This window comes from Paenibacillus pseudetheri, from assembly GCF_924513355.1.
In the GTDB taxonomy this organism is placed as follows: domain Bacteria; phylum Bacillota; class Bacilli; order Paenibacillales; family Paenibacillaceae; genus Paenibacillus_AQ; species Paenibacillus_AQ pseudetheri.
Window position 1 is genome coordinate 1 of record NZ_CAKMAB010000004.1, and the last position, 57671, is coordinate 57671.

Consider the following 57671-nt stretch of genomic DNA (forward strand, 5'->3'; position numbering starts at 1 on the left):
CTGAAAAGTCTGCTTTCACGTTATCTGGAACTTTGTTAACCTTTTGGAACCGCCGTATGCGGACCCGCATGTACGGTGGTGTGAGAGGACGGAGGCTTACCGCCTCCTCCTACTCGATTGAGTATAAGAAAAAATAAGTTTTACACCATACTTGATTTAATAAGGAATCCGGCTTATTCGTTTACGTCTCGATTTACGCTGCTCTGGCATCCAGAAGAATATCAAATACATGAGGAGAAACACAATGAAGGCAAACAACTCTTCAACAAGCAGGTAATAAGGATAAGGCCCGAAATAATCCAATACAGAATAAGTACTGGGCTTATGAGATAGGAACATGTAGTTAGATCCCAGGATGTAATTAGCGACCCACACACAAGCGGCCACAATATTTAGTCCAAGCATGGTGAACAGGAGAGATTTCCAAGTGGGCCTATAGCCCTCAATCCAGGTCATATAAAGAGAAGCGAGCACAATACCACCATGTGCTATAAAGAACAGTAGAAATCGGAAATGAGGGAACGGATAGACCAGATTCGGTGTGATTAAAGCAATGAATGCTCCACCAATCCCAGCAAAATAAAGAAAGGAGTAAAGTGTTCGGCTGCGAGTTATCAGCATGATAACGGATAGCAGTAAAGTAATTCCGCATAGTTCGAGCGGAAGTGAGCTGCTGGATTGCCATACGCTTTGAGAGAAGTACCATATTTGAAGTCCTGTTTCTGAGAACATAAGAATAATAATCAGCAGCAAGCGCACACTTTGCCGAAGTTTCACATCAGTCCGAATTTCGAATCTTAGACTGTAAAACAGTATACAAACCAATGTAATAATAGACAGAGCAATCCAATGTGAAGGGGAAAACATAATGAAATCCTCCGTACGCTGCCGATCAAGGTAAGATGAAAAATGCATGAACCAACCTCCTTCGTACATGAAAAGTACTTCAAAAAATAACTTTGTGAATTTTTGAGATTTTCTGTTTCTAAACATCCATAAAATGGTTATATATGTATGCATTCTGTCAACTAACCCACAAAAGGATGGCTTTTCATTATTTTAACATAAGATAGGGCGATGGGCGCGGAATTACATAAGAAGCATTCGAGCATGAGGAATGGCAGAGATTACGCTTCAAGAGGGGATACAAACACAGAAAAATCAAATTGGAAAAGGAATTGGAGGCTTTAGGATGATGTTAAAGAAAAGAATAAGTGTGATGATCGTTATTCTGATGCTTGTAGCGCAATATGCCTATGGCATCGGGTTCATACCACAAGTAAAAGCAGCAGCAATCGATCAGGAGCGGAATATCATCACCAGTGTCTCAATGGCTGTATATGGTGCAGACGGGCAAACGGTCACGGATAGCGTCTATGAGCAAGAAGCTAATGTAACATTAGATTATACGTGGTCTCTTCCTAAAGCTCATCCGTACAAGCAAGGTGACACCTTTACCTTTCAGCTTCCAGAGCAGTTTCAGCTTTTTAATGATATTAACGGCTTGTTGGTCTCAGAGGATGGAGATGTAGGAACTTTTACAGTTGAGCAGTTATCACACCAAGTAACAATGACCTTTAACGACTACATAGAAACGCATGATGACGTGCAAGGAACGCTTCGGATCAATACTAAGTTTGATAAACAAAAAATCTCAGGAAGTACTGTTCAGCAAATTTTATTTCCGGTGAGCGGTGGTGTTCAGACGGTTACTGTGAATTTTAAACCGAGTGTAGGATCGACCATTGAGAAGAGGGGGATTCCTCAGGGTTTTAATGCAGACCATATTTTATGGTCTGTTGATGTAAATAAATTATTAAAAACTGTTGGAAATGCAGCCGTAACGGACCCTATACCAACAGGTTTGTCACTAAGCACTCCGGTCACTGTGAGTGTGTATCAACTGAGTATCCAGTTGGACGGTTCGGTAACACAAGGTGCATTACTCGATGCCAGTAAATATACTACAGAGTTCACTGGAGGATCGTTAAATGTTCGTTTCACTGATCCTGCGATTTCGAGTGCTTACCGTATTGAATACTCCACAGCTATTACTGACGAGCATCAGCTAAGCTTCACGAATACAGCGACTTTTACAGGAGATGGGCAAGTTCCTGCAAGTTCCTCTGCTACTGTTCAAGTAGAACGAGGAGGAAGTTTGAATAAGTACTCTAGCGGATATGACTGGAACAATCAAATCATTTCTTGGGCAATCGAATATAACTATAATAAAAAAACGATTCCGCAAGGAAATGCTGTACTAAAGGATTTGTTTAATGATTCTCAAGCGTTAGTAGCCAATTCGATAAAAGTATACACGGTGCAACTGGATTCAGCGGGTACAGCAACGTTGGGTAATCTTTTGACCAAGGATATTGATTACACTGTAGTTGCGGCGTCAGACGTGAATAAGTCAGGGTTCACCTTGCAATTTAAACAAGATGTAACATCCCCTTATCGAATCGAATATAAGACCAAAGCTGTAAAGCGTGTGTTTGAAGATGCCAGCATCACGAATACAGTAACGGACAGTACGTACACTGAACAGGCCATGCGCTTAATACGATCAGCCATTTTGTATAAGAACTTAACAGACGTAGATTATCAGAATAAAACGGTTGGGTGGAAAGTCACATTGAACAGTGATAACTATCCAATGGGCCAGGTTAAAGTTACCGAGTCATTCCCGTTTGGAGGACTGAAGTTTATTCCGGAATCACTCGTAATTAGAAATTCGAAGGGAAGTATATTAAAGCCTGCCGATTATGGTTTAGTATACAATACCCCTGTTCAGTCTAATAAAGGGTTCAAGATAGTCTTTAAATCGCAGATTTCTGAAACTTATACAATCAGCTATTCCACAGAGTTTAATAAAGATTGGATTTGGTCTAATACTGAAAATTTCAATAACAAGGTTAGGATGGACTGGATAGACACGTCCGAAATTCCCCGCACCACAGAAGCAGAAGGGCTATTTATCCCAAGAGATGAAGTGAAAAGTAATGGCTTGAAATTTGGTTCCTATAATGCTTCGACTAAAGAAATAGCTTGGACATTAGGGATCAACTATAATAACAAAACGGTTGCAGAGCCAGAGGTCGTGGATATTTTGAAATCGGGTCAAACCCTGGTTCCTGGATCGCTGAAAGTGTACACCATGAATGTTGCTAAGAATGGAGACCCAACGAAAGGTGTCGAGGTAAACAGTAGCAAATACACTTACAGTGTTAATGGTAAAAATGAGCTGAAGCTCTCTTTTACAGATGCTATTAAGTCCGCTTATTATATAGAATTTCATATCAGTCTTGAAGGCAAAGTTATCGGCACTGCTATTGATAATAAAGCCAATCTCTATGATGGGACCAAAAAGGTATCCAAGGATTTGAACGCTACCGTAAAGATTCCATATGGAGACGAATATCTCTTGAAAAATGGTGTTCAGAATGGCGAAAAAATTGATTGGAGCATTCAAATTAATCGTAGTCAGTCTACTGTGAAGAATGCGTTAATCAAAGATATTCCTAGTGCTAATCAGATTCTGCTGCAGGATTCATTCCATCTGTATCCTACAAACGTAGCTGAAAACGGGGATGTAACAAAAAGCGGACCTGAATTGATTCAGGGTATCGATTACAGCGTAGAAATAAAAACGGATGTAGACGGCAAGCAGTCGTTTGATTTAAGCTTCGCCAAGGAGATTAGTAAACCTTATATTCTCGACTATCAATCCCTGATTATGGCGAATACAGGAGACAAAGTTATTAATACTGTTCGTTTCAGTGGTTTTAATGTTATCGAAATAAGCAAAGAATCTTCTAAAGAAATTATCGTCGGTGTGTCGAGTGGATCAGGATCAGGCAGCGGGGTTAGAGGCTCCTTGATGATCAAGAAGCTGGATGCAGAGGACAACTTAAAGACGCTGGGAGATGCGACTTTTGCACTCTATCGTCTAAACGGCTCAGACCGGGTATTTATTAATAGCTTAACCACAGATTCCGCAGGTACAGCAACATTCAATAAATTATGGTTGGGTAACTACGTATTGATTGAGACGACAGCTCCTAGTGGCTATGTACTTGATTCTACAGAGCATCCAGTGTCCATTCATTCTTCATCAACGAATCAACTCGTAATTACGAATCAAAAAGCAGTTGACTCTACGCCTACTGCAACGCCAGAACCAACTATAGTGCCAACCGCAACACCATCAGCTTCAACGGAACCAACGGCTACTCCGTCAACAGCACCGACAGCAGCACCTACGTCAACACCAACCTCAGGAACCCCAGGAGGTCCGTTGATACCTACACCTGCGAGTTCACTGGTGCCAGGAGTAATCATTAATGATCCGGCAGTACCTGCTGGCCCTGGGAATACGACTGGTCTGGAATCCGCGACATCAGAAGTGGTAGAAATTCCGGATTTAGTTATTACAGATGAAAATGTTCCATTGGGTGACGTCGACATTGTTGATGAGGAAGTACCGAAAGGTACAGTGAACAACGGCACTTCAATTGCCCCTCAGCTTCCAAAGACGGGAGAAAGTAGCCCTGCACCGCTCTATATGACAGGTATCGGATTAATAGCCATTGGCTTTATTCTAAACCGTAAGTTCAAACGGAGGGGAAACAGGTAGTTAGTAAATCGAGATAGAAATAAAAAAAAGCATCCGGCAAAAAATGTCGGGTGCTTTATTATGGTTGTTAAAAACTCGAAAAATCTCCACAAACATCAATCACTCGCTCCAGCGGACTAAAGGACTTAGTAACATAATCATCCACACCTACACTGAGTCCAGTGATTTTATCTAGTCCCTGCCCCTTAGCAGATAACATAATAATCGGAAATTCAGTCAACAGGCGGTATCTCTCGTTCTCCAGATGGATCTGCATGAGTTTAATAATCTCGGCTTCGTCGCCAACCAAGAGCGGTGTTGCGTTGTGCATGATTCAGCGTCCTTTCTTGCTTGTAAAGTAATCATACTACAACAAAAATAACATAAAGCTATCATATAGTTGCCCAGATACCAGAGATTAATTGTTGGAGAAAGTTGTCTGTATAGCATACGACGTAATCTTTATTTAACAGGAGAATTCTTAACAAGCCTTAAGATTTGGGAAGCGGCTATGCTATAATAATTTCAAATTCAATAGGTTGGAGGAGAATTGGAAGATGTGGAAAGAGTTTAAAGCTTTTGCCCTGAAGGGGAATGTACTAGATTTAGCCATTGCTGTCGTTATTGGAGCAGCTTTTGGTAAGATTGTGACTTCATTAGTATCTGACATCATTATGCCAATTGTTGGCTTGATAACAGGTGGTATAGATCTGAAGGATCGGGCTCTAAGTGTCATGGTTATGCATAATGAACTAATTATCCCTTATGGGCAATTTTTGCAGGCGGTAGTTGATTTCTTTATTATTTCCTTCTCAATCTTTATGGTAATTAAACTGGCTAATAAATTCCAGCGCAAAGAAGCCGTTAAAGTTGAAGTGGTGGAGACGCCGGCACCCGCAGAAGATATCGTATTGCTAACGGAAATTCGTGATTTGTTGAAACAACAAGAACGCGGATTGTAATTGGAAAAAGAAAACCAAAAAGCGCTTAGAGATACAGTGCAGGCGCTTTTTGGTTTTCTTCTTTTTACGTAATTTTATGGAATGGGCTTAGCCCAACGAAAGGGATGGATGTATAAGATAGAGCCGAATCCTCGTGAGAATTTGTTAATATAAAACCATGTCATTTCTTCTTGTAATCACCATACCTCTTAGAATTAAGTTACAAATTTTAAGTAAATATATAAAACGCACTTGCATTTCGAAGGTGTAAGTGATAATTTTGTTAGTAAGGAAAACTTGAACCTCAATTAAATAAAGGATCAATCCTTCAGGGCAGGGTGTAATTCCCTACCGGCGGTGATGTTGTTGTAGAGTGCTTATTTATTAAGTGTATCTACCACACTTAGTCCGCTACCCGGCTCGCGTTGTTGACGCGAACGGTGGACCCGGTGAAATTCCGGGACCGACAGTATAGTCTGGATGGAAGAAGGAGAGGTTAACCGCTTGTCTGTAATAGACAGGTGGACTGCAGTGTTTTCATTTATTATGTGCGATATTTCACAATTGCCGTCGGTTTTGACGGTTATTTACGCACACTTTATTTGGACTGCCGATAAACTCTCGCATAACCCATCTTTACTCCTCCTGGAGAATGAGATGGGTTTTTCTGTTTTTACGCATTAGATAGACAGTAAGTGGATAGGGGGAACGAGATGGATAATATGAATGACGAGTTTTATATGTCGTTAGCGCTGGATATGGCAGAACGGGCCCAAGGACAGACGGGAATTAACCCTGTTGTTGGCTGTGTTGTTGTAAAGAATGGAGCGATGATTGGACTTGGAACTCATTTGCAGCGCGGAACTGGTCATGCTGAGGTTCATGCCTTGAATATGGCGGCCGGTCAAGCACAGGGCAGCACTGCCTACGTAACACTGGAACCGTGCAGTCACTATGGCAAGACTCCGCCCTGTAGCCAAAGGCTGATCGACGAGGGAGTAGCCAGAGTGGTTGTCGCTTGTGAAGACCCTAACCCTCAGGTTGCGGGTCGCGGCGTTCAAATGCTGCGTGAGCATGGCATTGAAGTAGAAGTAGGGTTGCTGCGTGAACGTGCGCTGCGGTTGAATGAGCGTTTTATCAAGTATATTTTGACAAAACAGCCTTTTGTCACGCTCAAAAGTGCCAGCACGCTGGATGGTAACCTAGCTACCAAATCTGGTGACAGTAAATGGATTTCAAATGGAGAAGCGCGGGAGATCGTACATACACTGCGGCATCGGCATCAGGGAATTATGGTCGGTGTGAACACAGTTATTGCAGATAATCCTTCACTGACGACAAGAACGGAAGTGCCGGGTATTAACCCGATACGGATTGTGATTGATTCTGGACTACGTATTCCTTTGGATTCAGCAGTTGTAAGTGACGGTCTAGCGCCTACGATCATCGTGACAACTGAAGCCGCAGATGCTGAAAAGAAAGCAGCACTTCTTCAAGCAGGTGTGCAAATCATTGTTAGCGGAGCAGGACCACGGGTAGATTTGAAGGCTGCTATGGTCACGCTTGGTGAAATGGAAATTGGATCGATTTTACTTGAAGGCGGAGGCACGCTAAATGGTGCGATGCTGGAGAGTGGGCTAGTTGATCGAGTGATTCTCTTTTTCGCTCCAAAGATTGTTGGCGGTGGTGCTGAAGCGAAAGGGACGTTCGTATTTCCTGGTGTAGAGCTGATGAAGGATGCGATTTCTCTGGAGGGATTGGAAGTAAAAGTGCTCGGAGATAATGTATGTATCAGCGGTACTCCGGTACGCTAAAGTGAATGGTTTCAAAACTTAATCGTATGCTTCCGAAGCGAGTTTTGCACGGAGTATTTCCTTTGAAGTTAAGCTCACAAAACTTTAAGGAGGGAAAGCATGTTCACTGGATTAGTCGAAGAAGTTGGCACTCTGAGAAGTGTCTCCACCGGTGGAGAAATGATGGTGCTAAACATTGCCGCTTCCGTCATCATGGATGATTTGAAGATTGGTGATAGCGTATCGGTTAATGGCGTCTGTCTTACAGCGACTATTTTAGGCGAGAACTATTTTACAGTGGATGTCATGCCTCAGACCTATCGAAACAGTAACCTGAAGGAGTTGCGTCCTGGCAGTCGGATGAATCTAGAGCGAGCAATGGCAGCCGGTGGTCGATTTGGAGGTCATATTGTTCAGGGGCATGTAGATGGCACTGCTGTCATCAAAAGCGTAAAACGTGATCAGAATGCAGTAGTCTATGAGATTGCGCCGGATCGCAAATCGCTTTTTAAATATATTATCCCTAAAGGGTCGATCACGATTGATGGCATTAGCTTAACAGTAGTAAAGACGACGGCTTCATCGCTTACTGTATCCATTATTCCGCATACGCTAGGGGAAACTGTGCTAACTTATAAGCGGGCAGGAGATAGTGTAAATATTGAGTGTGATGTCCTGGGCAAATATGTAGATCATCTTCTTCATTATGGCTCAGCTGCACCGGATGAAGAAAGTGATAGCAGCTCCGGGATTAGTCGTGATTTCTTGGCGGCAAACGGATTTGTTTAAATAATGAGTACGCATACGAAGAAGGAAATAATCCTTCGTAAAGCTATTAGGAGGTTAGGATCATGAGCGAGCAATCGACGAAGGATAGTGTCTTAGATCCGATTGAAGAAGCGATATATGATTTAATGCGCGGCAAAGTCATCATCGTGGTGGATGATGAAGATCGTGAGAATGAAGGGGATTTTATAGCTCTTGCTGAACGGGCGACACCAGAAGTCATCAATTTTATGATCACTGAGGGACGTGGTTTGGTCTGCATGCCAATTACCGCAGAGCGTGCGGAAGAGCTTGAACTGCAGGCTATGGTCAGCCACAATACAGATAATCACGGCACAGCCTTTACTGTATCTGTTGACCATATAGATACAACTACTGGTATATCAGCGGGGGAAAGATCCTTGACTGTAAAGGCCATGATTGACCCTAAAGCGAAGCCATCTGATTTCCGTAGACCTGGCCATATGTTCCCGCTGATTGCGAAGAAAGGTGGCGTACTGCGCCGTTCCGGACATACAGAGGCTGCTGTTGATTTAGCCCGTATGTGTGGCGCATATCCAGCCAGTGTGATTTGTGAAATCATCAAAGAAGATGGCTCAATGGCCCGGTTGCCTGATCTGGTAGAGATTGCTAAGAAGCATGATCTTAAGCTGATCAGCATCAAAGATCTTATTCACTATCGGAACGAGAAGGAACAGCTCGTCAATCGCGAGGTGTCTGTACGTCTGCCTACTGATTTCGGTGAGTTTCAGACCATTGCCTATACAAATGAAGTGGATGATAAAGAACATGTAGCATTAGTGAAGGGCGATATTTCCGGTGATGAGCCAGTGTTAGTACGTGTACATTCCGAATGCTTGACGGGTGACGTATTCCACTCCCATCGCTGCGATTGTGGTCCCCAGTTTGAAGCAGCACTTCGGCAGATCGAAGCTGCTGGTAGAGGCGTGTTGCTCTATATGCGTCAAGAAGGCAGAGGCATTGGTCTTATTAATAAGCTTAAAGCCTACAAGCTTCAAGAAGAAGGACTCGATACTGTAGATGCCAATCTAAAGCTTGGTTTTCCAGCAGATTTGCGTGATTACGGGATTGGAGCACAAATTCTGAAGGATTTAGGTATCAGTCAAATTCGTCTCTTAACGAACAATCCTCGAAAGATCAAAGGGTTGGAAGGTTATGGGTTGGAAGTTGTTGAGCGAGTGCCAATTCAAATGCCAGAGAATAAGGATAATACTAATTATCTCCATACGAAGCAGGCGAAACTTGGTCATTTGCTGTCTTTTGACGACATTGAACAAAATGAGGATTCGAAAGTATAATCACACACCATAAAAAACGAAGGGTAGATGAATGATATGCCGAAATATTTAGAAGGACATTTAGTTTCCGAGGGGTTAAAATACGGAGTTGTTGTAGGACGTTTTAATGAATTTATTACTAGCAAGCTTTTGTCAGGTGCACTTGATGCATTTAAACGTCATGGTGCTAACGATGATGAGGTAGATGTTGCTTGGGTTCCAGGCGTGTTTGAAATTCCGTTGATCGCTCAAAAAATGGCGGAAAGCGGTAAATACGATGCTGTAATCACTTTAGGAACCGTTATCCGTGGCTCTACAACGCACTATGATTATGTATGTAATGAAGTTGCTAAAGGGGTAGCTGCGATCAATCTTAAAACCGGCGTGCCGACGATTTTTGGCGTAGTAACTACTGAGAATATTGAACAGGCCATTGAGCGTTCAGGAACAAAAGCAGGGAATAAAGGCTGGGATGCTGCGACTGCTGCGATTGAAATGGCGAATCTTAACAAACTGTTTAAGTAAGACAGCTATTGACGAATCAGTCGAATTCGTGCTTATTTATAGTATAAGAAGAAAGCATGGATTATAGAGCCCTTTCTACTTGTGTAGCGTCCTTTTGGGCGCTGCACTTTACTTTTTTGGCGGGAGGATGCTTCGTGACTGTATTGTACAAGCTGGAAACGTTTGAAGGTCCGCTGGATCTGCTTTTGCATTTAATTGATAAGGCGGAAATCGACATCCAGGACATTCCGGTCGCCGAGATCACCGAACAGTATATGGAATACCTGCGAAGTATGCAGGAGCTTGAACTGGATATTACGAGTGAATTTCTCGTGATGGCCGCAACCCTATTATCTATAAAGAGCAAGCTATTGCTGCCCAAACCACCGGTCATTGAGATCGATGATTTTGAATATTACGAAGAAGATGAATTTGATCCACGAGCTGAACTCGTTCAGCGACTGATTGAGTATCGTAAATTCAAGAGTATTGCTGTTCATTTAATGGATATGGAGAGCGAGCGGAGCTTGATTTTTACGAAGGAGCCGGAGGATCTGGGCCCATATGTGCCTGAAGAGATTGACCATACGCTAAAAGGACTACATACTTCCGACCTTATAGCTGCTTTCCGTAAAGCACTAAGTAAGGCGGCAAGAAGGTCTTCTTACCAACGGATCACCCGGGACGAAATATCAGTTAAAGATCGTATACGTGATGTCTCGGATGCGCTTCAGCGCAGAGGGAAGGGCGGAAGGCTCCATTTCTCAGCATTGCTTCACGATGAAATGGCGCGGCACGAAATCGTAGTAACTTTTCTTGCGATTCTGGAACTAATGAAAATGAAGGCGATTTTTTGCTATCAGGAGAAATTGTTTGAGGACATCGTAATGGAGTGGAGAGGAGGAGAACACTTCAATGGATTACAAAACGCTGAAATCGATTATTGAGGGCCTGTTGTTTCTATCAGGTGATGAAGGGATCTCCGTACGGCAAGTCGCCGAAATTACAGAGCAGCGGCCAGAGCTTGCAGCTGGTGCATTAGAAGAACTGAAAGAGGATTATGTAACACAGGAACGGGGGTTACAAGTAGTCCAAATCGCCGGGAATTATCGGCTGGCTACCTTGCCTGAGCATGCCCATTATTTTGAGCGATTAGCTTATTCCCCTTCAAGATCAACCTTGTCTCAAGCCGCATTAGAGACATTGGCGATCGTGGCCTATCGTCAGCCCATTACACGGGTGGAGATCGAAGAAATTCGTGGCGTGAAATCCGAACGTGCAATTCATACGCTGAATAACAAGGATTTGATCCATGAGGTTGGCCGTGCTGAGGCTGTAGGACGCCCAATCTTGTATGGGACTACAAAATCATTCTTGGAGAGCTTTGGCCTCGCAAGTCTGAATGAGCTGCCTGAACCATCAAACTTCGAATCCACTGATAATTTGGAAGAGGAGACGCAGCTACTGTTCAATAAGCTGGATACTCAAATGACGTTCGAGGATATTGAGCAACCATAGTTTTTTGTTATTTCGCAATAATTTGTATTGCTGGGACTGCCCATAAACCATTCATATGGTTTATGGGCAGTCCCTATTTTTTTGTAGAGCCACATTTTTTAACCAAAACCCGAATTTTTTCCACCTTATATTGCCATACTAAACCAAAGGTTCCCATAATTAAGGTTTCTTGGAGGTAAATACGTGACGTTATGGCTTGGAATTCCCCTCGGACTGCTGGTACTGGCAATGATCCTGGTTCTGTCTTCATCTATCGATTTCCGCATTCGGTGCTATAAACATGACAAAAATGACCTGCTCGAGTTAGATGTTAAGACTCTTTTTGGTCTGATCAAACTCCACTATGAGCTGCCCCGATTGGTCTTTAAGGGATTGGAGCAAGGCGTGATCGGGAAGTTTAAAGAGACGGGTACCGCGACTACAGGTGTTGATACTGTAAAGGAAGAGCAATTCGATAAAGAAAGAATTGAGCACTGGCGGGACAACGTAAAATTAGCAGCGAAATCCACACGTGGATTGAAGAAATGGTTTAAGCAAACCTTATCTCATGTCAAAATATCTAAGCTCGATTGGTCCACGGATTTCTCACTAGGTGATGCAGCGGACACTGCCATAGCATCAGGAGCCGTGTGGGGACTCAAATGGAGCATCGTTGGATTTATTTCGCAGTGGGTCAAATTGAAACACAATCCACGAGTGTTTGTGAAGCCTGTTTTTCAAGATGGGCATTCTTTTTCAATGGAGTTCGTATGTGAGGGTAAATTGTCTGTTTCCTACGCGGTATACGCATTGTTGCAGCTTTTTCTACGTGTCTTGAGAGAGACCGGGGGAATCAGTAATTGGAGAAAATTGCTAAAACGGATACGCAGGGAGGCCCGCGGGCAAAGTTTAGATTGAAAGTTACATACAAATGAGTAGAAGTGGGGATGATAAGCGCTGTAGAAGCAAGAGAAATCGTTCTCAATTAAAGGAGGAAACAATATGAGCGACCATCCTATTCAAGGTCTAATGCAAACAGCGATGGAAAATATCAAGGGTATGGTAGATGTTAATACGATTGTTGGAGATCCAGTTCAGACACCTGACGGTAGTATTATTCTGCCGATTAGTAAAGTGGCATTTGGGTTTGCAGCAGGGGGTAGTGATTATCGAGTAGAGGATTCTATAAGTGGATCAAACTCCCAAGGCGGTGTAAAAATGCTACCTTTTGGTGGTGGTAGCGGTGGCGGTGTCTCCATCAGACCGATCGCTTTTCTAGTGGTTCGCAAGGATGGAGTAAACATTGTGCCACTCGACAATCAAACGCATTTGTTCGAGAAAATCATCGATGCCACACCAGGGCTCATCGACAAAATTCAAACCATGTTCCAAAGCAGTAGTTCCTCAAGTCAAGCTGGGGCAACACCTACTGCTCAAGCCACACCTACTGCTCAAGCCACACCTACTGCTCAAGCCACACAAACACCTCCTAAACCTGATCCAAGTACATCACAAGCTTCAACACATTAGTACACATAATTCTTTAAATAGCCTCTGGGATATCGCCTTACATCAGGCGATGTCCCTTTTTTACGTATCAGAAAGTAAATTTGGGGCCCCAACAAATTATGCATCGAAGCAAAGCCTCACTTTGTGGGGATATTTTGTGTGGAACATCGTGAAGGAGAGGACATACCCTAAGGCTGGTCCGCATACACTTGTACAACATAAGCATGAAATGAATGACTTTACTTAAGAACCGATAAGAATCCGGAGGATAAATATGAAGACAATAACCCGTAAATTTCCAATCGCCTTATTACTGAGCATTTTGCTGCTGTTTCTGACACCGCTAACTTTGATTCATGCGGAGAACAGCTCCATATCTACGCATGCACGGGCAGCGGCGCTGATTGATGTGGAATCCGGGCGTATTTTGTATAGCAGTCGAGGAGATGAGCCTATGCTTATTGCCAGTCTGACTAAAATAATGACCGCCCTTGTCGCCATAGAGAACGGTGATTTAGCATCCAAGGTTAAAGTCGGAAAAAATGCCTTCGCCAAAGAAGGCTCCTCTATTTATTTACAGCAGGGTGAAGAGATGACGCTGGAAAATATGCTGTATGGCCTAATGCTGCGTTCAGGGAATGATGCGGCAACAGCGATCGCTGAGCATATCGGCGGTTCTGAAGAAGGGTTTGTATACCTGATGAACAATAAGGCTGAAGAGCTCGGATTAAAAAATACTCATTTTGCTAATCCGCATGGTCTAGATGCTGAAGGCCATTATTCGAGTGCTAACGACTTAGCTGTACTGACGGCTTATGCCCTTCATAATCCTGTATTTAAGGAGATTGTGAAGACGCAGGAGAAAACTGCGGACAATCCAAATGAGAAATGGGACTACAAGTGGAGAAACAAGAATAAAATGCTGTACTTATATGAGGGTGCAGACGGTGTGAAGACAGGGTATACCAAAAAAGCGCTACGCTGCCTTGTCAGCTCAGCGACCAGAAATGGCCAGCAGCTTGTCGCAGTAACCATAAATGATGGTGATGACTGGAATGATCATGCCTCACTGCTAAACTTTGGGTTTAATCACTATCCGCTAAAGACATTAATCGAACGTGGGGACCCCGTAAGCGGTTATAACTTCGTGACAGCCAATAAATTTGCCTATCCGCTCGGACAAGGCGAGCAGGATAGAGTGACCACCAAACTTCTCTTAAATCAGATCCCTGCGGCTTCAGCCAAAACTGCAAGATCAAACTTTGGATTGCAAGGGGTTCTCGTTCTAGATCTAGGTGGCAAAGAGATAGGCCGGGTTCCAGTGTATACACGAGAGTCCTTACCTCCTGAGGAATCCGCTTATATTAAAAAATATAGCACAACCCAAGCACACGCTTATCCTGCTGATAATTGGTTTCAGGCTATAGGGAGTGCACTGAAGGCGTTATTTAAATTGGGCGAAAGCGCCAAGTAAACAGATAGGCTGAATAATGAAGAGGGAGGCGTATCCATGATTAACGGGATCTGGCTAGGAATGATCATCATCGGTTTTCTGTTCGCCGCCGTTAACGGCAGAATGGATGAATTTACTGCCGCCGTATTCGACGGAGCCAAGAGTGGGGTTACAGTAAGCTTCGGCCTAATAAGTGTGCTTGTATTCTGGCTTGGAATCATGCGTATCGCAGAGGATGCTGGTTTGCTTAAAAAAATAGCCAAGATACTTGGCCCAATCGTATCCTTCCTCTTTCCAGATGTGCCGAAGGGCCATCCTGCAATCGGATATATTCTCTCCAACATGAGCGCTAATTTGCTGGGACTCGGCAATGCGGCTACACCTATGGGCATCAAAGCGATGCAGGAGCTGCAAAAGCTCAACCCGGATAAAGAAACGGCCACGCCAGCTATGTGTACCTTGCTAGCGCTTAACACAGCGAGCATTACGCTGATTCCTGCGACACTAATTGCCATCCGTTTGAATTACAATTCTGCAGATCCTGCGGGAATAGTAGGCACAACACTCGCCGCAACGGCTGTGGCGACACTTGCGGCAATTGCAGCTGACCGATTTTTCCGAAGGATGACAATGCTGCGTAAACCTCCAAAGCCGCCGTCAGCAAAGTCCGGTTCTGCTCCATTGGCCAAGACGTCGATGCCTAATTCTTCATTGAAAGGGTGAGCATGACTTGTACCAATTAATCAGTCTCCTATCGGCATGGGCGATTCCGGTCATGATTACATTCATCCCGCTCTATGCTTTTACGCGTAAAGTCCCGGTGTATGAGTCATTTGTTGAAGGGGCAAAGGATGGATTTGGAACGGCAATCGCGATTATTCCTCATCTTGTGGGGATGCTTGTAGCGATCAGCGTCTTCCGCGCATCGGGCGCACTCGACTTCCTAATGGGATTCATATCCCCTGCCTTGCGGGGACTTGGCGTACCACCAGAAGTACTGCCGCTCGGTCTTTTGCGGCCCCTCACAGGGACAGGCTCGCTTGCTTATACTACCGATTTGATTCGCGTTCATGGTCCAGATTCTCTAATCGGCATGATTGCCTCTACCATACAAGGCAGCACGGACACAACGCTCTATGTATTAACGGTTTATTTTGGAGCCGTAGGTGTACGTAACGGACGTTATGCACTTAAGGTAGGTCTCTTCTCTGATGTCGTTGGCTTCGTCGCCGCGATCGCGGTTTGCCTCCTGCTTTTTGGGTAGGTGGCGTCACCCCCTTTCCTTTCTCAACATATGCTATTGCAGCAATGTGGAGGGAGGCAATCCGCCATGAACTACAAAGGTTTTATTCTGCATCAATCTCGCTGTACTTCCATTAATGGCAAAGGCTTTGATTTCTGGGTTGGTGTGGACGGAGCCATTTATGCAGCGCCGCTGCTGACCGATCCGGAGTATATTCATATTTGCTTGGAAGGTGATTTCAGCTGGGAAGATGGCATTCCTCCATTATCTGGAAGGAGGGAACAGCTATTTGCCACGGGTAAACTCATTTTAGAACTGGTAGAGCGCTACCAAATTTACCCTTTAATCATCGAACCCCACAATAATTACTGCCCAGGAGCATTTTTTCCATGGAATGAACTTGTGATTTATCCCTCTGATGGTTATCATTAATCTGAGGTGACTAGTCGAAAATGGAAAGATTACAGAAAATTTTGGCGCAGGCCGGTGTGGCGTCCAGACGTAAATGTGAAGAAATGATTTTGGCCGGTAAAGTGGAAGTCAACGGGGAACTCGTAACTACGCTTGGCACGAAGGTAGACCCCGCAACAGATATTATTAAAGTCTCCGGTAGACTGATCCGGGGCGAAAACAAAATCTATATTATGTTTAACAAGCCTAAAGGAGTTATTACAAGTGCTTCCGATCCAAAGGGTCGCAAGGTTGTAACAGACTACCTTAAAGGAATTACAGAACGGGTTTACCCTGTAGGCCGTCTGGACTACGATACGGAAGGACTGCTGCTGTTAACGAATGATGGAGATTTCGCTAACTTACTTACCCATCCTAAGCATCATGTACCTAAGACGTATCACGCTACGGTCAAGGGTATTCCGCACGGTACCGCACTGGACAAGCTAAAGGCTGGGATCAAGCTGGAAGATGGTATGACAGCGCCTGCCGAAGTAGAGTACAAAGATATTGATGAAGTGAATAAAGAAGCAGTAATCAGCATTACGATTCACGAGGGACGTAACCGTCAGGTACGACGCATGTTTGATGCGATTTCACACCCCGTTCTCCGTCTGAAGCGGATTTCATTCGGGGATATTATGCTGCAAAATCTTAAACGTGGATCCTACCGTCATTTGACCAAAGATGAAATTAACCATCTGCAGCAAATTGCCAAAGCAGGATTGCTAAAAGAAAGAACTCCACGTAAAGAGTCATAAAGACACACAATATTCACAATTAAACCCCCTAATGCTGTGACGAAATTCGCTATAATGTTCATAGGATGTTCACACCTTACAACATAAGTATGAGTTGCGTCACAGAAGGGGGCTTTACATGTGGGTAAAGCGAGAAAACCAATTCAAATCGTAATTCTGTTTCTAATCGTTCTAGTGGGTGGTTATGCCATTGGTTCCTCTGTATTTGGTGGAAGCGGAAAACCAGAGGAAGGTAGTAAAGCACCTGCCATTGATTTGCTGGGTCTTGACGGACGTGGGCATACGTTAGAAGAGTATAAGGGTAAGGCTATTGTTCTGAATTTCTGGGGCTCATGGTGCACGCCTTGTGTAAAAGAAATGCCGGCTCTTCAAGCACAATGGGAAAAATGGAAGGACAAAGATGTAGTCGTTATTGGAATCAACGTTGGTGAAGATCAGATGACTGTCGAGAATTTTGTGAAGCAAGTCGACATTGATTTTCCGATTTTGATGGACACGGGACGAGACGCTGTGCGAAGTTATGGTATTTCTCCACTCCCCACTACTTTTTTTATTAATGCAAAGGGTAAAATTGACAGCATTCATATTGGCCAGCTTGATTTAGATTCACTAGATGATCAAATTGGGAAGCTGGTGGATTGATGAGTGAACGCGAGGCTTTTATAACCAATACCAAATGTGAATGTGGCCACCAGAACCCTGTAGGCACTGTTCTATGTGAAGCATGCGGAAAGCCGCTTGGCAAAGAATCGGACTGGGGCGAGAATCTGGAAATGCGTTATGATGGTGTAGCCCGTCGTTCGCAGCGTGTTAATCCAAGCATTATTGATCGGGTTTGGAACTTTTTTTCATCTGTCAAAATAGCGATTTATCTAATCGTATTGACACTGCTAGGCTCTATGCTGGGAACCATTTTCCCTCAGGAGAGTACTTTCCTTAATATTGATGCATCAAGTTATTATAAGCAGGAGTACGGAACAGCTGGGGACATCTACTATAAGCTTGGACTTTCACATACATACGAATCCTGGTGGTTTGTGACTCTACTCGTAATGATTGGCGCTTCATTAGTCATTTGTAGTTTGGACAGAGTACTTCCGCTATATAAGGCATTAACTAGGCAAAAAATTCGGAAACATCGTCAGTTCTTAACTCGGCAAAAGGCTGTGCTAGTTACTGAAGTGCAAGAAGAACCGGAAGATTGGGTTGCTCGGGTGGTTCAGCCTATGCGTAAAAAGGGCTACCGAGTCAAGACGGATGGAGGAGCTCTGTTAGCAGAGAAACACCGCTTCAGCCGCTGGGGACCTTACGTAATACATATTGGTTTGATTATTTTTTTACTTGCTGTACTGGCAAGAGGATTGCCGGGTCTCAACATGGATCAGCATCTTGCTTTCCCGCAAGGGGAGATTACACAGATTCCGGATACTACCTACTATTTAAAAAACGAGAAATTCACCGTAGAGTTCTATACGGATGAAGAGATGCCTGAGGAGTTTCGAGGCAAAAAGATCCTTCCAAAATTATTCCAAACTAAAGCAGTGTTATATAAATGTACCGCGGATTGTGCAGATCCTACTAAGGAACCACAGCTAACCGAGGTGACAACGCATAATATCCAAGTAAACTCACCTTTGGATTATAAAGGATTGAAAGCGTATCAGTTTGATTATGATCTAACACCTGTGCTGCGTTCTGTACAGCCTGTGCTTAAGAATTCCACCACTGGGGAGTCGTACGGGAAATTCAAACTGGATATGAAGAATCCGCAGCGTACGATTACAGCGGGACCCTATACGATGACTTTAAAAGAGAAGTATATGGATTTTGGACTAAATGAGGATGGTCAGCCGATATCTAAGTCGCCTTATCCGAATGCACCTGCATTCTTATTCTTGATTCAAGGACCGAATCTGCCAGCGGAAGGGCAGCAGTACTTCTATTTTCCTAAGCAGGTAGATAAGTCTCAGTTTCAGCAGGGGGCTATTAACGATAAGCTTGGTGGCAGCAATAGATTTCTTGAGCTTGAAGTGGACAACATGAGCGATGTTGATTTTTCGGAATCGACTACATACTTGAATATACGTATTGATCGTGCCATGCCTTTTGTATGGTTAGGTGCAGCAATCGTGATGCTGGGTTTAATCCTTGGATTTTACTGGCAGCATAGACGCATCTGGCTTACCGTTGTAAACGGAGAGCTAATACTTGGAGGACATACGAATAAGAATTGGTTCGGTTTCCGTCGTGAGATCGTTTCTATTTTAGAAAAAGTAGATATGGTAGTCGATGAAAAATCAATAGATAATGGAGGAGGCCTCACATGAGCTTGCTCGATATCAGCAGTGCCGTCTTTATTGCCGCATTCTTATTATACAGCGGGTCGTTTATGTTATTCACTATCGCTATCATGGGTCGCAAGTGGTCGGGCCGCAAGCCAGAGGAACATACTGCTCGATGGGGTAAAATAGCTTTTATTGTTTCTTCTATAGGGCTTATCTTTCATCTTATTTATTTCTTTACACGTTGGTTTGGTGCAGGACATATTCCAGTCAGCAATATGTATGAGTTCATGACTTTCTTATCCATGATGGTTATGGTAGCCTTTACAGTGATGTACGCGATCTATCGCAAAGTTATTCTCGGTCTGTTTGCAGTTCCAATTAGCATTATTGTGATGGCATACGCAGCTGTATTTCCACAGGAGGTTCAGCCATTAATTCCATCTCTGCAATCAAACTATCTCAAGATTCACGTAACACTGGCAGCACTAGGTGAATCCTTTTTTGCAGTAGGATTTGCGGCAGGGCTGATGTATCTGCTGCGGACTGTTAATTTTGCCAGTAAAGAAAAGGCGGACCGTAAGCAACAGAGACTGATTGAATTTACTCTCTTTTCAATCATTGTTATAATTGGGTTTCTGGGTTCAGTTTTTGCTTTCCGCGGAGCAGGTTATGAGACTGTTTTTGTCCGTCCCAACGTTACGATTGACAGCACAGGCCAGGAAAATAGTACAATAGAGAAAGTGAGTTATCGAATGCCGCCGATTGTGGCTCCTCACAATAGCGAAATTGAAAGCTTCCAGTCGTTTCTTGGCATGAAAGAACCTCTCTTTGAAGCTCCTTCATGGATGAATGGTGTGAATGCTGGTCGGAAGTTTAATACTGTAATCTGGTCGATTCTTTCCGGATTATTCCTTTACGGAATCCTTCGCTTGATCGTACGCAAGCCACTAGGCGCAGCGATTCACCCGGTTATGGACGGGATTGATGAAGGCGATCTAGATGAGATAACGTATAGGGCGATAGCCATTGGCTTTCCTATTTTCACATTAGGCGCTTTGATTTTTGCAATGATATGGGCGCAAATAGCCTGGGGAAGATTCTGGGGATGGGACCCCAAAGAAGTCTGGGCACTCGTTACTTGGCTCTTCTATAGTGCTTATCTTCATTTACGATTGGCCCGTGGATGGCAAGGGCGAAAATCTGCCTGGCTTGCCGTTCTAGGCTTTTTGGTCGTAATGTTTACCTTAGTTGGCGTTAATCTAGTCATCGCCGGACTTCATTCTTATGCGGGGACGGACTGAGCATGGTTTACCTGCTAACACAGCACAATGGATTTAAGGTTACGTTCTACTGTATTTGATGAAGGGGTTGTTGTGAAATGGCAGATCATTTAAACAGAATTCTGGTAGTGGATGATGAGGAACGCATTCGCCGCCTGCTAAAGATGTATCTTGAAAAAGAAGGTTATGAAATCGACGAAGCTGAAGATGGCGAAATCGCTCTTCGTAAAGCAACAGCAAATGACTACGGTCTAATTTTGCTGGATGTTATGCTGCCTGGTATTGATGGAATGGAAGTGCTGACCCGACTCAGAGGGGTTAAGTCAACACCAGTCTTAATGCTTACAGCTAAAGGCGAAGAGATTAATCGTGTACAGGGCTTTGAAATGGGCGCAGATGATTATGTCGTAAAGCCATTTAGCCCTCGCGAAGTAATTTATCGCGTGAAGGCCATTATGCGCCGTTCTTCGGCAACAGCATTTTTGTCCAAAGAGAGCAACTCCAGTAATAACATTGTATTTACTCATCTTATTATTGAGCATGACGCGCACCGGGTAACTGCTGGCGGTGAAGAAGTGAGTCTGACACCGAAAGAATACGAACTGCTTCATTATTTGGCGATTTCACCGGATAAAGTGTTCTCTCGTGAAGAACTGCTTAAAGATGTTTGGAATTATGAGTTTTTCGGAGATTTGCGTACAGTCGATACCCATGTTAAGCGTCTTCGTGAAAAACTGAATAAGGTATCACCGGAATCTGCGGCGATGATTACAACTGTATGGGGTGTAGGCTACAAACTTGAGGTACCTAAATAAGTGAACTTCTGGAGAAGTCTTGTCGGCAAGCTGTGGGTCACGATCATCTGCCTGGTCGCTGTCGTGCTTATTACACTCGGGTTGTTTCTACTTCCCTATATCGACAGCAACTTTGCTAATTCCGGCGATATCAAACGTTTATTTATGTATACGTGTATGATCGGATTTTCTTTGACGACATTCTTCGCTTTGTTCTTGTTTACCAAGATCACTCAACCGATGCAACGTGTCATCGAGGCTGCAAACAACATTCGTCGTGGTGAATACGGGACAAGGCTGACGCTGGTCACAAGCGACGAAATCGGTCAATTGGCAACTTCCTTCAACCATATGGCTGAGGAGTTGGAAGAGAATATCCGCAGTCTGCACCATGAGAAGGGGCATCTATCCAGTGTATTACGCAGCATGAGTGATGCTGTAATCACCTTTGACACCCTGGGCCAGATTATTCTGACCAATCCACATGGCCAATCGCTACTTGAGAGCTGGAGCGATTTAGAGTGGGAACAAGAGAGTGATATTGAGCCTCATCCGGAAACGGCTGATCGTAATGTTCCGCCTCCCCTGCGGCCTTTATTTTTGAGCACGTTGAAACAAGGCGGCGATGAGCGTTCTAATGTACATGTCCGGCAGGGCGTGTGGTCCGTCCATATGGCACCTTTATATTCAGAGGGCAGCATTCGCGGAGTGGTTGCTGTTCTGCGTGATGTGACTGAAGAAGTACGACTCGAAAAAATGCGCCGTGACTTCGTGGCAAACGTCTCTCATGAGATTCGGACGCCATTATCGATGATGCAAGGGTATAGTGAGGCTTTACTTGACGGCATGGCTTCTTCACCAGAGGAAAGCAGTGAACTGATTCAGGTCATTCATGATGAATCACTCCGTATGGGACGTCTTGTAAAGGATTTGCTCGACCTTGCTCGAATGGAAGCTGGACATACGGATATGTTGAAGGCAGAAGTAGATATGAATGAACTGCTGGAACGAGTGTATCGCAAATTTTCCGTACGTGCTAAAGAGCGTGATATTCATCTGAAGCTAACTAAAGAGAGCGATGTCCTTGTTCTTAAGGCGGCGGATGAAGATAAGCTAGAGCAAGTCTTAACCAATTTGCTCGATAATGCTTTTCGTCATACGCAGGGTGGCAAGAAGATCACAGTTCATACAGGAACTTGTGTCTTAGAAAGTCGTCGCTATTTTGAAATTAAAATTCAGGATGAAGGCGTCGGCATTCCGCAGGAAGATCTGCCGTATATATTTGATCGTTTCTACAAAGCCGATAAGGCACGTGTACGGGGAGAATCAGGTGGAACGGGACTCGGGCTTGCCATTGTTAAAAATATTGTTGAGTCGCATCACGGAACCATTTCAGCTTCCAGTAAATTGGGTGAAAGTACAACCTTTACCCTACGACTTCCTGTCGAAAAACAGTAATTCCAAACACAATGTGTGATAGCGCCTCTGACAGCAGAGGTGCTTTTTGTTGAAACAAACACATTAATCTTGTTCATCGTGGAACATATCTCATTGTTTATGCTTGGGAGGCCATCAAATGATTTTATCTTTAGACCAAGGGACTACGAGTTCACGAGCCATAGTGTTCGATAAGGACGCTAGAATCGTCTCACAAGGGCAATATGAGGTACAGCAATCTTTCCCCCACCCTGGCTGGGTGGAGCATGACCCAGAGCAAATCTGGGCGTCACAACTTGCAGCTGCAAGAGATGCGATTACTCATGGCAGGATAGTGTCTCAGGAATTATCTTCCATCGGAATTACAAATCAGAGGGAAACGGCCCTAATCTGGGTTAGAGCAACAGGCAAGCCGATTTATCCTGCGATTGTGTGGCAGGACAGACGTACTGCAGAGTTGTGTGAAGAGATCAAGAGTAAGGGGCTAGAGGGACTCATTGCTAGCAAGACGGGACTCGTTGTGGATGCTTATTTTTCTGCAACAAAATTCTCCTGGATTCTTGATCATGTGGACGGCGCACGTGAGCGGGCGGATAATGGGGAGCTATTAGCTGGGACGGTAGACAGCTGGCTAATCTGGAGGCTTACTAGCGGGGCTGTACATGCCACTGATGTAACCAATGCATCACGTACGATGCTATATAATCTACATAAGCGCTGCTGGGACGAAGAGCTGATGGAAGAGCTTCGTGTACCACGTTCCATCCTGCCAGAAGTGAGGATGTCCGGTAGTGAATTTGGAACAGCAGACGCTCAGTGGTTCGGGACAGAAATACCTATTCACTCTGTATTGGGAGATCAACAAGCTGCTTTGTTTGGACATACTTGTCTTGAACCCGGCAGTGCCAAAAACACATATGGAACTGGATGCTTTATTCTAATGAATACAGGTACAGAAGCTGTAGTCTCCAGTCATGGGTTGTTGACCACTGTAGCTTGGGGAATGGGGGATGAACTCTATTATGCACTCGAGGGCAGTGTGTTTGTAGCCGGAGCGGCTGTACAATGGCTTCAGGAGGGGTTAGGCCTCATAACGGAGCCAGCAGGCTCGGAGGACAAAGCGCGGGAAGTTGAGGACAGTGAAGGGGTTGTCGTCGTACCAGCTTTTACTGGACTAGGTGCACCTTATTGGGATATGTACGCACGTGGAGCAGTTTTCGGTCTAACTAGAGGAACGACCTCGGGGCATTTGGTAAGAGCAACGTTAGAGTCACTAGCATTTCAGTCTAGAGATGTAATTGGGGCGATGGAAAAAGACGCAGGCATGCCTTTGACCGGCCTTCGGGTAGATGGTGGTGCTGTTCGTAATGATTTGCTGATGCAGTTCCAGTCTGATATCCTCGGTAGTGAAGTTACTCGAACTACACATGCGGAGACGACTGCGCTAGGAGCAGCACTTCTGGCTGGCTTAACCTCAGGGGTCTGGACAAGAGAACAGCTAGAAAGCTTTAACAAGGCTGAGAGGGTCTTTTCACCTGTAATGGGTATAGATGAGCGTGAACGACGTTACAACGCCTGGAAAGACGCTGTAGCGCGTACCATGGGCTGGGAAAAACATGAAAGTTATCAGTAATCAGGGAGATGCATATGTCTATGGTTAACGAAACAGAATCTGATCTACCGAGTGGACTATCTAAGCCTTCACTTCGAGCACTCCATGGTGCTGGGTATACACAGCTTCACCAAATCAGTAAGCTCACTGAGTCAGAACTTCTGCAGCTCCATGGGATGGGACCAAAAGGAATTGATGAAATACGGCGTGCGCTCATTGAAAAGGGGTTATCCTTTACCGGCGAGTCCTAAAGACCAGATCAACATAAAAAGCGGCAGGCCAAGGATTATCCTTAGCTTGCCGCTCTTTATGTTGTAATGCTTAATATTCAATAACAAATGCTACGTTTTGCCATCCAGCGCCCACTGTCCAGAACAGAACTTTATCTCCACGTTCGATCTTTCCTGTAGTAATAGCTTTGTGTAGAGCGAGAAACGGGCTACTGGTTGAGGTGTATCCGAATTCATCACCTATGTAAACCGCTACATCACTATCAATACCCACTTTTTCACAGACACCAACGATATTAGGCAGTGAAAGCTGTGAGAAACAGGCTGCTTTAATAGATTCAGGCGCTATGTTGTTATCAGATAGAAGCGTGCGAATCGATTCAGAAGCAGCATCTACGCAAATGGAATCATCAAATGGAATGAACTTCACATTGAATTCTCCAGCCGCGACGCCTTTTCTACCCAGATTAGCCAAGCCTTCAGCCGGGAACATGGAGTTGCCGTAAACGCATGTGTCTGTTTGATAGATAGAATCAATGAAGCCTACCGCATTATCATCGCGCACAAGAAGGACTGCCGCAGCTGCATCACCGAAGTTAGCATAATAGACAGGATCATTCTTATCTGCATGAGGTGCTACATAATCGGACCCGATGACCAAAGCACGTTTAATTCTAGGATTGGCTTGCATTTGCCGGCTCACCTGTTCAACGGAAGCAGTCATACCCGCACAGTTAGCGTTGCTGTCAATACAAATTGTATGGGATGCGCCGTTAATTAAACGGTGAATCATTAAAGAGTTAGTAGGAAAGATATATTCAGGAGTTTGACTTGCATAGGCAATAAGATCGATATCTGCGCCAATGAGATCATTGTTATCCAACACATTACTGGCAGCCTCGAAAGCCATCGTCAGGGAGTTTTCTTCCTCATTCTTAATGCTATAGCGCGTATCACGACCTAAAGTGGTCAGTAGACCTCGGATATCAATACCCTTTTCGTCAAAATGCTTAATAAAAAAGTCGTTACCAACTTTATTACTAGGATGATAGATATCAATGTCTTGAATACGAATTCCGGTCATATGAATGAATCCTCCTGAAAGACTCTATAGTATTTTTTAAGTCATATGAAGAATTAAGCAGTAACCGTGGAAATGATCTCGATGTTATCTAGTCCTGCTTTACGACCCAGGCGAGCAAGCTGCATTTTAAGAATTGGGTTATTCTCAAGAGTTAGATTTACTTTTACAAATCCATCATTCTTAAACATTACGAAGCAACCTTCCAAAAGAGGTACAACATCAGGTGCAGTTACATTTAGCTTTCTGCAATCGATTTGTAATTCATAGTCTGCTGGAGTGATAGGATTAATAGTTTGTTGATAAGCTTGGATTGATTTCAAACCATCTTCTTCAGAAAATGTTCCTTCCAGCTCAATATTGATCACTTTTTTAGTAGTGTCTGTCTTTAAAATAAACTGTCCCACGTTAACATCTCTCCCAATACTTTAATTTTACTGAAAATAATTACTGTATTTCTTCAATCGTTTCGAGAAGAATATTAAAAGCGGTGATGATTCTAGGTGCCCCTATAGCGGGTACTAAGTGTAATAGAATACCTTTGAGTTGTTCTACAGTAACTCCCACACGAAGAGCCATCACATAATGAACACCCAATTGATCAAACTGACCCATCGCAATCAGAGCAGAGATAACTGCAATTTCCTTCCAGTCAGCTTCGATTGTGTTGCGTTGAAAAATATCGCCGTAGGCATTCCCCATAATAAATTCAGCCAAATCGGGGAAATGTTCTTTAATCGGAGCCAGTGCTTTAGCTCCGTAGTCTCCTGAGAGGTTCGTGAAGTGGTTAAGACCACTGTTTACATTGTCTTTCATAAGTGACCTCCTAGTTTAGGTTCAAAGTACGGTGAGCTGTCGGAGGGACCTCATCACGGTCTGTTAACAGTTCAATGACGGCAACACGGTTAATTGCAACAGCGTCCTTGATGGCTGTTTCGAATTCCTCCGCTGTCTCACATTTATAACCCGTAGCGCCTAGTGATTCTGCGAATTTTACAGCGTCCATAGGGACTTCGTAGATAGTTCCGTCAATACGTCCTGTAGTCTTTTCCATACCTTTTAGAGCCATATCTAGCTGTTTATTATTTACAACAATGAATATGACAGGAATATCCTTGCAGACAGCAGCGTTGATCTCTGCTCCTAGCATCATAAAGCATCCATCTCCTGTAATGCAGAAGATCGTTTCTTCTGGAGCAGCAACCTTTGCACCAATCGCCATCCCGATGGAATTACCCATACAAGCAAAGTAAGCATCGAAAACAAAACTGCCCGGTTTCTTAACCTTGTACCATTTCGCAGCATGGAAACCGTGACTTCCATCATCAACAAAGACTGTGCTGTTATAAGGAATCAAATCACTCATCGTACTCAAGACCGATGCAAGTGAAAGGCTTGGTAAAATCGGAGGCTCTTCGGTATAATCGGAATTTGTCGGTGCTTCGCGTTTTGTGATGTTGTTCGTGTCAATATTATTGAGATAACAAACTAGATTGTCGCGTAGATCTCCAGTCACTGGAATCGTTTTAGAGAACAATATTTTTCCGACAAAAGTCGGATCGCTATCAAACTGAATTAATGTTGTAGGATGATTTTCCCTTTTAAGATTACAAATAGTCATATCACTTAAACGTGAGCCGAGAACGATAAATAGATCACTTTGATTCAATAAGTCATCCCCATGGGTACAACCGCCTACTCCAATTGGACCGTGATAGAGTGGATGATCCCAAGCTATAGCCCCTTTACCACCTGGAGATGTAACAACAGGAATATTAAATGTTTCCGCTAATTGAATTAGCTCACTATGTGCTCCTGAGCGGTTAACGCCTTTCCCAGCGATAATTATTGGATTCTTTGAGTTATTTATAGCATCAAGTACACGGTCGATATTTGCGTGGCTAACCAGTGATTCGCGTTCAGGAATTACAATATTACATTCCTCTAGCAATTCCGTTTGTACATCAAAGGGAATACAAAGGTGAACGGGGCCGCGATTACCGCTCAAAGCAATGGAAATGGCATGATTAAAGATTGTGCTAAAGTGATCTCCACGTTCAATAAGTTTGCTATATAAGGTGGCAGGTCTAAACATATCAGCTAAATCAGCTAGAAAAGAGGTAGAGTCCTGACATTGGGGAATTCCAAGCTCTTTAATAGATTGATGGCCAGTAATAAATAGGACAGGTAGGTTGTTGGCCTTAGCATGTGCTGCTGCAGTTAATAGGTTTGTTCCACCAGGACCTGAAGTACCAAAAGCTACACCTAGTTTTCCAGTTTTCAGCGCATACCCGGCTGCTTCGAAGCCGGAACTGGACTCATGTCTCCCAGGAATAAATTCAATACCATAATCTACCATTTTGAGAACGATAGGACAAATGGATTTGCCAATAATACCAAAGGAATGGGTAACACCTAGGTTCCGTAGTGCTTCCGACATGTAATCTGCGACTGTCTTCAAAAAAATACACCTCACAAGTTGATTGTTATTTTGAAATCAAACATTAGAAAACCTGTGCTCTGAAATAGGGCACAGGTTGGTGGCATAAATCGCCATAGAGACTGAACAATAGTTCAGTCGTCTTGGTTTTCAGCAACCTGGCAGTCATGGCCTCTGATTTAAAAATGAGGCTGTAGATCCATGGTTTTGCGTCATCCTCTTTCGAAGATTTTGCCAATATTAATTTTAAAATTTATAAGAATAATTTTCCTTTACAATATATTCCTAGAGGGCCTTTGTCAATATATTTTCGCAAATTAACTCGAATTTTGACGAAAGTCTTGTCCAACCTATGAAGTAATAGATATCCAAAAAAACTTCCCCCTAAGTCAAAAGTTAGGGGGAGTTTTTTGGATTTGTTTATATGATTTGCAAATGACTTAAAACTTGAAAATATGGATGGTCTTCTGTAGATTAAACACAGCCTGTGTCATTTTCTCAGTTTCTTCAGCGACGGACTGCAGGGCATTAATTTGTTCATTCATAGCGGCGGATACTTCCTCGGTGCCGGCAGCGGTTTGCTGTGTGATTGCAGAGATATTCTCTATTGCACTTGAGATTTTCAAGGCACTTTCCAACATCAGATCACTTTCAGCAGAGAAGGAAGAGATTTGCTCGGTAATATACTGCACACTTTGCACAATTTGAGCAAAAATATGAGCAGATTGAGTGATCATCTCATTCTGTACCTGTACGACTTCTTCGTTGATAGCGATATTGTCAATCGCTTGTTTGATATCAGTTTCGATGCTCCGAACTAAGCCAAAGACTTCCTTTGTTGAAGCCGTTGATTCCTCGGCAAGTTTACGAACCTCCTGTGCGACTACAGCAAATCCTCGACCATGCTCTCCGGCACGTGCTGCTTCGATGGAGGCATTCAGCGATAAGAGGTTGGTCTGCTCAGCGATCTCTGTGATGGTTTTTGTAATCATCGTAATTCCGCGAGCATTTTGAGACAGGGCTTCGATAGTATCAGCTACTTTTTGAGTAGCCTGGATGTTTTTACGCATGCCTTCAGCTTGAGTATCAACGGATTGCCGTCCTTGTTCAACTAGTTCTAATGTATGTATTGAACGTCTGTTCATTTCTTTCGTTGAGTTCGTATAATTGGATACTTTATTCTCAATATCTTTAATGGATTCTGTCATTTCAGCGATATCCGTAGATATTTCATTTGCACCAAGAGCTAGCTCGTTAGACGAAGAGGCTACCTGTGCCATGACAATTTTTAAATTCTGATTCTTATCTTCGATTCCACGGCTTGCATCCATAACTTGACGAGTGATTTGTGATGCTTCTGTCAAAATCTTCTTGAGCTTGTCAATCATAGTATTAAAGGAACGACTTACGTCCCCCATAGACCCGTTCTCGTCGGCTCTACTTGTAAAATCCCCTTTTGAAATACTATGAGATACATTCGCGATATCATCAAAAGAAGATGTAAGCGTTCTCTCGACAAAGCGGGCCACGGGTAAAGTTAATGCAGCAAGAACAACGATTAGTACAATACCCAAAATAATGTTGCCTAAGATCATAAAAGTAACTAAAACAGGAATGGCAAATAGTGTGGCAACGAGGTAACATCCGGCAACAATTCTTTGTTTTAACGGAAGTTTATGCATCCAGTTCATTGGTATAATGTCCTCCTTATTAATATTATGTATTGGTGTTATTATATGGGATTTAAAGGTGATTGGTCTATAGTAAGAACTGACATAAATCTTCTTTTAGGAGTAGTTCTTTAGATTTCGTGTCAAAAATTCTCATAAATAGCGGAAATTTTTGCGATAGCAGACTTTACCATCTCTAAAAGTTCTTGTGGTGAAAGTACAATAACCGATGGACTAAAAGAAAGGATTATCTGGCAGGCAGACTCGATCGTATTAAATTCGGCATCTAAGTTCACCCACTCTGCATTGCTAGTTGGCTCTATCAATTGGACGGAGACGAATCTTTCTCGCTGTAATTCTTTTAAGACAGATGTTCTGACCCTTAGCTTTACTTGATACTTTGGCAGTGCTGCTTTAAAGGCCGTGGTGGACTCCTCCCAGTACTGTTTTAAATCAAAGTCATCAGGTCTTTTAAACCACTCATGAGTCTCCTCAACGTTAACTAATCTGGACACGCGAAAAGTTCGTAGTTCATCCTTGCTTTTGGCTACGATATACCAAACGCCGCGTTTTGCAACTAACCCAAGAGGTTCAATGAAACGGACCGTTGTCTCGTTGCTCCGGAGATAAGTGATTTTTACTTTGCGGTCCTCCCAAAGTGCTCCCTGCAGTACAGAGAGGAACGGATAAGTCTCATCCGAAGGATGCCAACTGGCGCCATCAATATGAATACGCTCGCTTAGGTAATTTGCTGGGTTACTAGTTCGATGTGAAGATGCAGCCTCTAGTTTGAGAACAGCGGAAGAGTAGTCATCTTGTATCCCCAGATCCTTCATTATAGATGCGTCAGCGGACAGAAGCAGTGAACCAATCTCTAGTGGCTTCATTCCCGTTAGGGAGGTTCGGTACCCTTCAGTAAGCATCCAACCTCCTTCACGACCACGTTCAGCTAAAATGGGTATCCCTGAAGCACTTAATGCTTCCATATCACGAAACACAGTTCGTTCTGATACCTCGAGTGTTTGGGCCAATTCTCTAGAAGTCATTTTTCCGCGGTTTTGCAACAGAAGCAATATAGATAACAAACGGTCGGCTCTCATTAGGCTATTGTCCCTCCTCGTATTAATTATTGAACGATCACCATTAATTATTTCTAATTATATTATATATGTCAGTTGATGTCATATATACGGATTATACTTATAAAACGTAAGGAATGATTACAGAATATTGAAATCTGAATTTATGTGGAAAGGGTTGAGGACTATGACATTGAAAGGGAAAGTCGCATTAGTTACCGGGAGCAGCAGAGGTGCTGGGAAGGGGATCGCTTTAGAATTAGCAAGAAGAGGTGCTTTTGTCTATATTACAGGGAGGACCACAGATATATCCGCCACAGAACATATTAAGGGGAGCATAGATAGCGTACTTAGAGAAATAAAAGAGAGTGGAGGTTCTGGTGCGGTAATACGATGTGACCATACGAAGGATCAGGAAACAGAAGTAGTGATCCGTCAGATCGCTGAAGAGCAGGGACGACTCGATATCTTAGTTAACAACGTATGGGGAGGAAATGATTTAGCTATCGAGCAGAAGCCTTTTTGGGAGTTACCTACAGCTCATTGGGACAATATGTTTAATGCCGGTGTGAAAGCACAGATGATCACAAATTATTACGCAATTCCCTTCATGCGCAAGGCAAAAACTGGTGGTCTAATTATCCATACAACCTTCTGGGATCATTATAAATATTTAGGCAACTTTTATTATGATCTTTCTAAAAATGCACTTTTACGTATGGCTTTCGGATTGTCGAAGGAGTTGAAGGAAGACGGCATTGCGGTTATTTCACTTTCACCTGGATGGATGAGAACAGAAGCGGTTCTAGAAGCCATGAATACAGATGAGGAACATTGGCAAGAAGTTGGGGAACTGAAAATGAGTGAATCGACGACATATATTGGTCGAGCTGTAGCTGCACTAGCCGCTGATCCAGAGGTTATGTCTATGTCCGGTGAGCCGCAGCAGGTTGGAAAGCTTGCTGAAAAGTATGGTTTTACTGATATTGATGGAAGGATAATCCCATCATTCATAATGTAGGGAAGAAAAAGATTCATTAAATAAAAGAAAGGCCACTCCAGTGTATTCTGGAATGGCCTTTTATAGATTAAAGAAGGATGATTTCTTCAGCAGTATTAATTTCTGGTAAACCAGCAAGCTTCACAAGGACATGCTTAGGAACAGCTTTGTCAACGGTCAGCAGCATGATTGCAGCGCCCCCAACAATTTTACGTCCTACTTGCATGGATGCGATATTTACATCGTTCTCGCCAAGCAATGTACCCACAAGTCCGATAATCCCTACTTTGTCGTTATGGGATACAAAGATTTGATGACCTTCAGGAGCAATATCAACGGGGAACTTATTCACTTGAACAATCCGTTCTCCATAACCTTGCAGCAGGGTGCCGGCAACAAGATACTCTTGGTCACGATCAGCTTTTAGAGTAACAGTAATCAGATTGGTAAAGCCTTTAGTTTTAGAAGCTTTAGTTATTACTACGTTCACGTCGCGTGTTTTTGCCAAATGCATGGAGTTTACGATATTAACGTCCTCTGCAAAGTGGCGGGAGAGCACACCTTTTACAATGTAGCGGGTTAGTGGTTGGGTATCTACATCCGAAAGATCACCAGCGTATTCAACATGGATCTCACGGATAGCAGCAGCTGCAATTTGGGTAACAAAGCTGCCCAGTTTTTCCCCAAGCGTGAAGTAAGGTTGAAGCTTATTCATTACACTTGGAGCCACTGGAGGAATGTTGACCGCGTTAATGAACGGTTCATTACGCAGAATATGCAACACTTGCTCCGAAACATCGATCGCCACATTCTCTTGAGCTTCAATCGTAGAAGCGCCAAGGTGAGGAGTCACGATGATTTTTGGATGAGACAGGAAAGGATGATCTGCTTGCGGCGGCTCTTTCTCGAATACGTCGAACGCAGCGCCAGCAACAATACCGCTATCTATAGCTTCTACTAATGCCATTTCATCAATTACACCACCACGTGCACAGTTGATGATGCGCATTCCCTTTTTCATCACCTCGAATTGCGGGCGAGAAATCATATGGCGTGTTTCCGGCGTAAGTGGAGTGTGCACAGTAATGAAGTCTGCTCCGCGAACAACCTCGTCTACAGAAGCCAATTTAACTTCCATCTTTTCAGCACGTTCAGCTGTTAGGAAAGGATCAAAAGCAAGAATTTCCATACCGAAAGCTTTGGCGCGTTTAGCCACTTCGCTACCGATTCTGCCCATTCCGAGTACACCTAAAGTTTTGCCGCGAAGCTCTACACCTATGAATGTTTTTCTATCCCAGGTTCCACCGATTGTTTTTGCATAAGCTTGTGGAATATGACGGGCCAGAGCCATCATCATTGCGAAAGCATGCTCACAAGTCGTAATTGTATTTCCATCAGGAGCATTGATTACAACAATACCACGCTTTGTTGCAGCATCCAGTTTGATATTATCTACACCAACACCTGCACGACCAATTACTTTTAGATTTTTTCCTGCTTCGATGATTTTGTCTGTTACAGTAGTTTGACTGCGGACAAGGAGGCCATCGTATTCACCGATAATTGCAATGAGTTCGTCTTCGCTGAGTCCTGTTTTTTTGTCAACAACAACATCTTCTGCGTCCATCAATTGCTGAATGCCCAAATCACTGATTGGATCCGATACTAATACTTTAAACATGGTTTCTTATCCCCCTTAAAGTTGAAAAGCTTTATATGTCGAGGACGCCTTTTTGGGCAATCCACAATACCTGAAGATTCACGAACTAGTAGAGAAAAAACATGTGATAATAGTAGATCAACGCGGTGTCGCATAAAAGAAGCTGCTTGCAGAAGTGCCGCGGAATCGGTAACTTTGGGCAAAAGGATAGTATAGATTAGGGATTTAGAAATTAAAAAAACTCCCGACCCCCATACTACTGCCGTAGTAAGGGACGAGAGTTATCTTCGTGGTACCACCCTAATTCACTGCAACTTGTAAGAAGCAGCCTCATTGGCCTGCAAGGCCACACTGGTAACGGAGTTGATCCGATTGCACCTACTTTAAGGTTCGATACAATATCTCAGGAGCGCTAAAGACATCTGCTTGTCACCGGTTTGCACCAACCACCGGCTCTCTGAAGACTTCCAGAATCTTTGTTCCATCATCGTTTTTTTTGATTGATTAATTTTTTCATAATGTAACACGGTAATGTAGATGTGTCAATAGGCTTTGAAAGTAGGCTTTCTTGAAGTGAACTTCATTTTTCGTTATGATTCAATGACTGGTTCTATTCATAAAAAAACGGGAGCTGTGGAATCGTCTCTTTGCTATAGTACTGCTCTCGCCACTTCGTAAAATCCTCTACTTGTATAGCACCTGTAGAAATAAGCAGGGTGACTGAGGACTGAACATCTGTAAGATTCAATGAACTGGCTGTACCAGAATGTATCAAATCGTCTATTTTTGCGGTAATGTCCTGAGGATCGAAGGCTGCGAAAATTTCGCGATTTAACATCATATCAGCAATAGATGCGTTCTTTTGAAGAAGAGGCATTTTTTTCCACTGTATAAAGGACATGGTCTTTAGCTCACCAGCATCAGAAGGGATTTTCCGGTTTGTCTTAGAGCCCCACTTTAGCATAGAATCATAAAAGTTCTTTTGTGCGAGCAATCCGAATTTAACCGCACCGGCAGTATAAGGATCATTTTTCAGCAATTTTGCCGTCTCAGCACCAGATGCACTTGCACTTATTTCACCAGAAGCTTTTGAGAATAAAGTTAAGCTTTTGAGTATGTTCAGCTGTGATTGATGTAATAAGGGAGAATTGGAAAAAATAGAGTCCTGGTTAACTCTTTCATATTGTTTATCTGCTAGAAGGCTAAGATTCTTCATAGCTGCTGCATTTACACGGGCATCTGTACTGCGTGCCAACTTGTCCACTTGTGTGTTCCAATTCTGCTTGAATTCCCGATAAGGCAAAAATACGTTATGATAGAAAGTAACAAGATCCTTCTGTTGGTAAGAGCCCGTGAATTCTTCTAATCCATATCCATTACTGCTCTTTTGTTGCTCATATTTAGCTTCCGTTTTGTCTGCGCCAACCTTGACGCCTGTGAAAAATGCGGCGAAGGCACAAATAAGGAAAAACAAAAAAAATAGAGTGTACAACATTTGTGTACGGGAGTTACGTTGGCTCATAATAAGTGCTCCTTTTTCTGGGGGAATTATCCTATGTATTATGTATTGATAGCAACATTATGGACGGTTTCTCTTTCGGAGCTGCCCCAAAAAATCAAAGAACAGGCAGGTCACGATGAAAAAATTTAAATTTGGCGAGATTAAGATAAAAAAGGTAGAGCCAGGTCAATTAACAGACCGTCTTCTGCTCCTCAATCTCTACATTACTCAGGGGCTTACATTAATTATCGGTTTGATATGGATATTATTTCAGAAAAGAAATCCTTTTCAGCTATTAATTTTTCCAGAAAACGTACATTTTGTGGCATGGGGTCTTGGACTTGCCGCTGTAATGCTGGTAGTTGATTATTTATTGACTCATATTGTACCTGAAGAAAGTATGGATGACGGGGGAATAAACGACCTTTTATTTCGAAATCGGCCCGTATGGCACATTGTTGTAATTGCAGCAATGGTATCGATCTGTGAAGAGCTTCTGTTCAGAGGAGCCATTCAGTATTCCATTGGTCCTTATTGGACAAGTATTTTGTTTGCTCTTATTCATGTTCGTTATTTGCGCCACTTTATACCTACCGGATGGGTATTCTTAAGCAGCTACGGTTTGGGATATATTTACATCCAATCAGGAAGCTTATGGGCACCTATACTATGTCACTTCTTCATCGACCTTTTCTCTGGTCTGGTGATCCGCTACAGGAGGGAATCATGAGTGAGGAATTGAGCCGATTGAAGTCTCGTCAGAAAAAGCGTGGTGTCGAAGGCAAAACTTCCGGCAAAAGTAAAAAAACGAATCCGCGATCGGAGGGGACTCCTAGAAAGAGTAATCATTCACGGACAACAACGGCAACTTTATCAAGGAAAGCGCGCCGTCCGGCAGCTTCTGCGAAGGGATCTAACGCTGGAAACAAAGAGCAGGAAGAATCTGTTCCATCACGTTCAAATACGTATTCATCAGAACGTGTTCGGCTTAGTAAAATGTTTGTTAACTCTCTGATTTTCATTTTTGTAATATTGCTGGTAGCCCTCCTCTGGTGGGGAATCGAAGGGGCACCGCCTTTGAGTACTTTATGGTGACTTTTTGGATTTGGGAATTGGTTGTGGTTGTGCTTTTGATTGTGCTAATCATTGCAATGATTATGGTGAGTAACGCCTTTAGAAACAGAATTATTACCGAGGAAATAATTTTGAAGTTGCTCCCAGAAAAGTTTGATGGATTTCGTATTTTATTTATAACTGACATCCATCGCCGCCGCCTTCCAACAGCACTACTGACTCCGTTAAAGGGAGAGGTGGATGCTGTATTATTAGGCGGTGATCTAACAGAAAAAAACAGTCCTCTGGATCGACTGGCTGATAATATGACTTTAGTTACTTCTATTGCTCCTACCTATGTAGTACATGGAAATCATGATTATCGAGCTAATATTTCACTAGTTGATCAGATTATTCGAGGCAGTGGAGCAAAACTGTTAATAGATGAGAATGTGCGTATTGAACGTGAGGGAGCTTTTCTTTGGTTAACGGGAGTGGATTTCCCGAAAAAGGGAGGAAACACTTCTTATCGTTCATTACCTGGATTAGCGTCACGTGCTTCTTCAATAGATGACACTTGTCGTATCATTCTTGTTCATGATCCGCTCTGGTTGTCCAAACGTCAAAGTGTGCCAGCGGATCTGATATTAGCAGGCCATACGCATGGAGGGCAGGTCATTCTTCCTTTTTTGGGTCAACGACATGTGGAAAATTTCTATCATAAATATGATGCGGGAATATTTCAATGGCCAAGAAGGGATGGGACAGGAAGGGATGCGAAGCTGCTGATTAGCAGAGGGTTTGGAACTTCACACTTGCCGATCCGCTGGGGAAGTCCTGCTGAGATGCACGTGCTTACACTCCGTAAAGAGAAACATTAAAAAGTTGTCTTTGTACAGTTGAATGGGTGGACATAAAAACAGGTAATCTCCTTTCCCTCTAGGTGATTACCTGTTTTTATTTGTCCAACTTAGGAATTAGCGCATCTTAAGTTCAATGCTGCGAGGGTCTACAAAGCTATAGCCCTTGCCTTCAAGAGTAGTAAGCAGTTTATCCAACGCTTCGACTGTCCAAGGCAGCTCATGCATCAGAATATTACTGCCAGAATGCAGTTGGTCCGTCACATTTTTGATTAACTTATCTGTTTTTCCGGTTTCTTTTTCTTTCATTTCCCAGTCCAGCGATCCATTGGACCAGGTCATATACAACATCCCATTCTCAGCGGAAATCTTCTTGCCCACATCTCCGCCAGCACCATGTGGAGGACGGAAAAACTGAGGGGCTTCACCGATAATCTCCTTGACCGCATTTTGAACGTCTTCGATTTGCTTTTTGACCTCAGTGTAAGACTTGTCCTTCAATACAATATGATCCCAGCTATGGTTGCCGATAACTCCTCCGCGGTTATGAATTAACTCTAGAAGCTCGGGATGCGCTTTAACACGGTACCCGTTCACGAAGAAGATCGCTTTGGCCTGATGTTTGTCCAGAACATCCATTAACGGATTAATCATGTCTGCATCTTTGGGACCGTCGTCAAAAGTGAGCAGCACAACTTTTTTATTTGTAGTTTCCTCATTTGGGACGATGTCGTAATTTTTGTTCATATGGTACAGCAGTGGAATTTCAGCGGAGGCTTGATCCTTACTGGCTGTATTATTACCTGTAGTTCCTCCATCTGCTGTCGCTCCAGGAGTAGGGCTGGCTGTTACTTCAGGGGAAGGCGCTGTTGTTTCTGAGCTCTGTGTAGCTGCCGCCGTAGGTGTATTGTTTGTGGTGTTTGCATCCTCCGCTGTCTTTCCATTTGCACCGCTGTTGCCACAGGCTGTCAGCAGTAAGGTAGCCAGTAGGAGCACTGATGTCATTTTACCCACTTTTTTCAACTCGCTTTCTTCTTATTAGGTTGCATGAGCGGCAATCTTTCCGCGAACACTAAACATGATTTTACCATACAAGGAGGCTGAAAATATGAATACTTCGTCATTTTTTTGTGGGGTGCTGATGGGCGTGGCAGCCAGTATGATTATGTCCAAAAAGCGGAATGCTGTAATGTCTTCGCTGGGGCAATCGGGCGGTTCCATGAGTGGAGCTGCAGATAAAGCAAAAGAAAAAATAATTGGTATGGCTACAACAGGGTTTGGAAACACTTCTGCTTCAAGCAGCAATACAAGCAGCAATGCTCAAAGTAATGGTTCGAACAGCGGAACCTCTGAGCATAAAACGGAATCACCGGTAAAATCAAAAGAATCCAATCTCAAATTACTGAAGGATTTCATTCGCAACAATCCTGAAGTGAAGAGCGAAGTGGAGCAGATTCTTAAAGAAACGCATACTGCCATACCGGGATTGTAACCGTAAAGGACTCCTTCAGAATCATTTTGAGGATGAAATATTCCGCAGAATGATTCTTTTTTTATTTTCAAGGGCTTGAAAATGGTTTATGAATTAGAATAAGCTCTTCAGTAGTGGTAATGCTTTAAGAGGATTTTATATATTTATTTTCGTGCATTTATCTCTGCAAAATGATAACATACATACATAGTAACCATTTTTGGCTCATTACTCGGGACTCATCATACATTATAATAAATGAGCTTGCAAAAGGAGGATCCTGTCATGAGAATAGAGCGATTAAGTCAAGATAAGATACGGATTTTCCTCACTTTTGACGACCTGAGCGAGCGGGGCATCCAGAAGGAAGACATGTGGCAGGAAGTTCCTAAGGTTCATGACCTGTTTACGGAGATGATGGACCAAGCATATAGTGAATTAGGTTTTGATGCTACCGGTCCGCTTGCCGTAGAAGTTTTCGCATTGCCCGCCCAAGGCATGGTCGTTATAGTGACCCGAGGAAAATATGATCACCATCAGTACGGTGCGTCCGGGGAAGAAGAATTGCCAGAAGAGATTTATGAAATGGAAGTTACTCTTGAACAAAGCGACTCCATTGTATATGCATTCCGCGATTTCGAGGTTCTTGTTGAAGCGGCCCATGTGCTCATTGGTAATATTACTTCCCAGGGGAAACTGTATTCTTATAACAATAAATGGTATCTGTACTTCGATCCTAAGGAATTTGAAGAAACGGCGTTGTCAGGTCTTGTTGGTGTACTAGCTGAGTTTGGAGATTCCTCACCGGTTACTGAAGCTGTTCTCGATGAATACGGGAAGACAGTAATGCCGGAGAATGCAGTCCAGTTATTGTGTACTCATTTTAAGCGTCAGGATTAAATAGCATGATAGGGCTGATACGCATCATTTTAGCTGATTAGCCCTAGTGTTGTTCTTGATGGTATGGCGGTTATTCTTGAGTTAAAGCTGTAATTTGCCTTGCTGTAATCAGCAGAATTAGGCGCTAGGGATATAGGGAGGTTTTTCGGTGCTCGTGTTATCGGTTATTTCGTCGGCAGTAGCGCCGGGACTTGCTCTGCTGACCTTTTTTTATCTGAAAGATAAGTATGATCAAGAACCGCTTCATATCGTTATTAAGGTGTTCCTGCTAGGCCTTCTGATTGTTTTCCCTGTTATGATCATTCAGAGAGGACTAATGCTGGGGCTGAATGGCGGTCCTTATGTGGAGTCGTTTCTCATATCCGCTGGCGTGGAAGAATGTCTAAAATGGTTTGTGCTTTACCATATGATTTACAATCACACCGAATTTGACGAGCCATATGATGGGATACTATATGCCGTAGCGATTTCGCTCGGCTTCGCAACAATAGAAAATATAATGTACGCTTGGTATAGCAATGCATCAATCGGTTCCATGTTTCTGAGAGCACTACTTCCGGTTTCTGGACATGCTATGTTTGGTGTAATCATGGGCTATCATTTAGGGAGAGCCAAGTTCTCAAAAGGAGTTAAAACAAAAGGGATTCTGTTAATCTCTATCTTGCTGCCATGGTTGTGGCATGGGATTTATGACTTTATTTTGAGTACGACAGCTAACTACTGGATATGGTTTATTGTTCCTCTGATGGCTGTTCTATGGTACGGAGGGATGGGGAAAGTGGATAGGGCGAATAGCCGATCCCCGTTCCGCTTTCTGAAACGTGAAGAAGAGGTTAACCTATAATTGAGATGGACACACTTATATTCAAAGGATTGTTCCTTAGCGGGAGATTCCAGAGAGGAGAGAGGTGTCTTTTTTTGCGTATAAAAGTCCGTATACTTTGCAAACGATGCGGTGAGACCTACATATTAAGAGGGATAAAAGAGCAGGGTGTAATTCAAACTGGCTTTAAGCAATGCCTTTGCAGTAATAGCAGTGGCTTTGAAATTGAAGAAAGAGCATAAGCGCTATGCTATGCAAATTTGGAGTGAAATCCCTCTATTCAAACACTTTAGTTATATTGTGTTACAGAAGGGTGCATAAGACTCCTAGTTTATTGTCAAACTAACGCCAATAAGCTATCGAAAGGAGTCTTGTAGCCCTATGTACAAAAGATTAAGTGCTGTAATGTTCCCGCTGACTGCGCTGCTGTTAATTGGAGCGCTCGTGTGGGGTTATCAGGAGAATCAGGAGAAGAATGCGATTCTAATCAAGGCGGAGAACCAGTATCAGCGTGCCTTTCATGATTTGTCTTACCATGTGGAGCGTCTTCATGGAGAGCTGGGAAACACACTAGCTGTTAACTCCGCTTCTAACGGGATGCACCGCAAAGGACTTGTTAATGTGTGGCGGATGACCAGTGAGGCGCAAAATGAAATTAATCAGTTGCCGCTCACATTACTGCCATTTAGCAAAACGGAGGAGTTTCTATCCAAAATCTCAAACTTTTCTTATAAAGCTGGGATTCGTGATTACGCTAAGAAGCCTTTGACAGATGATGAATTGAGCAATTTAAAAGCATTGTATAAGAGCTCTGGAGAAATCTCAAAAGATTTGCAGGATGTTCAGAATAAAGTGATTGGTAGCCGTTTACGCTGGATGGATGTTGAAACCGCATTGGCTACAGAGAATAAGGCAGAAGATAATTCGATTATTGACGGCTTCAAGTCGGTGGACAAACGTGTCGAAGGTTACCCTGACCTGGATTGGGGGCCTTCAGTTGCAAGCATTTATGATAAACGCTCTGTAAAAATGCTCGGAGGCACTCCTGTTTCAGTTGAAGATATCAAACGTAAAGCCATTAAGTTTGCTAATGCAGGCTCGAATGCTAAAGTAGATGTGAAAGAACACGGCAAAAATACGAAGTGGCCTTCTTATACGGCTACAGTCAGTGGTTCGAATAATAAGCAGATTATCAGCATGGATTTCACCAAAAATGGTGGTTTACTGATCTCTTATTACGATAACCGTGAGATAGGACCTGCTAAGGTAACCCTAGAAGAAGCAGTTATCAAGGCGGAGCAGTTTCTTAAGAAAAAAGGATACCCTCATATGACTGCGGTTAATGCTGACCGTTATGATAATATCGGGAATTTAACCTTTGTAACGAGCCAAAATGATGTATTGATTTATCCTGAGAAAATGACGATCCGTATTGGACTTGATACTGGGACAACGGTTGGATTTGAGGCTAGCGAATATGTCAATGAGCATAAAGACAATCGCAAGATTCCAAAGCCAAAGCTGACCCTTGCGGAAGTGAAGAAATTTCTGAATTCGGATTTCAATGAGAATTACCATCGCATGGCTTGGATTAAAAATGATGACTCAGTAGAAGTTTTGACTTACGAATTTGGCGGAGAGGTAAATGGTACTCAGTATCGTATTTATCTTAATGCGGACGATGGCATCGAAGAGTCTGTGGAAGAAATCAGGCCTTCTTCAGGGGTAGAACAAAAGTGAAAAAACAGGGGGCATCCATTATTTGGATGCCCCCTGTTTTATTTTTAAAATTCAAATAATATTTATCTCATTGGGTGATATTCCCATGCTATAATCATTGTTAACTATACTGATTTGGCGGTGACATCTTTGTATCCTAAAATTAATGAATATCTATACATACAGGTTGCTTCCAGTGACGCTGCTGAAGCAGAAGTTGAATATAGATCGAGAATTGCAGAGACAGAGGACGACGCATTCCTGATTGAAATTCCTATGCAGGAGAGTAACGGTCGTCTGAAACGACTTTTTATGGGGGACGAGCTTTCGGTTTATTTTATAACTGAGGGTGGCATTAAAAACTACTTTAATACTCATGTTCTCGGGTTTAAAGATGATATTATTCGTATGGTCCGGATACAAAAACCAGAGGCGGATTCGATTTTCAAAATTCAGAGACGAAGCTTTTTTCGGGTGAATGCAGATCTTGAATTAGCTGTGAAGGATAGCTTTGGCAAAAGATTCCTTGTACGTACAGATGATATCGGCGGCGGAGGAACGTCTTTCTTGGTGGATCACCAAGTGAAGCTCGAGGTGGGAGCGAAACTATTCTGCTGGGTTCTAGTGCCTTATCGAAATGGTAGTATTGAGCATGTGGACTTTGAAGGTGAAGTGGTTCGGATTAAAAAGCTTGAAAATGGGCGCCAGTTGGCCATGCTGAAATTTGTGGCTATTACGGATAATGAACGTCAGAAAATAATACGTTACTGCTTTGAACGACAGTTTGATTTCCGCAACCGATAGGCATTTTTCTTAGCTCTATTAAGCGTTCTGATTTTGCACTGAAGTATAAACTGTGGTATAATTTTATAAGTCGCAGGCAATGCCTGCTTTTTTCTTGATAATATCATCAAGCATATCCATTTGTATGTGCTCCTTGATATTGCAGGAACGAACTTAACATCGCTAGATGCTTTTTTTATGAAAGAGTGTTTGAGGAGGAATGCCCCGTTGGATAGGCAGGGTACACATACTTACGACAGAATTAACGTCGCCATCGACGGACCTGCCGGGGCAGGCAAGAGTACTGTAGCCCGATTGGTAGCCCAGAAGCTGTCTTATATTTATGTCGATACAGGCGCAATGTACCGGGCAATCACCTGGTATATGATCCGAGAAGGCATTGAACCGGAAGATCAGAATCAAGTGAACCAGAAAGTTCACGACATGGTTATTGAACTTATTCCGGAAAAAGACATCCAGAAGGTGCTAATTAATGGGGAGGACGTAACGCCGCATATTCGGAGTCTTCAGGTTAGCGGCCTTGTGTCGCAGTATTCGAAGATCGAAGGTGTAAGGTCCAGACTAAGTCATTTGCAGCGTCAGATGGCGCTTCGCAAAGGCGTTGTAATGGATGGCCGCGATATCGGTACGACCGTGCTGCCCGATGCCGAAGTAAAGATTTTTATGACGGCAAGTGTGGAAGAAAGAGCTCTCCGTCGCTATAAGGAATTGAGAGACGCGGAATCGGTGACGCTTCAGCAGCTTGAACATGATATTGCACAGCGGGATCGTCTGGATGAAGGACGGGAGATTTCACCGCTGCGCCGTGCGGAAGATGCGATTCTTCTGGACACGACCTTTATGGATATCGATCAAGTCGTGGAGGCCATTGTATCCCATTGTAGATCTCATGTTGACGGGGAGAGAAATCATTTATGATTTATGTATTTTGCCGAGGATTGCTTCGCTTGATTTACGCAATTGTTTTCCCGCTTAAGATTGTGGGGGAAGAGAATGTGCCAAAGGAGGGCGGGGTGCTGCTCTGTGCCAACCATATTAGTTTGCTGGATCCGATGACTATCGGGATTAAGTTAGACCGTCAGGTAAAGTATATGGCTAAGGCAGAACTTTTTGAGGTTCCTGTGCTTGGCTGGCTCATTAACAAATTGGGTGCTTTTCCGGTCAAACGTGGTGGTGTAAGCAAAGAATCCATTAAAACGGCCCTTAACACACTTCGTGGTGGTAATGTCATGGGTATCTTCCCGGAGGGTACGCGTAACTCTGACGCCGGAGTTGCCAAGAAAGGTGCTGCAAGCTTCGCACTTCGAAGCGGTGCTGCAGTTGTTCCAGCCGCTATTGTCGGTGAGTACAAACCCTTTCGACGGATGGTTGTAGTCTATGGGGCTCCTATAGATCTCAGTCAATTTGCCGGTGCAGGAAGTGAATCTCTCGAGGCTGTTACCGATGTCATTATGGAACGCATCAATGAGATGAAGAAGTCGGGTATACCAACCGTTGGTTAGGGGATAAAAAGAATCACAAATTTCGTCCTGTGCTATGATTAAATAACGGCATAGTCGCTATTTTTTGGAACATACTATCTTTAAGTGTAATTTGTAATACCAAGCAATGCTTGTTTTGAACTCTGCTATACGCAGGTTTAAATAAATGGGGTTTTGAATCGAGGAGGCTAATCACATGTCTGAAGAAATTAAAAATCAGGAAGCTACGGAGAGCAATGAAACCGTAGAAGCGGTGGAATCCGCTGTGACAGAAAATAACGGAGCTGTAGAAGAAGTTGCTGCCGTTAACGAAGAAGAAGTGACTAACCAAGCTGACTTGGAAATCATTTCTCTGAAAAAAGGCGATACCGTGAAAGGAACAATCGTCAAAATTGAAGATAACCAAGCTTATGTAAGCATTGGATATAAATACGACGGTGTGATTCCGATTCGCGAATTGTCCGCAGTACAACTGGACAACGCTGCTGCAGCGGTAGAAGTTGGACAGGAAGTAGAATGTAAGGTTGTTAGCATCAACGACAACAAGGAAAGCCTTGTTCTTTCCAAACGTGCTGTTGATAGCGAAAAATCATGGGAAGATCTTGAGAAGTACTTTGCTTCCCAAGAAGCTTTCGAAGTTACTGTGGCTGACGTTGTTAAAGGCGGTCTAGTAGCTGATGTTGGAGCACGTGGATTTATCCCAGCTTCCATGGTTGAACGTCACTTCGTTGAAGATTTCAGCGATTACAAAGGCCGTACCCTTCGCGTCAAAGTGAAAGAACTTGACCGTGAGAACAGCAAAGTAATCCTGTCTGCTAAAGAAGTTCTTGAAGAAGAGTTCGAAGCCAACAAGCTTAAAATTATGGCTGAACTGTCTGAAGGTCAAATCATTGAAGGTACTGTACAACGTCTGACCCAATTCGGCGCGTTTGTTGATGTTGGCGGAGTAGACGGTCTTGTACACGTATCCGAAATCGCTTGGAATCACGTAGAGAAGCCTTCTGATGTAGTTTCTGAAGGTGATAAAGTACGTGTTAAAGTACTTAAGGTTGATCCTGAAAAAGGAAAAATCAGCCTGAGCATTAAAGCTGCTGCTCCAGGTCCTTGGGATTCTGCTGCTGGCGAAATCAACATCGGTGATGTTGTAACAGGCGTTGTAAAACGTCTTGTGAACTTCGGAGCATTCGTTGAATTGCTTCCAGGTGTGGAAGGTCTTGTGCACATTTCACAAATCTCCCACAAACACATTGCTACTCCACACGAAGTATTGAAAGAAGGACAAGAAGTACAAGTAAAAGTACTGGACTTCAATCCATCCGAGAAACGTGTTAGCCTGAGCATCAAAGAAACTGAAGAAGCTCCAGCACCTACTGCTAGACCTGAACGCAGCAACAGCAGAGACAGAGCTCCTAAAGAAGTATTGAATAACCCTAACGTTTCTCTAAGCAACGAAGGCCTTAGCTTTACGCTTGCTGAACGTTTTGGAGACAAGTTGGACAAATTCAAAGGTAATAACTAATCCTGCTTTTTGAATATACGGGTAAAGTAATCGGCGAGCCCTCGATACGGGGGGTCGCCGATTCTCTTTTTCCACTGACAGAAAGAATTTATTGAAGCTAACATGAGTGTTAGCCAATTTTAATGTTTTTTGCTATGATGAGAATCGTAAGGATGACAGGAGGAATGAATATGGCAAGACCCGTTGTGGCAATCGTTGGGAGGCCTAACGTCGGGAAATCGACGATTTTTAATCGGCTGATTGGCGATAGATTGGCCATTGTAGAAGATAAACCGGGAATTACACGTGACCGGATTTATGGTATTTCAGATTGGAACGGTAAGTCGTTCAGTGTGATTGATACCGGAGGTATTGAAATTGATGGAGATGACACGATTCTGAAATCCATCCGCGTTCAAGCGGAGCTGGCGATTGAAGAAGCGGATGTTATTGTATTTATGTGTGAGGCGAAGAGTGGTGTGACGAATTCAGATGAAGAGGTAGCTCAGATTCTGTTCCGTTCAGGTAAACCGATCGTTCTTGCTATCAATAAAGTGGATAATATGAAGCGTGCAGATGATATTTATGAGTTCTATAGCCTAGGCTTTGGAGATCCAATCGGAATTTCCGGTAGTCATGGTACAGGACTCGGTGACTTATTGGACGCTGTCGTAGAACGTCTGCCAGAGAAAATAGATGATGAATATGATGACGATGTCATTCGTGTAGCTTTGATTGGCCGTCCGAATGTAGGTAAGTCCTCTTTGGTTAACGCAATTCTGGGTGAAGAACGCGTTATCGTTAGTGATATTGCAGGTACTACTCGCGATGCTATTGATACGCCTTTTGAACGTGATGGACAACGTTATGTGCTTATCGATACTGCAGGTATACGCAAAAAAGGCAAGGTATATGAGAACATTGAGAAATACAGTGTTATGCGTGCGATGCGTGCGATTGAACGGGCTGATGTGGTTCTCGTTGTAATTAACGGTGAAGAGGGCATCATCGACCAGGACAAGCATATTGCTGGATATGCACATGAAGCCGGTAAAGCCTCTATATTTGTTGTGAACAAATGGGATGCCATTGAGAAAGACGACAAGACTATGCAGAATTTCGAGTCTAAGATTCGTGACCATTTCTTGTTTATGAGTTACGCACCGGTTGTCTTCTTGTCGGCTTTAACTAAACAGCGCCTGCAAAAACTGCTACCAGTGGTACAGCATGTATCTCAACAGCATGCACTACGCATTACTACGCATCTGGTGAACGATGTTGTATCGGATGCTATTGCGATTAACCCTCCTCCGACTGACAAAGGCCGTCGCTTACGTATTAACTACGTAACGCAGGTTGCGGTGAAGCCACCGACGATCGTGGTGTTCGTGAATGACCCATCGCTGATGCACTTCTCCTATGAACGTTACTTGGAGAATAAAATCCGCGCGGCGTTTAATTTCGAGGGAACGCCAATCCGTCTCTTTACACGGCGCAAATCCGAAAACGAAGGTTAGGGGAGAAGAAGTGTGGCGCTTGAACTTCTGGTTATCGTTGTAAGCTATTTGCTTGGTTCTGTCAGCTTTAGTGTGCTGTTCGCCAAGCTACTAAAGGGAATTGATATCCGTCAATATGGGAGCGGCAATGCGGGGGCTACCAATACACTGCGTGTACTGGGAAAAGGTCCTGCGATATCTGTGCTAGTGCTGGATGTACTGAAGGGTGTTGCTGCAGTTTGGTTAGGAACTTGGGTAGGTGGCTGGGGAACCTGGGTTGCTGCTCTTTGCGGAATCGCTGCCATTGTCGGACATAACTGGCCGCTTTACTTTCGTTTCCGTGGGGGAAAGGGCATCGCTACTACGATCGGTGTTATGGCCACACTGTGTTTATGGCCTGCACTGCTCGCCGGTGTCATCGCCATAGGATCTATCTTTATCACTCGTTACGTGTCACTTGGCTCGTTGATTTTTGTCGCGCTGACACCGGTCTTTCTATTGTTGACAGGATTTACACAGCCTGTGCTCTGGACCAGTATTATCATCGCGGTTTTTGCCTTCTGGCGGCACCGGACGAACATTGTTAAGATTGTAGAGGGTCGTGAGAACAAGATCGGCTCAAAAGTAAAAGGAGGGAATCGTGTTGTCTGATAAAGTAACCGTACTAGTAGCGGGGAGCTGGGGAACTGCGCTGGCAAGTGTGCTGGCTGCGAATCACTCGGAAGTTTATCTGTGGACACGTAACTCTGATCAAGCTGCCGAGATCAATGGTTCTCATATCAATAATAAGTATTTACCTGGGATTTCCCTGCCCGCAAACATCATTGCAACCACCGATATGGAGACCGCAGTTTCCGGTTCTAAAGCGGTTGTTATTGTAGCCCCATCTTCAGGTATGCGGCAGGTTGCTCGCAGTCTGAAGCCGTTCTGGAAGGATGAAATGCTATGCGTTCATGCTACGAAGGGCTTTGAGACTGAAAGCAAGAAACGGATGTCCATCGTTATTGCTGAAGAACTCGGCTGTGACGAAGGGCAGATTGTCGTTCTCTCCGGACCGAGTCATGCAGAGGAAGTAGTGCGCCTGTGTCCTACTACAGTTGTTGTGGCTTCACCTGATGATAAGCGTACTGCTGAAGCACAGGAATTGTTCATAAACAATGATTTTCGTGTATATACGAACCGTGATCAGGTAGGAGTAGAGCTTGCCGGTGCACTAAAGAATATTATTGCACTCGGTGCAGGTCTATCCGATGGTCTTGGATTTGGGGATAACGCTAAGGCGGCGCTTCTGACACGTGGACTGGCCGAGATTTCTCGGGTGGGAGTCGAGCTTGGAGCGAATCCTTTGACCTTTGCAGGGCTTGCAGGTGTTGGCGATCTTGTAGTGACTGCTACGAGCCAGCACAGCCGTAACTGGCGTGCAGGCTTTATGCTCGGGCAAGGGAAACCACTGGATGAGGTGCTAGAGTCGATGGGAATGGTTGTCGAAGGTATTCGTACCACGGAGGCAGCTTATGCCATTTCCATCAAACTAGGGGTCCAAATGCCTATTACAGATCAAATTTATCATGTCCTTTTTAAAGGTAGAAGTCCACGAAATGCTGTCGAAGCTCTGATGGGCCGTGATCGTAAACCTGAGCTTGAGGCGATATCTCAGGAAACTTGGGAGCAGTGGCATTCCTGATCCTGTTCACCTTTTTCCGCAAATTCTCATATGTTGTATTGGGGATTGACGGAGGAGGGATGAAAAGTGAACAGAGATTTTTCCAAGGATGCATTGAACGCCATTAACAAAAAGGCGGGCAAGAACATTACGGAAAGTGCCGTTAAAAAGCTAGCCAGTACGGTCAAACCAGGAACTACGCAGAATGAAGCCCAGCTCCGCCAGTTAATTAAGCAGGTGTCATCGATGGCGAAAGTGCCGGTCAGCGAAGCTACTGTGCAGGAAATTATTAATGCCGTCAAAAAAGGCGGCGCAGGTTCCGGCACAATGGAGTCTTTAATGAAAATGATGCTTAAAAAATAGCTTCAGGTTGGGTGAGCAAAAGATTCTGAATCCATGAGATTCTGTTATCTTTTGCTCTTTTTTTATTTATTGTAAAGCTCTTGCAGCTAAAATATCTTAATAATAATATATAAAAAATGATGTTTTTTTACAGAATAGGATAAGGTCATGATATAATAATCCCTAATATATTACAGGCGAATGGGGGCTTTGACCTTGGATCCGATGACAAAAATGTGGTTGTCTCTGATTGCAATGCTGATTATGGGACTCTCTGTATTTCTGATAACTTTTGCTCGGAGCAAAACAAAGGGACTGCTTAAAGCACTGCTGTCAATCCTTGCGTTTGTCATCATGTTAGTTGGCCTATTGGGCGGAGTTGTTTCAATTATGTAAACAGTTACATAATGTTGAGGAAGGAAGTACCATCATGAAATCGCAAAATGGCGTCACCGTTATGTTTCAACCTGAAGGTCGTAAAGCTGTGGTGAATCGCGGTATCTCGTTACTGGAGGCAGCCCGTAAAGCCGGAGTGACGATTACCACTCGCTGTGGTGGCAAAGCAGGCTGTCTGATGTGCAAGGTTAAAATTGCGAATGAAGAGGCCACAGCACTGAGACCGCCAGGGGATATTGAACGACGTAAGCTTGGAACTACGTTAGAAGAAGGAGTGCGTCTGGCCTGTCAGGCTGCCGTATGGAGCGATGTGACCGTTCAGGTGCCAGAAGATCCGCTTAAGGCTGCTGTACGCCGTAAGCTTGAAGCTGCGCGGCGTGGGGAAGAAGATGAGCTATGGTAGTGCTAGGTTGTCACCGTGGGAGGGACTCGGTTGGAGTTTATACGAAGAAAGAAGAAACTAAAGGCAGGAGCAAGACTTTTTCTGGTAGTGGTGTCAATCGCTCTTACTCTTTCGGGATGTCTTTATCCTGGAGAAGAAAAGCGTGCCAGCGTTAATTATCGAGAAAGTGTTAAGCGGATACAAGCAGCCGTTGATGATTTTCAACAAGAGGAAGGTGTGCTTCCGATCCTTAATGCGGATGAAACTACTCCAAGATATGAGAAGTTCCGGATAGACCTGGGCAAGCTGAACAATAAAGGATATTTGGATGATATTCCGGCTACGGCTTTTGAACAGGGCGGAAGCGCTTATTTCCTTATTTTGAATGAGGAAAGCGATCCTGTTGTTAAGGTTATGGATCTTGTTACCGTCCAGAAGGTGAATGATGTTCAGCGTCAGATTAATCGTTATAAATCAGCTCATGACGGCTCTTTACCCATACTTGATGAGCTATATCCAGGACTATACACCATTGATCCTAAGAAGGCAGGAACAAGCTCCATATCATTAACTAGCGTCTATTCAGGTCAGGTTCTTGATTTCATCATGGATAAGGCTGGAACAGTCTATGTAGATTATGTCTTTGATATTATGGCTGCCATCGATAAGAATGGTGGAGAACATGACGAGAAAAAAGATTTACGGCTAGATTTGGAGGAAGCTTCCTATTACGTGCCCGTGAAGTCTTTGCCGTATCTATGGATTAACAATCAGCCTATTCCGCAGCCTCCAAGTTAAAGTAAAAGTTAAAGTAAAAGTAAAAGTTAAAGTTTAAGAGCGTCTAGGCTTCGGTTTTATCCGAGGAATTAGGCGTTTTTTATTGTTTTGGGCCTTAACAGAAGCTCAATTGTCATAGCGCGTAAGACTGGATTGCTAGAAATGATGGTAAGAAAGGAGATTCAGCTCAAGCTAGAAATAATTCATGAAAAAATCGTAATCGTATAAAATTAGAGGCAAAAGGATGTAGATGACATACTCTAAAATTTCCTTCATGCATATCCACTAAAATAGTTCTATCAATAAATCCTATCTCATATGATGGATGAGTAAGCTTCCGGGCGTCAGACGCCTTGCGGCGCGCACAACTAATTTTTAGAAATTACATTGCAAAATGCGCGATTATGGGTCATAAATTCGTTCCGGATACATATGATGATACTAGTCCAAATGCATGTCCGAGCATTCGGAGTTTAGCGCGGGGCAAGTACGTCCCGGTCGAAAGCAGCTAGGCTTCGGGCGGGCATACGATAAGTCCGGTTGATGTCCTGCAAGGGTCAGATTACCGGCGGAACGCGAAGTCGATGCTCTTCAGGCATTTTTTCTTCGGAGTAATATGAGGAGGGGATCTCTTTTGGAAAAAGTGGATATTTTCAAGGACATTGCCGAGCGTACCGGCGGAGACATTTATCTTGGCGTCGTCGGCGCGGTTCGCACGGGGAAATCGACATTTATCAAGCGCTTCATGGAAACAATTGTCCTGCCTAACATCACGAATGAGGCAGATCGGGTAAGAGCTGTGGATGAGCTTCCGCAAAGCGCAGCAGGCAAAACAATTATGACCACTGAACCTAAGTTCGTGCCTAACAACGCAGTCCAAATCAAGGTTGCGGAAGGGCTTGAGGTTAACGTTCGACTGGTAGACTGTGTGGGTTACGCTGTAGAAGGCGCTAAAGGCTACGAGGATGAGAATGGACCACGAATGATCTCTACACCCTGGTTTGAGGAGCCAATTCCTTTTCAGGAAGCGGCAGAAATCGGGACACGTAAGGTCATTCAGGAGCATTCAACGCTTGGAGTTGTAGTAACAACAGATGGTACGATTGCAGAAATTCCGCGGAACTCGTACGTGGACTCTGAAGAGCGCGTCATTGCAGAGCTGAAGGAAGTGGGTAAGCCATTTGTGCTGGTCATTAACTCCACTCGCCCACGCAGTGAGGAAGCACAACAGCTCCGCAGCGAGCTAGCCATCAAATATGATATTCCTGTCATGACACTCAGCGCAGCAAACATGACCGAAGAGGATGTAACAGGTGTACTGCGTGAAGTATTGTACGAATTCCCTGTTCATGAAGTGAATGTGAACTTGCCAAGCTGGGTCATGGTGCTTGGAGAGAATCACTGGCTGCGTAGTAGCTATGAGAACTCCGTTCGCGATACGGTAAAAGATATTCGCCGCTTGCGGGATGTCGACCGGCTCGTATCTCAGTTCACAGAGTATGATTTTATCGATAAAGCTGGCCTAAGTGGTATGAACATGGGTCAGGGTGTAGCAGAGATCGATCTGTATGCCCCAGAAGAGCTGTATGATCAGGTTCTAATGGAGGTAGTAGGGGTTGAGATCCGCGGTAAGGATCACTTGCTCCAGCTGATGCAGGAATTCTCACACGCGAAAAGGGAGTACGACCGTTTCTCGGAAGCTTTAGAAATGGTCAAGACTACCGGTTATGGTATTGCTGCTCCTTCGCTAGCTGAAATGGCGCTAGATGAACCAGAACTGATTCGCCAAGGCTCTCGTTTCGGGGTTCGCTTAAAGGCCACCGCACCATCTATTCATATGATTCGTGTTGATGTTGAATCTGAGTTCTCACCAATCATTGGTACAGAGAAACAAAGTGAAGAGTTGGTTCGTTATTTGATGCAGGATTTCGAGAATGACCCGATTAAAATTTGGGAATCCGATATTTTTGGGCGCTCCTTGCATTCCATTGTGAGGGAAGGTATTCAAGGCAAGATCGCGATGATGCCGGATAATGCGCGCTACAAATTGCAAGAAACGCTAGGCCGGATCATCAATGAAGGCTCAGGCGGGCTTATTGCAATTATTCTCTAACTAAATTTAAGCAGATTGGAAGAGTGGGAGAGATCCCACTCTTTTTATGCGTAAAAATAACGAAACTTGATTCCTAGTTCCTATAATAACGGTGAATCTGACTCAATTATTTTTCTGAAAAGAAGAATTAACCTGGTCTTATAGGTCTATAAAATTAGATGGGAATGGGATGTTTATGCAAGTATAGATGATAATTTCTACTCCTTTTTTATCTAACTGCTTGAATTTATGGATGGGCTGTATTACTATAAGTTTGTTGCGCTTCAAGGTCTATGGGCGCCAGTGTTAAGTAATAAACGGGATTATCACGTATATTTTACGTTTAAACGGAAACAGTGTATGATACCGGAAATTTACTCAGGGAGGTGAGAAAACATGAATAAATCTGATTTGATCAATGTAGTTACAGAAGCAACTGAACTTCCCAAGAAGGATGCTACTAAAGCTGTAGATGCGGTTTTCGAAGCAATTACAGAAGCGCTGCAAAGCGGTGATAAAGTACAACTGGTTGGATTCGGAAACTTTGAAGTGCGCGAACGTTCCGCACGTAAAGGCCGTAACCCACAAACTGGTGAAGAAATCGAAATTCCTGCAAGCAAGGTACCAGCATTCAAACCTGGTAAGGCGCTGAAAGACGGAATCAAATAAAGATTTCTACATATCAATCCCATAGTCTTTTTAAGTAACAACTATGCCGCCCTCCAAGGCGGCATTTGTTTTTTGGAATAGCATAGGCTGTACATTAGGTTTAGAGGAGGATCAGCGATGACGGATAAAAATACGAGCGACAATCCGCTTCCGACAGGTAGCGACTATATTGTGGTTAAGGCCAAAGAAAATGGCGTTCAAGTCATTGGGCTAACTAGAGGTACGGATACACGCTTTCATCATACAGAGAAGCTAGACAAGGGTGAGGTGTTGATTGCCCAATTTACCGATCATACCTCAGCAATGAAAATCCGCGGAAAAGCTGAAATTTTAACGAAACATGGACAATTGGAAAGTGAAAGCTGAAAAGCAGGCATAGCCTGCTTTTTTTCAAAATATAGTAAGGGTGAATGATCATATCCACAAAAAGTGGGTACTATGGATAAGGGGGCCTGTCCATGAACAAAGCCTGGTTGATCGGTGCGGTATTACTCTTGACTGCGACCTCTGCTATTATTTTGCCGAAACTGGCAGATTTAGACTCATCCGTACAGCAGAGAAATGGGACAGTGGAGACTTTTACTGGCAGCCATAACACAGTGCTTGACAATAACAATCTTGTTGATGTTCTGGGCGCTCTTCCGTTGACCTTATCCATAGATAGCGTAGGCTGGGAAGATCATGTTCTGTCACTGGATCTGAAAGTGAGCGGGAACGATCATGAACCTGAGGAACTCTATCAAAATATGGCTCAGGCCATTTCCTTTGCTATTCAAGAAACCTCGAATGTGGATCAACTTCTACTTCGCATTGTGGTAGAAGATAAATGGCTTGGTAGCCGCCGACTGCTATTTGCTGGTGATATCAGACGTTCTGAGTGGTCTTATACGTTGCAAGAGGAACTTCAGTCTGCGGGTAATTTTCCTATATCGGATCGTCTCAAAACGGGCTTCCGCATTAGTGAAACCGAGCTCTGGAAGAAACAGTTCATTTATCCTTGAATGGATTAAAAGAAACTCAGGCGTACCACAGTGCGTGACAAAAAAACATGTGATATAATAGACAAGATTGTGAACAAACGAATTATTATTATGTCAATGGCTTCGGAGGCTGAAATGAAACCGTACTGCATACCGCAACTGGCTAAACCCTACACCGACTACGACATGATTCAGAAGCATACGGATTTGCCGCCGTTTTCTGATGGCCGGGGTCATTTGTTATATATTTTTCTAAATCACGCTTCTTCTGCAAAAGGAAGTGCCGGAGAGTTGTACACGCTTGTGACAGCGCTTGTTCAACTAGGTCTGGACACACATGAGGTCATTGACCGTTCGAATGATAGACGGGGGGGAGACCCTATGCGTTCCCGTCAATTGAAGGTACTGGCTGGCGATTACTTCAGTAGCTGGTTTTACCATTTGCTTGCAAAGAGTGATCAGATCGAGATGATTGGAATCTTGAGTAAGGCGATTGCAGATTTCAATGTCTTGAAAGCGAATCTCTACGTGAAGATGAGAGGCATACGCCTTTCGGCTGAACAATACTTGCGGCACATGGTACAGCTGAATATGCGGCTGTTCCTTTCTTTTACGCCTATGATTGAGAACTCCTTAGTGGAGCTGTGGGAGAAACTGCTGGCAGAATTCAGTCAGTGCGAGACCGTTGCTATTGAGCTTCTTCGTAGTGATGATCCTGCGAATGCAGGGAATGGCTATTGCTACTGGAAGATGATGGAGACTGCAACGGAGGAAGAACGCAAGCAACTTCAAGACCTGAACCTTGATCAGAAGGAATGGAAGATGCTGAAAATGAAATATAAATGTGATTCGCAACTGACGGACAAGCTTCATCAATCGCTTCAGTCTATTCAGGGACTATTGCAAAGCGTTAAAGACGAGAGTTTACTTAGAGAGCTAGAGATCGCGCTGGATCGTTTTCTCCTGCAGATGAAGGTCACAGGACAAGCAGCCGTGGAGGGTTAAGGGATGACTATGGAAAAAACGACAACTGCTGTGGGTGACAACAGCAAACCAAAAGAGCAGTTTGTACATTCCGTATTTGAGAGTATTGCTGGAAAATACGATTTGATGAATGACATCCTAAGCTTTCGCCGCCACAAGGCATGGCGTAAATTCACGATGAAGAAGATGGGAATGAAGCGCGGGGATTCGGCCGCTGACCTATGTTGTGGAACCTGTGATTGGAGCATTGCTTTGGCGGAAGCCTCGCAGACTGGCAATGTAATCGGACTGGATTTCAGCGCAGGTATGCTTGAAGTAGGTCGCCGTAAAGTGGAAGAACGCAAGCTTCAAGACCGTATTTCGCTAGTGCAGGGCAATGCTATGGAGCTGCCTTTTGAAGACAATGCATTTGATTATGCAACGATTGGATTCGGACTACGCAATGTGCCAGATCCTGTTCAAGTGCTTAACGAAATGAAGCGGGTAGTAAAACCTGGTGGGATGGTTGTATGTTTGGAGCTATCCAAGCCGATGAAACAGCCGTTTAAAGGTGTATATTTCTTTTATTTCCAGCGTGTACTTCCATTGCTTGGTAAGTTATTCGCGAAAAGGTACGAGCAATACAAATGGCTGCCAGAATCATTGGCAATGTTCCCAGACCGGGAGCAACTAGCTACTATTTTCCGTGAAACCGGACTTCAAAAAGTGGAATCCTTCCCCTTGACCGGAGGCATCGCGGCATTACATATTGGGCTCAAGGAGAACGGGAATGTTTAAGAAAATCGGTATCTTTTTACAAATGATTAAGTTTGAACATACGGTATTTGCTTTACCCTTTGCTTTTATGGGTGCTTTACTGGGATCCGTTGTCATGAATGATAACCTCCCATCCTGGAGTCAAATAGGCTGGATTGTAATCGCTATGTTTGGAGCACGCAGTGCAGCTATGGGATTGAATCGATTGATAGACCGAATCAGTGATGCCAAGAATCCACGCACAGCGGGAAGAGCGATTCCGGCAGGGTTACTTAAGATCGGTGAAGTTGTCATTTTTATAGGCATTTCGTTTTTCTTGCTCTTTTGGGCAGCCTTTAAATTGAATTCTTTGTCAGCTAAGCTGTTACCTATCGCTGTATTCCTTCTTGTTATTTATTCATTCACTAAGCGCTTTACATGGGCATGCCATCTTATCCTCGGCCTCACCATTGCGCTAGCACCTCTGGGCGGCTGGGTAGCTGTGACCGGTAGTGTGAATTGGACTTCAATGGTATTCTACTTCACAATTGTGTTTTGGACGGCTGGTTTTGATGTTATATACTCTTGTCAGGATGTTGAATTTGATCTTAAAGAAGGCTTAAAATCCATTCCAGTGCGATTTGGGGTCCAGGGTGCGCTCGTTATTGCCCGAGTGTTTCACATTCTTACGGCGATTGGATTCGTATCGCTGCTGTTTTTGACGGATTTAAGCTGGTGGTATGTGGCAGGTATGATCCTCGCATATATTATTCTCTTTTATGAGCATTATATTGTATCTCCGAGTGATCTCAGCCGTTTGCAGACTGCTTTTTTCACTATGAACGGCGTGCTAAGCATCGTGGTGTTCTCTTTCACTTTGATTGACTTGGTGGTGCATTTCAAAAAATGACGCTTACTAAACCGAAAAACTTCGTGGTTGGAATTACAGGGGCAAGCGGTGCTATTTATGGTATTCGTCTGATCGAAACGTTGCTATCGCTGGGCTACTCCGTTCATTTGGTAGTAAGTAATGCGGGCTGGCGCGTTTTTAAAGAAGAACTAGGTTATATCGCATCAGACCGGGAAGGCTTTTTGAACGAAAAGTTCAAGGGTTATCCCGGTTCTCTACTTTATCATCCTGTCGCTGATATCGGTGCATCTATTGCAAGTGGTTCGTTTCGTGTGGAAGGGATGATTATTATGCCTTGTTCCATGGGGACATTGTCTGCGGTTGCTAATGGAACCTCCGACAATCTGATGACTCGTGCTGCTGATGTTATGCTTAAGGAAGGACGTCCACTGGTCCTTGTTCCTCGTGAGACACCTCTGCATGCAATTCATCTTGAGAATATGTTGAAGCTGTCCCGTCTGGGGGTTCGGATCATTCCGGCAATGCCGGCGTTTTACTTTGGGCCACAAAGTATGGATGATCTGATTAATTTCATGGTAGGTAAAGTGCTTGACAGCTTTAATATTGAACATCAATTATTTCGCAGATGGGGGGATTGAAAGGATGGAGATTGACAGCCACACCATCATAGGCAAAATCAGCTATACTAACTCATGGCCGGTATTTCACAATTTTCATCCCTCTGCACTGAAATATCCGGCAGAGATGGTGAGTGAG

General features: G+C 43.7%; 60 protein-coding genes, 1 pseudogene, 2 riboswitches and 1 other annotated feature (1 of these 64 running past the window's edge). Of the genes and pseudogenes, 50 read left to right on the top strand and 11 right to left on the bottom strand.

All coding sequences use genetic code 11. From position 1 onward, the window contains the following. Nucleotides 1-156: 156 nt before the first annotated feature. Nucleotides 157-915, bottom strand: coding sequence for a YwaF family protein (locus L1028_RS04385; RefSeq protein ID WP_234531758.1), 759 nt, complete (start codon nucleotides 913-915; stop codon nucleotides 157-159). Nucleotides 916-1192: 277 nt separating this feature from the next. On the opposite strand from L1028_RS04385, the gene L1028_RS04390 reads away from it, so the two are divergent. Beyond that, nucleotides 1193-4636, top strand: a complete 3444-nt coding sequence (locus tag L1028_RS04390; RefSeq protein ID WP_234531767.1) for an LPXTG cell wall anchor domain-containing protein — start codon at nucleotides 1193-1195, stop codon at nucleotides 4634-4636. A gap of 91 nt (nucleotides 4637-4727) precedes the next feature. Here the strand turns inward: L1028_RS04390 and L1028_RS04395 are convergent. Further along, nucleotides 4728-4892 (bottom strand): annotated as a pseudogene (locus tag L1028_RS04395) (DNA-binding response regulator); the annotation flags it as partial. A gap of 280 nt (nucleotides 4893-5172) precedes the next feature. Between L1028_RS04395 and mscL the strand changes: the two are divergent. From mscL to L1028_RS04500, 21 genes are all read left to right on the top strand, one after another. After that, nucleotides 5173-5577: a large-conductance mechanosensitive channel protein MscL gene (gene mscL / locus L1028_RS04400; protein ID WP_234531768.1), complete on the top strand. Its 405-nt coding sequence runs from the start codon at nucleotides 5173-5175 to the stop codon at nucleotides 5575-5577. Nucleotides 5578-5876: 299 nt separating this feature from the next. Continuing rightward, a riboswitch (FMN riboswitch) is annotated at nucleotides 5877-6052 on the top strand. Between the two features lie 217 nt (nucleotides 6053-6269). Next, on the top strand, nucleotides 6270-7370 hold the full coding sequence (gene ribD, locus L1028_RS04405) for a bifunctional diaminohydroxyphosphoribosylaminopyrimidine deaminase/5-amino-6-(5-phosphoribosylamino)uracil reductase RibD (protein ID WP_234531770.1): 1101 nt from the start codon (nucleotides 6270-6272) through the stop codon (nucleotides 7368-7370). 99 nt (nucleotides 7371-7469) lie between these two features. Then, nucleotides 7470-8138 carry a riboflavin synthase gene (locus L1028_RS04410; protein WP_234531772.1) on the top strand — a complete coding sequence of 223 codons (669 nt, stop codon included), beginning with the start codon at nucleotides 7470-7472 and terminating at the stop codon, nucleotides 8136-8138. Nucleotides 8139-8200: 62 nt separating this feature from the next. Further along, on the top strand, nucleotides 8201-9454 hold the full coding sequence (locus tag L1028_RS04415; RefSeq protein ID WP_234531774.1) for a bifunctional 3,4-dihydroxy-2-butanone-4-phosphate synthase/GTP cyclohydrolase II: 1254 nt from the start codon (nucleotides 8201-8203) through the stop codon (nucleotides 9452-9454). A 36-nt stretch (nucleotides 9455-9490) separates the two neighbouring features. Then, the gene (gene ribH / locus L1028_RS04420; RefSeq protein ID WP_042194286.1) at nucleotides 9491-9958 is read left to right on the top strand and encodes a 6,7-dimethyl-8-ribityllumazine synthase; all 468 of its coding nucleotides are present in this window, start codon (nucleotides 9491-9493) and stop codon (nucleotides 9956-9958) included. A 134-nt stretch (nucleotides 9959-10092) separates the two neighbouring features. Beyond that, the gene (locus L1028_RS04425; RefSeq protein ID WP_042190275.1) at nucleotides 10093-10884 is read left to right on the top strand and encodes a segregation and condensation protein A; all 792 of its coding nucleotides are present in this window, start codon (nucleotides 10093-10095) and stop codon (nucleotides 10882-10884) included. After that, nucleotides 10853-11455: an SMC-Scp complex subunit ScpB gene (gene scpB, locus L1028_RS04430; RefSeq protein WP_042190273.1), complete on the top strand. Its 603-nt coding sequence runs from the start codon at nucleotides 10853-10855 to the stop codon at nucleotides 11453-11455. Before L1028_RS04425 ends, scpB begins: the two co-directional genes overlap by 32 nt. A gap of 183 nt (nucleotides 11456-11638) precedes the next feature. Beyond that, nucleotides 11639-12352, top strand: coding sequence for a DUF2953 domain-containing protein (locus tag L1028_RS04435; protein WP_234531775.1), 714 nt, complete (start codon nucleotides 11639-11641; stop codon nucleotides 12350-12352). 84 nt (nucleotides 12353-12436) lie between these two features. Further along, entirely contained in the window at nucleotides 12437-12964 is a 528-nt protein-coding gene (ytfJ, locus tag L1028_RS04440; protein ID WP_234531779.1) for a GerW family sporulation protein, read from the top strand. 253 nt (nucleotides 12965-13217) lie between these two features. Continuing rightward, the gene (locus L1028_RS04445; protein WP_234531780.1) at nucleotides 13218-14417 is read left to right on the top strand and encodes a D-alanyl-D-alanine carboxypeptidase family protein; all 1200 of its coding nucleotides are present in this window, start codon (nucleotides 13218-13220) and stop codon (nucleotides 14415-14417) included. A 36-nt stretch (nucleotides 14418-14453) separates the two neighbouring features. After that, the gene (locus L1028_RS04450) at nucleotides 14454-15119 is read left to right on the top strand and encodes a nucleoside recognition domain-containing protein (protein WP_234531781.1); all 666 of its coding nucleotides are present in this window, start codon (nucleotides 14454-14456) and stop codon (nucleotides 15117-15119) included. 52 nt (nucleotides 15120-15171) lie between these two features. Beyond that, nucleotides 15172-15660, top strand: a complete 489-nt coding sequence (locus tag L1028_RS04455) for a spore maturation protein (protein ID WP_042190265.1) — start codon at nucleotides 15172-15174, stop codon at nucleotides 15658-15660. A gap of 66 nt (nucleotides 15661-15726) precedes the next feature. Next, a complete protein-coding gene (locus L1028_RS04460; RefSeq protein ID WP_234531782.1) occupies nucleotides 15727-16071 on the top strand; it encodes a peptidoglycan recognition protein family protein in 345 nt (114 codons plus the stop codon). A 20-nt stretch (nucleotides 16072-16091) separates the two neighbouring features. Then, nucleotides 16092-16850, top strand: a complete 759-nt coding sequence (locus L1028_RS04465; protein WP_234531783.1) for a pseudouridine synthase — start codon at nucleotides 16092-16094, stop codon at nucleotides 16848-16850. 120 nt (nucleotides 16851-16970) lie between these two features. Further along, the gene (locus tag L1028_RS04470) at nucleotides 16971-17492 is read left to right on the top strand and encodes a redoxin domain-containing protein (protein WP_234531784.1); all 522 of its coding nucleotides are present in this window, start codon (nucleotides 16971-16973) and stop codon (nucleotides 17490-17492) included. Continuing rightward, the gene (resB, locus tag L1028_RS04475) at nucleotides 17492-19177 is read left to right on the top strand and encodes a cytochrome c biogenesis protein ResB (protein WP_234531785.1); all 1686 of its coding nucleotides are present in this window, start codon (nucleotides 17492-17494) and stop codon (nucleotides 19175-19177) included. Before L1028_RS04470 ends, resB begins: the two co-directional genes overlap by 1 nt. Then, nucleotides 19174-20436 carry a cytochrome c biogenesis protein CcsA gene (gene ccsA / locus L1028_RS04480; protein ID WP_234531795.1) on the top strand — a complete coding sequence of 421 codons (1263 nt, stop codon included), beginning with the start codon at nucleotides 19174-19176 and terminating at the stop codon, nucleotides 20434-20436. Before resB ends, ccsA begins: the two co-directional genes overlap by 4 nt. 77 nt (nucleotides 20437-20513) lie before the next feature. Next, on the top strand, nucleotides 20514-21230 hold the full coding sequence (locus L1028_RS04485) for a response regulator transcription factor (protein WP_036676174.1): 717 nt from the start codon (nucleotides 20514-20516) through the stop codon (nucleotides 21228-21230). Further along, nucleotides 21231-22667: an ATP-binding protein gene (locus L1028_RS04490; RefSeq protein WP_234531797.1), complete on the top strand. Its 1437-nt coding sequence runs from the start codon at nucleotides 21231-21233 to the stop codon at nucleotides 22665-22667. A 118-nt stretch (nucleotides 22668-22785) separates the two neighbouring features. Further along, nucleotides 22786-24279, top strand: coding sequence for a glycerol kinase GlpK (gene glpK, locus L1028_RS04495; RefSeq protein WP_234531799.1), 1494 nt, complete (start codon nucleotides 22786-22788; stop codon nucleotides 24277-24279). Between the two features lie 20 nt (nucleotides 24280-24299). After that, nucleotides 24300-24509 (top strand): DNA-directed RNA polymerase subunit alpha C-terminal domain-containing protein, encoded by a 210-nt coding sequence (locus L1028_RS04500; RefSeq protein WP_341482479.1) that lies wholly within the window; start codon nucleotides 24300-24302, stop codon nucleotides 24507-24509. Between the two features lie 70 nt (nucleotides 24510-24579). Here L1028_RS04500 and L1028_RS04505 read toward each other — a convergent pair whose 3' ends face one another. The 6 genes from L1028_RS04505 to L1028_RS04530 all read right to left on the bottom strand — a co-directional run bounded on the left by L1028_RS04505 (nucleotide 24580) and on the right by L1028_RS04530 (nucleotide 30779). Further along, on the bottom strand, nucleotides 24580-25572 hold the full coding sequence (locus L1028_RS04505) for a 3-oxoacyl-[acyl-carrier-protein] synthase III C-terminal domain-containing protein (RefSeq protein WP_234531803.1): 993 nt from the start codon (nucleotides 25570-25572) through the stop codon (nucleotides 24580-24582). 53 nt (nucleotides 25573-25625) lie between these two features. Continuing rightward, nucleotides 25626-25976 carry a hypothetical protein gene (locus L1028_RS04510; protein ID WP_042190245.1) on the bottom strand — a complete coding sequence of 117 codons (351 nt, stop codon included), beginning with the start codon at nucleotides 25974-25976 and terminating at the stop codon, nucleotides 25626-25628. 40 nt (nucleotides 25977-26016) lie between these two features. Continuing rightward, nucleotides 26017-26385 (bottom strand): carboxymuconolactone decarboxylase family protein, encoded by a 369-nt coding sequence (locus tag L1028_RS04515; RefSeq protein ID WP_234531804.1) that lies wholly within the window; start codon nucleotides 26383-26385, stop codon nucleotides 26017-26019. Between the two features lie 10 nt (nucleotides 26386-26395). Continuing rightward, nucleotides 26396-28030: a thiamine pyrophosphate-binding protein gene (locus L1028_RS04520; RefSeq protein ID WP_234531806.1), complete on the bottom strand. Its 1635-nt coding sequence runs from the start codon at nucleotides 28028-28030 to the stop codon at nucleotides 26396-26398. A gap of 128 nt (nucleotides 28031-28158) precedes the next feature. Continuing rightward, a riboswitch (cyclic di-GMP riboswitch) is annotated at nucleotides 28159-28255 on the bottom strand. Nucleotides 28256-28449: 194 nt separating this feature from the next. Next, nucleotides 28450-29700: a methyl-accepting chemotaxis protein gene (locus L1028_RS04525; protein WP_234531808.1), complete on the bottom strand. Its 1251-nt coding sequence runs from the start codon at nucleotides 29698-29700 to the stop codon at nucleotides 28450-28452. Between the two features lie 122 nt (nucleotides 29701-29822). Continuing rightward, a complete protein-coding gene (locus L1028_RS04530) occupies nucleotides 29823-30779 on the bottom strand; it encodes a helix-turn-helix transcriptional regulator (protein WP_234531810.1) in 957 nt (318 codons plus the stop codon). A gap of 166 nt (nucleotides 30780-30945) precedes the next feature. Between L1028_RS04530 and L1028_RS04535 the strand changes: the two genes are divergently transcribed. Beyond that, complete coding sequence (locus tag L1028_RS04535) at nucleotides 30946-31779, top strand: SDR family NAD(P)-dependent oxidoreductase (RefSeq protein ID WP_234531811.1); 834 nt, start codon at nucleotides 30946-30948, stop codon at nucleotides 31777-31779. A gap of 67 nt (nucleotides 31780-31846) precedes the next feature. Here L1028_RS04535 and serA read toward each other — a convergent pair whose 3' ends face one another. Then, a complete protein-coding gene (serA, locus tag L1028_RS04540) occupies nucleotides 31847-33439 on the bottom strand; it encodes a phosphoglycerate dehydrogenase (protein ID WP_234531813.1) in 1593 nt (530 codons plus the stop codon). Between the two features lie 246 nt (nucleotides 33440-33685). After that, nucleotides 33686-33915 (bottom strand) — a binding site (T-box leader). A gap of 113 nt (nucleotides 33916-34028) precedes the next feature. After that, nucleotides 34029-34940, bottom strand: a complete 912-nt coding sequence (locus L1028_RS04545) for a hypothetical protein (protein ID WP_234531815.1) — start codon at nucleotides 34938-34940, stop codon at nucleotides 34029-34031. 115 nt (nucleotides 34941-35055) lie between these two features. Here L1028_RS04545 and L1028_RS04550 point away from each other — a divergent pair, with 115 nt between their 5' ends. Genes L1028_RS04550 through L1028_RS04560 form a run of 3 tightly spaced genes read left to right on the top strand, consistent with a single transcriptional unit; the run spans nucleotide 35056 to nucleotide 36853 of the window. After that, a complete protein-coding gene (locus tag L1028_RS04550) occupies nucleotides 35056-35649 on the top strand; it encodes a CPBP family glutamic-type intramembrane protease (protein ID WP_234531817.1) in 594 nt (197 codons plus the stop codon). Beyond that, on the top strand, nucleotides 35646-36014 hold the full coding sequence (locus L1028_RS04555) for a hypothetical protein (RefSeq protein WP_234531819.1): 369 nt from the start codon (nucleotides 35646-35648) through the stop codon (nucleotides 36012-36014). The genes L1028_RS04550 and L1028_RS04555 overlap by 4 nt, the downstream gene beginning before the upstream one ends. After that, nucleotides 36008-36853: a metallophosphoesterase gene (locus tag L1028_RS04560; protein WP_234531821.1), complete on the top strand. Its 846-nt coding sequence runs from the start codon at nucleotides 36008-36010 to the stop codon at nucleotides 36851-36853. Before L1028_RS04555 ends, L1028_RS04560 begins: the two co-directional genes overlap by 7 nt. A gap of 96 nt (nucleotides 36854-36949) precedes the next feature. Here L1028_RS04560 and L1028_RS04565 read toward each other — a convergent pair whose 3' ends face one another. After that, on the bottom strand, nucleotides 36950-37855 hold the full coding sequence (locus L1028_RS04565; RefSeq protein WP_423803013.1) for a polysaccharide deacetylase family protein: 906 nt from the start codon (nucleotides 37853-37855) through the stop codon (nucleotides 36950-36952). 85 nt (nucleotides 37856-37940) lie between these two features. Between L1028_RS04565 and L1028_RS04570 the strand changes: the two genes are divergently transcribed. The 24 genes from L1028_RS04570 to L1028_RS04685 all read left to right on the top strand — a co-directional run. Continuing rightward, on the top strand, nucleotides 37941-38324 hold the full coding sequence (locus L1028_RS04570; RefSeq protein WP_234531823.1) for a hypothetical protein: 384 nt from the start codon (nucleotides 37941-37943) through the stop codon (nucleotides 38322-38324). A 264-nt stretch (nucleotides 38325-38588) separates the two neighbouring features. Then, complete coding sequence (locus tag L1028_RS04575) at nucleotides 38589-39203, top strand: genetic competence negative regulator (protein ID WP_042190227.1); 615 nt, start codon at nucleotides 38589-38591, stop codon at nucleotides 39201-39203. Nucleotides 39204-39351: 148 nt separating this feature from the next. Further along, entirely contained in the window at nucleotides 39352-40047 is a 696-nt protein-coding gene (gene prsW / locus L1028_RS04580) for a glutamic-type intramembrane protease PrsW (RefSeq protein ID WP_234531825.1), read from the top strand. Nucleotides 40048-40407: 360 nt separating this feature from the next. Then, complete coding sequence (ypeB, locus tag L1028_RS04585; protein ID WP_234531827.1) at nucleotides 40408-41766, top strand: germination protein YpeB; 1359 nt, start codon at nucleotides 40408-40410, stop codon at nucleotides 41764-41766. 129 nt (nucleotides 41767-41895) lie between these two features. Then, entirely contained in the window at nucleotides 41896-42549 is a 654-nt protein-coding gene (locus L1028_RS04590; protein WP_234531837.1) for a flagellar brake protein, read from the top strand. A 207-nt stretch (nucleotides 42550-42756) separates the two neighbouring features. Then, nucleotides 42757-43467 (top strand): (d)CMP kinase, encoded by a 711-nt coding sequence (gene cmk / locus L1028_RS04595; RefSeq protein WP_231573321.1) that lies wholly within the window; start codon nucleotides 42757-42759, stop codon nucleotides 43465-43467. Next, nucleotides 43464-44051, top strand: a complete 588-nt coding sequence (locus L1028_RS04600) for a lysophospholipid acyltransferase family protein (RefSeq protein WP_042190219.1) — start codon at nucleotides 43464-43466, stop codon at nucleotides 44049-44051. The genes cmk and L1028_RS04600 overlap by 4 nt, the downstream gene beginning before the upstream one ends. Before the next feature lie 175 nt (nucleotides 44052-44226). Beyond that, the gene (rpsA, locus tag L1028_RS04605) at nucleotides 44227-45549 is read left to right on the top strand and encodes a 30S ribosomal protein S1 (protein ID WP_170880310.1); all 1323 of its coding nucleotides are present in this window, start codon (nucleotides 44227-44229) and stop codon (nucleotides 45547-45549) included. Between the two features lie 170 nt (nucleotides 45550-45719). Next, nucleotides 45720-47045 carry a ribosome biogenesis GTPase Der gene (gene der, locus L1028_RS04610; RefSeq protein WP_234531846.1) on the top strand — a complete coding sequence of 442 codons (1326 nt, stop codon included), beginning with the start codon at nucleotides 45720-45722 and terminating at the stop codon, nucleotides 47043-47045. 12 nt (nucleotides 47046-47057) lie between these two features. Further along, on the top strand, nucleotides 47058-47675 hold the full coding sequence (plsY, locus tag L1028_RS04615; protein WP_042129592.1) for a glycerol-3-phosphate 1-O-acyltransferase PlsY: 618 nt from the start codon (nucleotides 47058-47060) through the stop codon (nucleotides 47673-47675). Next, entirely contained in the window at nucleotides 47668-48708 is a 1041-nt protein-coding gene (locus L1028_RS04620; RefSeq protein WP_234531848.1) for an NAD(P)H-dependent glycerol-3-phosphate dehydrogenase, read from the top strand. Before plsY ends, L1028_RS04620 begins: the two co-directional genes overlap by 8 nt. Nucleotides 48709-48774: 66 nt before the next feature. Further along, entirely contained in the window at nucleotides 48775-49050 is a 276-nt protein-coding gene (locus L1028_RS04625; protein WP_234531851.1) for a stage VI sporulation protein F, read from the top strand. Between the two features lie 195 nt (nucleotides 49051-49245). Beyond that, nucleotides 49246-49425, top strand: coding sequence for a DUF2768 family protein (locus L1028_RS04630; protein WP_042129589.1), 180 nt, complete (start codon nucleotides 49246-49248; stop codon nucleotides 49423-49425). A 34-nt stretch (nucleotides 49426-49459) separates the two neighbouring features. Beyond that, nucleotides 49460-49828, top strand: a complete 369-nt coding sequence (locus L1028_RS04635) for a 2Fe-2S iron-sulfur cluster-binding protein (protein WP_234531853.1) — start codon at nucleotides 49460-49462, stop codon at nucleotides 49826-49828. Nucleotides 49829-49858: 30 nt separating this feature from the next. Continuing rightward, nucleotides 49859-50605, top strand: a complete 747-nt coding sequence (locus L1028_RS04640; protein WP_234531855.1) for a DUF3939 domain-containing protein — start codon at nucleotides 49859-49861, stop codon at nucleotides 50603-50605. 613 nt (nucleotides 50606-51218) lie between these two features. Further along, nucleotides 51219-52697 carry a stage IV sporulation protein A gene (gene spoIVA / locus L1028_RS04645; RefSeq protein WP_042129583.1) on the top strand — a complete coding sequence of 493 codons (1479 nt, stop codon included), beginning with the start codon at nucleotides 51219-51221 and terminating at the stop codon, nucleotides 52695-52697. A 375-nt stretch (nucleotides 52698-53072) separates the two neighbouring features. Beyond that, on the top strand, nucleotides 53073-53345 hold the full coding sequence (locus tag L1028_RS04650; RefSeq protein WP_036676223.1) for an HU family DNA-binding protein: 273 nt from the start codon (nucleotides 53073-53075) through the stop codon (nucleotides 53343-53345). A gap of 117 nt (nucleotides 53346-53462) precedes the next feature. Next, nucleotides 53463-53711 (top strand): trp RNA-binding attenuation protein MtrB, encoded by a 249-nt coding sequence (gene mtrB / locus L1028_RS04655; protein WP_234531857.1) that lies wholly within the window; start codon nucleotides 53463-53465, stop codon nucleotides 53709-53711. A gap of 92 nt (nucleotides 53712-53803) precedes the next feature. Beyond that, nucleotides 53804-54346 (top strand): hypothetical protein, encoded by a 543-nt coding sequence (locus tag L1028_RS04660; protein WP_234531859.1) that lies wholly within the window; start codon nucleotides 53804-53806, stop codon nucleotides 54344-54346. 30 nt (nucleotides 54347-54376) lie between these two features. Then, entirely contained in the window at nucleotides 54377-55330 is a 954-nt protein-coding gene (locus tag L1028_RS04665) for a heptaprenyl diphosphate synthase component 1 (protein ID WP_231573320.1), read from the top strand. 3 nt (nucleotides 55331-55333) lie between these two features. Beyond that, the gene (locus tag L1028_RS04670; RefSeq protein WP_234531862.1) at nucleotides 55334-56086 is read left to right on the top strand and encodes a demethylmenaquinone methyltransferase; all 753 of its coding nucleotides are present in this window, start codon (nucleotides 55334-55336) and stop codon (nucleotides 56084-56086) included. Further along, nucleotides 56079-56954, top strand: coding sequence for a UbiA-like polyprenyltransferase (locus tag L1028_RS04675; RefSeq protein WP_234531863.1), 876 nt, complete (start codon nucleotides 56079-56081; stop codon nucleotides 56952-56954). Before L1028_RS04670 ends, L1028_RS04675 begins: the two co-directional genes overlap by 8 nt. Then, nucleotides 56951-57553 (top strand): UbiX family flavin prenyltransferase, encoded by a 603-nt coding sequence (locus tag L1028_RS04680; protein ID WP_042190195.1) that lies wholly within the window; start codon nucleotides 56951-56953, stop codon nucleotides 57551-57553. The genes L1028_RS04675 and L1028_RS04680 overlap by 4 nt, the downstream gene beginning before the upstream one ends. A 4-nt stretch (nucleotides 57554-57557) precedes the next feature. Next, nucleotides 57558-57671, top strand: partial view of a menaquinone biosynthetic enzyme MqnA/MqnD family protein gene (locus L1028_RS04685; protein ID WP_234531866.1) — the beginning only. 747 nt of this gene lie beyond the right edge of the window; 114 of the gene's 861 nt are visible here — the first part of the coding sequence; it begins with the start codon at nucleotides 57558-57560; the stop codon falls past the right edge of the window.

Bases quoted from the DNA above. Each gene is read 5' to 3' on its own strand.
- L1028_RS04410 (WP_234531772.1), top strand. From the start codon at position 7,470: ATGTTCACTGGATTAGTCGAAGAAGTTGGCACTCTGAGAAGTGTCTCC.
- L1028_RS04415 (WP_234531774.1), top strand. From the start codon at position 8,201: ATGAGCGAGCAATCGACGAAGGATAGTGTCTTAGATCCGATTGAAGAA.
- der (WP_234531846.1), top strand. From the start codon at position 45,720: ATGGCAAGACCCGTTGTGGCAATCGTTGGGAGGCCTAACGTCGGGAAA.
- mscL (WP_234531768.1), top strand. From the start codon at position 5,173: ATGTGGAAAGAGTTTAAAGCTTTTGCCCTGAAGGGGAATGTACTAGAT.
- L1028_RS04535 (WP_234531811.1), top strand. From the start codon at position 30,946: ATGACATTGAAAGGGAAAGTCGCATTAGTTACCGGGAGCAGCAGAGGT.
- L1028_RS04635 (WP_234531853.1), top strand. From the start codon at position 49,460: ATGAAATCGCAAAATGGCGTCACCGTTATGTTTCAACCTGAAGGTCGT.
- mtrB (WP_234531857.1), top strand. From the start codon at position 53,463: ATGACGGATAAAAATACGAGCGACAATCCGCTTCCGACAGGTAGCGAC.
- scpB (WP_042190273.1), top strand. From the start codon at position 10,853: ATGGATTACAAAACGCTGAAATCGATTATTGAGGGCCTGTTGTTTCTA.
- L1028_RS04545 (WP_234531815.1), bottom strand. From the start codon at position 34,940: ATGAGCCAACGTAACTCCCGTACACAAATGTTGTACACTCTATTTTTT.
- L1028_RS04515 (WP_234531804.1), bottom strand. From the start codon at position 26,385: ATGAAAGACAATGTAAACAGTGGTCTTAACCACTTCACGAACCTCTCA.
- L1028_RS04385 (WP_234531758.1), bottom strand. From the start codon at position 915: ATGCATTTTTCATCTTACCTTGATCGGCAGCGTACGGAGGATTTCATT.
- L1028_RS04485 (WP_036676174.1), top strand. From the start codon at position 20,514: ATGGCAGATCATTTAAACAGAATTCTGGTAGTGGATGATGAGGAACGC.
- L1028_RS04560 (WP_234531821.1), top strand. From the start codon at position 36,008: ATGGTGACTTTTTGGATTTGGGAATTGGTTGTGGTTGTGCTTTTGATT.
- ypeB (WP_234531827.1), top strand. From the start codon at position 40,408: ATGTACAAAAGATTAAGTGCTGTAATGTTCCCGCTGACTGCGCTGCTG.
- L1028_RS04500 (WP_341482479.1), top strand. From the start codon at position 24,300: ATGGTTAACGAAACAGAATCTGATCTACCGAGTGGACTATCTAAGCCT.
- resB (WP_234531785.1), top strand. From the start codon at position 17,492: ATGAGTGAACGCGAGGCTTTTATAACCAATACCAAATGTGAATGTGGC.
- ribD (WP_234531770.1), top strand. From the start codon at position 6,270: ATGGATAATATGAATGACGAGTTTTATATGTCGTTAGCGCTGGATATG.
- L1028_RS04465 (WP_234531783.1), top strand. From the start codon at position 16,092: ATGGAAAGATTACAGAAAATTTTGGCGCAGGCCGGTGTGGCGTCCAGA.
- L1028_RS04450 (WP_234531781.1), top strand. From the start codon at position 14,454: ATGATTAACGGGATCTGGCTAGGAATGATCATCATCGGTTTTCTGTTC.
- L1028_RS04660 (WP_234531859.1), top strand. From the start codon at position 53,804: ATGAACAAAGCCTGGTTGATCGGTGCGGTATTACTCTTGACTGCGACC.
- L1028_RS04525 (WP_234531808.1), bottom strand. From the start codon at position 29,700: ATGAACTGGATGCATAAACTTCCGTTAAAACAAAGAATTGTTGCCGGA.
- glpK (WP_234531799.1), top strand. From the start codon at position 22,786: ATGATTTTATCTTTAGACCAAGGGACTACGAGTTCACGAGCCATAGTG.
- L1028_RS04680 (WP_042190195.1), top strand. From the start codon at position 56,951: ATGACGCTTACTAAACCGAAAAACTTCGTGGTTGGAATTACAGGGGCA.
- serA (WP_234531813.1), bottom strand. From the start codon at position 33,439: ATGTTTAAAGTATTAGTATCGGATCCAATCAGTGATTTGGGCATTCAG.
- L1028_RS04390 (WP_234531767.1), top strand. From the start codon at position 1,193: ATGATGTTAAAGAAAAGAATAAGTGTGATGATCGTTATTCTGATGCTT.
- L1028_RS04455 (WP_042190265.1), top strand. From the start codon at position 15,172: ATGATTACATTCATCCCGCTCTATGCTTTTACGCGTAAAGTCCCGGTG.
- L1028_RS04570 (WP_234531823.1), top strand. From the start codon at position 37,941: ATGAATACTTCGTCATTTTTTTGTGGGGTGCTGATGGGCGTGGCAGCC.
- ribH (WP_042194286.1), top strand. From the start codon at position 9,491: ATGCCGAAATATTTAGAAGGACATTTAGTTTCCGAGGGGTTAAAATAC.
- L1028_RS04555 (WP_234531819.1), top strand. From the start codon at position 35,646: ATGAGTGAGGAATTGAGCCGATTGAAGTCTCGTCAGAAAAAGCGTGGT.
- L1028_RS04530 (WP_234531810.1), bottom strand. From the start codon at position 30,779: ATGAGAGCCGACCGTTTGTTATCTATATTGCTTCTGTTGCAAAACCGC.
- L1028_RS04600 (WP_042190219.1), top strand. From the start codon at position 43,464: ATGATTTATGTATTTTGCCGAGGATTGCTTCGCTTGATTTACGCAATT.
- L1028_RS04505 (WP_234531803.1), bottom strand. From the start codon at position 25,572: ATGACCGGAATTCGTATTCAAGACATTGATATCTATCATCCTAGTAAT.
- L1028_RS04445 (WP_234531780.1), top strand. From the start codon at position 13,218: ATGAAGACAATAACCCGTAAATTTCCAATCGCCTTATTACTGAGCATT.
- L1028_RS04675 (WP_234531863.1), top strand. From the start codon at position 56,079: ATGTTTAAGAAAATCGGTATCTTTTTACAAATGATTAAGTTTGAACAT.
- ytfJ (WP_234531779.1), top strand. From the start codon at position 12,437: ATGAGCGACCATCCTATTCAAGGTCTAATGCAAACAGCGATGGAAAAT.
- L1028_RS04550 (WP_234531817.1), top strand. From the start codon at position 35,056: ATGAAAAAATTTAAATTTGGCGAGATTAAGATAAAAAAGGTAGAGCCA.
- L1028_RS04575 (WP_042190227.1), top strand. From the start codon at position 38,589: ATGAGAATAGAGCGATTAAGTCAAGATAAGATACGGATTTTCCTCACT.
- L1028_RS04460 (WP_234531782.1), top strand. From the start codon at position 15,727: ATGAACTACAAAGGTTTTATTCTGCATCAATCTCGCTGTACTTCCATT.
- rpsA (WP_170880310.1), top strand. From the start codon at position 44,227: ATGTCTGAAGAAATTAAAAATCAGGAAGCTACGGAGAGCAATGAAACC.
- L1028_RS04650 (WP_036676223.1), top strand. From the start codon at position 53,073: ATGAATAAATCTGATTTGATCAATGTAGTTACAGAAGCAACTGAACTT.
- L1028_RS04670 (WP_234531862.1), top strand. From the start codon at position 55,334: ATGACTATGGAAAAAACGACAACTGCTGTGGGTGACAACAGCAAACCA.
- ccsA (WP_234531795.1), top strand. From the start codon at position 19,174: ATGAGCTTGCTCGATATCAGCAGTGCCGTCTTTATTGCCGCATTCTTA.